Source organism: Caulobacter sp. AVps18 (genome assembly GCF_058681425.1).
Genome location: NZ_CM178737.1, coordinates 3,062,377 through 3,120,047 on the forward strand (window position 1 = coordinate 3,062,377; position 57,671 = coordinate 3,120,047).

Consider the following 57,671-nt stretch of genomic DNA (forward strand, 5'->3'; position numbering starts at 1 on the left):
AGGCGCATGTCTATCCGGGTTAAAAGCGGCAGCCTCTATTGCTGCTGCTGTTCCTGCTGCTGCTGTTGATGCAGATCCTGGCGGATCGCGGCGCTGTCATTGGGACGGCGACGCCCGCCGGCAAAGTTGGGGCGAGCCATGCGCAGGAACTCGGGTTCGGCCAAGGCTGCACGGGCCCGGCGCACCGAAACGCCCACGGCCAGGTCGCTGTCTGAATCGCCCTTGTAGACACCCCGCGAGGGCGTGACGTCGGCATAGTCGCGGCCCACGGCCACGGCCACGTGACGCTCGCCGGTCATGACATTGTTGGTGGGATCAAAGCCCACCCAGCGCAGGCTGGGCAGAAACACCTCGACCCAGGCGTGGGTAGCGTCGGGGTCAGAGCGGTCGCCGGCCTCGCGGTCGGTGAACAGATAGCCCGATACATAGCGCGCCGGCAGGCCCCAGGAGCGGCAGATCGCCAGCATGATGTGGGCGAAGTCCTGGCAGACCCCGCGCCCGGCGCCTAACGCCAGGTCGATGGGGCTGTCAGCATCGGTGACGCCAGCCTGATACTCAAACGCCTTGTAGATGGTCTCAGAGAGGATCCGCATGGCGGTCAGGGGATCCTTGCGGCGCAGATCCTCCAGCTGGTGTGCGGCGACAAACGCCGCCAGGGCCGGGGTGGTCTGCACGAAGCCGTGCGGGCGCAGGAAGTCGAAGCACTCGCCCCGCACGAACTCGCTGCGCAGCCGGTTCCATTCGCCCATGTCGAGGGCGTCTGGCCGCTCACCCGCCGCTTCGGTCTCGACCGCTGAGCGGGCGATGATGGTCAGCTTGTCGTGCGGTTGCGGCACGTCGAAGTGATAGACCGCGTTGCCGAAACTGTCGGCGTAGGAAAACACCTGGGCGGCGGGCTCGATGTCCAGTTCAAAGCTGACGAGACGCTGGCGTGCGGTCTTCTGGGGCTGCATCCACAGCTCCATCAGGCTCTCCCGGACGGGGCGCTCATAGTGGTACTGGGTGACGTGACGGATCTCGAGGAGCACGGGTAGAGTCCTTATTGGGTCGCGTGACGGTCGCCGAAACCACTGACGATTTCGGCCGCCACGCTCCCGTTTCTAAGTCGGCAGGCGTGTTTCGAGCGGGTAGGCCACAAAGGTCTCGTAGATCGCTTCGTGGATACGCGCACATTCGTTGACGACGGTGGTCAGCAGGGCACCGGCACCCTGGTTTTCCAGCTCGTGGATGTCGGCATATTGCAGTCGGGCCTTCAGCCGGCCGGCAATGCGCTCGGGACCGCCGCGATCGCCGCTTTCCGCCCGGCGCGCCAGGGCGCTGAGATTGCCCTCGATCTGTGCGGTGGCGAAGCGGATCGAGCGGGGGAAATCCTCGTCGAAGACCAGGAATTCCAGAATGTGCCGCGGTTCGATCTCGGCGGTATAGACCCGCAGATAGGGTTCCAGCGCGCAGGCCATCCGCAGCAGGCTGACCAGGGCGATGTGGTCGTTGATCTGCCGGCCCGGGGTCTGGGCGAAGCACACCTCAAGCAAGCGCGAGACCAGCTGGGCGCGCTCCAGATACATGCCCAGCATCATGAACCGCCAGCTTTCGCCATGGCTCATGGTGGTGTCTGCGGCCCCCTTGAACAGGTGCAGATCGGCGATCACGTCGTGCAGGAAGGTGGTGGACCCTTCAGCGAAGTCGCGGCGGGCATTGGGATCGGTGACCTTGAGATAGAGCAGGTTGAGCCGCTCCCAGGTCTCTGTGGTGATCTGGTCGCGCACCTGGCGGGCGTTCTCGCGGGCCAGGGCCAAGGACGAGACCACCGAATTGGGGTCGGCGCGATCCAACACTAGCGCTTCGGCGGCTTCGAACGAGCCTACGGCATTGCTCATTTCCGGTTCGCCGACTGCCGAGAGGGCGATCCAGACGGCCTGCACGCCGCTGTCGGTCTGGTCGAGCGTGGCGTTCAGCATCACGCTGGACAGCCGCGAGAGGTGTTCGGCGCGTTCGATGTAACGGCCCAGCCAGTAAAGGCTGTCTGCAACGCGAGCCAGCATCATGGGCGGTGGCTCCCGTTCGTGTGGCCATTGCTGTTGGTTGTGCCTTCCTCGGCTAGCACCCAGGTGTCCTTGGAGCCGCCTCCCTGCGAGGAGTTCACGACCAGGGAGCCCCGTTTCAGCGCCACGCGTGTCAGGGCGCCGGGCGTAACGATGGTCTTTTCGCCCGACAGGATGAAGGGACGCAGGTCGACGTGGCGCGGTTCGATGCGGCCGTCCACCAGACAGGGCGCTGTCGACAGCTGGATGGTCGGCTGGGCGATGTAGTTCTCGGGATCGGCCGCGATGGCTACGGCGAAGTCCTCGCGCTCCTTTACCGTCGCGTGCGGCCCAACCAGCATGCCGTAGCCGCCCGAAGCCCCGACGGCCTTGACCACAAGCTTGTCCAGATTGGCCAGCACGTGGCTCAACTGGGCCGGCTCGCGACACAGGAAGGTCTCGATATTGGGCAGGATGGCGTCCTCGCCCAGATAGTATTTGATAATTTCCGGCACGAACGCATAGACGGCCTTGTCATCGGCCACCCCGGTGCCCGGCGCGTTGCAGATCACCACATTGCCGGCGCGATAGGCGTTGAACAGGCCCGCTGCGCCCAGCGACGAATCCCGCCGGAAGGTGAGGGGATCGATGAAGTCGTCGTCTACCCGGCGGTAGATCACGTCCACCCGGCGAATGCCGGTGGTGGTGCGCATATAGACCATGTTGTCATGGACCACGAGATCGCGACCCTCGACCAGCGGTACGCCCATCAGGCGCGCCAGATAGGCGTGCTCGTAATAGGCCGAGTTGTAGACGCCAGGGGTCAGCACCACGACCTGAGGATTGGGCCGCCATTCGGGGCTCATGCTCTTCATCGTGGCCAGCAGCAGGTCAGGATAGCGCTCGACCGGGCGCACGCCGGCAGCGCGATAGGTGCCGGGGAAGGTGCGCTTGGCCGCGTCGCGGTTGGCCAGCATGTAAGAGACGCCCGAGGGCACCCGCAGATTGTCTTCCAACACGGCGAACTCGCCGTCCTGGCAGCGGATCAGGTCGCTGCCGCAGACATTGGCGTATGACTTGTGCGGCACGTACAGGTGCTGCATCTCGCGGCGGTACGAGGGCGCGCCCAGAACCAGCTCGCGCGGCACCACGCCGTCCATCAGGATCTGCTGTTCGCCATAGATGTCGGCCAGAAACAGGTTCAGGGCCTTCAGGCGCTGGGTCAGGCCGGACTCGATCCGCGCCCACTCATGGGCCGGCAGGATGCGCGGAAAGAGGTCGGTGGGGATGATCCGTTCGGTGGTGTTCTCGGCACCATAGACGGTGAAGGTGATGCCCTGAAGCAGGAACGATCTTTCCAGTGTGCGCTGGCGTTCGGCCAGTTCATCACCGCCCAATGTCGACATCCGGGCGTGCAGCGGATCGTAATGCGACCTCACCGCGCCATCGGCCGCGAACATCTCGTCATAGGCGACGCCGGGCAGATAGGCCGCCTCGGTCATCGGCAGGGTCGGAGCCTCGGTAGTATCCTGGGTTTTCGCCGCCACGCCTTCATCCACGCTTGTTCGCCTTGGGTCACGTCGAGTCGAACGCGCCGTGTGTAACCCTAGAACGACACGGCGTCCGTCGTCGGCGATTTTCGCCATCGCCGAGTCGATGCGCACGGCTGCTCATCATTTGGGCGCCTTTTGCCGCGCTGGGGAAGCGGGCGGCCTCAGCTTTCGTTGGCATTTCGGGCCGTGACAGCGGCGGAGTGGGCGACTACAGGGGGTATTGGGGGCGCTCCGCGCGGGGAATCGGCATTTGGTGCGCAGATCGATAGCCCTGTGGGTCGCGGCGGCGACGGTTCTGACGGCGGGGGCCGGCTGGGCCGAAGAGCCTTCTGCGACCATCACAGGTGTTGAAGACAAGGCGTTGCGCGAGGCGATTCAGCGCGTCTTGAGCCTGTCGAAGACGCCGCCGCAGAGTCGTGCGGAGGCGCGCCGCCGCGCGCGCGAGGCCGGTGACGACGTCGTCGCGGTTTTGCGCGCTGAAGGCTATTATGCCTATGCGGTCGAACCTGACATCAACGATGGCGATCCGCCGCGCGGCGTGGTCAAGGTAACGCCAGGCCAGGTTTTCGTGCTGGCCGATCCCAAGATCGTCTGGCGTGGTGCCGCGCCGGATGAAGGTGTGGGGCAGAGGGCTGAAGCGGCCATGCGCCTGACGCCCGGCGAGCCGGGTCGCGCCGCCGATATTCTGGGCGCCGAGGGGCGGGTGATCGCCCAGGTCCAGGGCCTTGGCTATGCCGATGTAGAGGCCGAACCTCGTGAAGTCATTGTTGATCATGCCGATCACACGGTCAGGCCAACCTTCAATATCTCCGCTGGCGAGCTGACGCGCCTGGACGGCGTAGAGCTTGTCACCAAGGGCCGCAGCAATCAGGCCTGGGTGGCGCATCTGGCGCCCTGGTCCGCGGGCGAGGTCTATGACCCCGAGCATGTCGCCGAGCTGGAGCGCCGGCTGCGTGACACCGGCGTCTATGACTCTGTCTCAGTGTCGCTGGCACCGCGCGAGCGGCTGACGCCGGAGGGGCTTCGCCCGGTCATGGTGGGTCTGACCGACCGTCTACCGCGCACCATAGAGCTGGGCGCGGGCTATTCGACCAGCGAAGGCCCCGGCGTCGATACGCGCTGGATTCAGTACAATCGCCTGCGTCGCGCCGACACCACCACCTATACTGCCCGCCTGGCCAAGCTTGAGCAGCGGGTCGAGGGGCAGGTGTCCCTGCCGCACTGGCGACGGGTTCAGCAGACCCTCAAGATGAACGGCGCCCTGTTTCGCGAGACGACGGACGCCTATGACGAGGCCGGCGCAACCATCAGCGCCGACCTGACGCGGCGGCGCAAGACGACATCCTACCGGACCTATGGCGTTGCCCTGGACCTGTCGCAATCAAAGCAGCTGGATGCCACCAAGGGGGTCTCTGTTCAGGAGACCCTGAACCTTGCCACAATCACCACCCTGGCCGCCGTGGCCTGGGACCAGTCGGATAACATCCTTGATCCCAAGCAGGGCTGGCGGTTTGAAGCGCGGGCGGAGCCGACCACGATCCTGGGCGACACGACCCTGGCGTATCTGCGCACCCAGGTTCAGGGCTCGGGCTATCTGCCCTTTGGCAAGGACTCCGGCACCGTTCTGGCCGCCCGGCTGAAGGTGGGGGCCATTTTTGGCGGGTTGCTGGCCGAAGTGCCAGCCTCCCGCCGCTTCTTCTCGGGCGGTGGCGGGTCTGTGCGAGGCTATGCCTACCAGGCCATAGGTCCGCGCCTGTCCGACAACACCCCTCAAGGCGGCGTTTCGCTGGTCGAGACCTCCCTGGAGGTCCGTCATCGCTTTACCGAAAAGTGGGGCGCGGTCGCCTTCATCGACGCTGGCGCCATCGGCACGGAACGCACGCCCAAGACCGAGGATTTCCGCGTCGGGGCCGGCTTGGGCGTTCGCTATGACCTGGGCTTTGGCCCGATCCGGGCCGACATCGCCGTGCCGCTGGGCAAGCGCTCGGGCGACCCGGCCTTCCAGATCTATCTCAGCATCGGACAAAGCTTTTGACCGATGCGCCCGAGACCAGCGAGCCCGTCGCCGAGGCGGTGGACGTGGCGACCAAGGTGGCCAAGCGCCGCTGGCCCCTGATCGTCGCCATGACGGGGCTCGCCCTGCTGGTGTTCGTTTTCGGCGGCCTGCGACTGGCTCCAATCACGCCTCAGGGGCGAATGTTCCTGGAGGCCCGGGTCAGCGGCCTGCAACTGGGCCGGATCGGTCGGCTGAAGATCGAAGGTCTGTCAGGCGACATCTGGAAAGACTTTGCCGTCCGTCGCCTGACCATCGTCGATGAAAAGGGTGTCTGGCTGGAAGCGCATGATGTTCGCGTCGCGTGGCGGCCTTCCGAGCTGTTCGCCCGCCGGTTTCATGCCGAAACCATTGCGGCCCGCGACGTCATTGTTCTGCGCCGCCCGACCCTGAAACCAAAAGGCAAGTCGGGTGCCGCGCCGGTCTCGGTCGACCTGGACGCCGTGGCCTTGCGACTGATCACGCAACCGGCCTTTAGCGGAAAGGCCGGCGATTTCGATGTCGCCGGAGCCTATGAGATGGCGCGGTTGGGTGGGCACAAGGGGCGGCTGGATGTCGCCAGCCGTCAGCATGTCGGCGATCATCTGAAGCTGAATTTCGACCTGGGGCGCAACAAGTCCCTGCAGCTCGACGCCGATGCGATCGAGGCCAATGGCGGCGCCATCGCCGGCGCCCTGGGCCTCCCTGTCGACCGCCCCTTCGACCTGAAGGCCAAGGCCAGCGGCGCGATGAACAAAGGCCAGTTCAAGGTCGTGGCGCGGACGGGCAATGACACGCCGCTGGACGCCACGGGCGCCTGGACGCCCGAAGGCGGCTCGGCCCGAGGGCGGCTCGACCTGGGTGCCTCGACCCTGACCCATCGGCTGGAGACGATGTTCGGGCCTGAGGCGGCTTTCACCATTGAGGGTCGCAAGGCACCGGGCGGGCTCTATGACCTCACAACCCAGATCCGGGCTCAGAACCTTCTGCTCGACTCGCGCGGTCTGGCGGACCTTGGCCAGAAGCGCACCGGGCCCGAGGGCTTGCCGTTCACTGCGCGGGTCGGCGCCCTGTCGCGGATCGTCTCGATCCCGAAAATGGGCTCGGGAACCGTCGACGGCGTGTTTCGGCTGGAAGAGGGCGGCTTTTCGGTCTCGGGCGACGTCGATGTCGCCGATCTGGAGCTGTTGGGCTACCGGCTGGCGCGGGCTACCGGGCCGGCGACGGTGCGCTGGTCCAAGGGCGAACTCTCGATCAAGGCTGATGCCACTGGACGGGGCGGCGGTGGATCGGGCCTGCTGGCCGTGCTGGGTGCCGTGCCCAAGGCCCAGTTCGAGGGCGTGCGCCTGAAGGACGGGCAGTTCCTGATCCGCACTGCCAGGGTTACGGCGCCCAATCTGGTCGTCACCGGCGAGGGGCAGCGCGGCATCCTGGGCGGCCTCAGTTTCAAGGGCCAGGCGCAGGTGGCCAGCCTGGCGCCGATCCGTCCGGGCGCACGCGGCAAGCTGGCGGCGCGCTGGTCGGCGAATGCCAGCAGCGGCAAGCCCTGGGCGTTTACGGTGGATGCGCGCGGCGAGGGCTTCGCAGTGGGCCTGGCAGAGCTGGATCGCCTGCTGGGGGCAGCGCCGTACCTGACCGCCAAGGCCGGCTGGAACGCCGGCGTGCTGTCGGTCGTCGATGCGCGGCTGGAAGGCGCCAACGCCAACGCCCGCATGTCTGGGCGGTTGACTCAAGGCGGCGTTCTGGGATTCGCGCTGGACTGGACTGCCACTGGTCCGTTCCGGGCCGGTCCTGTTGAGGTGGCTGGCAAGGCCAGGGGCGACGGGGCGATTAGCGGCACATTGTCGGCTCCCAGGGCCGATTTGACCGCCGACTTCGACGCCATTGATCTGCCCAGGCTGCCACTGACCAAGGCGCATCTGGCGCTGACCTTCGCCCGTACCGGGGCTGGCGCTGACGGCGTGGCGCGGTTGACCGCTGAAAGCGCCTATGGCCCCGCGCGAGGTGGGGCGGCGTTCCGCTTCGCCGCCGGCGGGCTGGAGCTGACCGATGTCGATATCGACGCGGGCGGTGCCAAGGCCCTGGGCGCGGTGTCGCTGCGCAGGGGAAGGCCTGCCTCGGCGGACTTGACCGTGGCGATAGGGGCCGGAGCCTTCCTGCCTGAAGGCAAGATTTCCGGCTCGGCGCGGATCGTCGATGCCCCTGGCGGAGCGACCGCCATCCTGAACCTGATGGCCGAAGAGATTGTCAGCGGCGAATGGAAGGTGCGTAGCGCCCTGCTTCGGGCCGATGGACCCATGGCCAACCTGCCGTTGTCGATCGACGCCCAGGGCGTGGCTCCCGGTGGTCGTTGGCGGATGACGGGCGCCGGAGCCCTGGCTCAGGGCGCTGAGGATTTCGTCCTCACCCTGGACGCTTCGGGTCGCATGGCGCGCACCGAGATCAAGACCCGCGAAACGGCCAGGATCCGCTTTGGCGGCGGTGCCAACGAGGCCCGCCTGCGACTGCTGGTGGGAGACGGGCAGGCGGATATTGATGCAGCGTTCGGCGGCGAGACGGCCAAGATGATGGCCCGGCTGGCCGGCGTCAGCCTGACGGCATTTGATCCCGATCTGGCGGGCGATATCGACGGTGCCTTCAATCTGCGCGGGGAGGGCGAGGTCCTGACCGGTGACTTTGCCGCCAAGTTGACGGGCGCGCGCGAGCGCGGCTCGAAGATTGAACAGTCGCTGGACGCCCAGATCTCCGGCGACCTGCGCGACCGGCTGCTGACCATCACCGCCGATGGCGCCAATCGTCAGGGGCTGAAGGCCGAAGCCCGGATGGTGTTGCCCACCGAGGCCTCGGCCAAGCCGCTGCGCCTGGCCATCGACCGCACTCGACCGATGCAGGGGACCTTCCTGGCCCAGGGCGAGATCAAGCCTCTGTGGGATCTGCTGCTGGGGCCGGAGCGGTCCCTGTCGGGCAAGATCGACGCCCAGGGTTCCCTGGCCGGCACCCTGGCCGATCCGCGCATCGTGGGCCGCGCATCTTTGGATGGCGGGGCTTTTGAAGAGGGGCGGACCGGTCTGCGCCTCAAGAACATCACCCTGCGCCTGGCCCTGGCTGACAACGCCATCGACGTCAGCCAGGCCACCGGGGAGGACGGCAAGGGTGGTCAGATCTTCGGCGGCGGCCGCATTAGCCTGGCCCGTGACGGCACCAGCGGGTTCAAGATGGAGCTTCGGAACTTTCAGCTGATCGACAATGATCTGGCCTCGGCCAGCGCGACCGGCCAGGCCACGATCAACCGCTCCTCTGACGGCAAGGTCAAGCTCACCGGGGCCCTGATCCTGGATCGGGCGGACGTCTCCGCCCAGAGCAAGACCCCGGCTGGCGTCGTGAGCATGGACGTGGTCGAGCGCAATCGACCGGGCGAGCTGGATCAGGGCGTACAGCCGCGCCGCGCCAGCCCTGGCGGCGGCGTTGCGCTGGATATCTCCCTGAAAGCGCCGCGCCGGGTGTTCGTGCGCGGGCGCGGCCTGGATGTGGAGTTGTCGCTCGACGCCCATGTGGGCGGCACCTCTTTCTTGCCGGTGCTTGACGGCACGGCGCGCGTGGTGCGCGGCGAGTACGACTTTGCCGGCAAGCGCTTTGAGTTCGATGACAGCGGCGTGGTTACTCTGGCCACCCAGTTGGACCGCATCCGGCTGAACCTCAGCGCCAGCCGGCAAGACACAGCCCTGACGGCGTTGGTGAAGATCCAGGGCACGGCCGCCAAGCCGGAGATCACCCTGACCTCGACACCCGAGCTGCCCAATGACGAAGTGCTCAGCCAGGTGTTGTTCGGGGCCTCGGCGGCCCAACTGTCGCCCATTGAAGCAGCACAACTGGCCTCGGCCCTGGCGGCCCTGGCCGGCGGCGGTGGCTTTGACGTGATCGGTAACCTGCGCAGCCTGGCGCGACTGGATCGCCTGGCCTTCGCCGAAAGCGCCACAGGCATGACCGTAGCCGGCGGCAAGTACGTCACCGACGATGTCTATCTGGAGATCATCGGCGGCGGACGGGAAGGGCCCGAGGCCCAGGTCGAGTGGCGGATCCGCAAGACCCTGTCCCTCGTTTCGCGGCTCGGCGGTCAGGGCGACGCAAAGCTTTCCGTCCGCTGGCGAAAGGACTATGAATAGCGCAAGGCTGTTGCGCGGGCGCCCGGTTCCCTCCTCTGAGGAAGCACGTTTTACCCGCGGCCCTTGGTTTATTGTGACTGAGGGAGGATCAGCATGTCTCTGCGACTCAACGATCAGGATCGTAAAGTTCTGGACGTCCTGGCGGGCGAAGGCCCCCGGATCATCGACCGGGCGGTAGCCTGGTGTGCAATCAACTCGGGCAGTCGCCATCTTTCGGGACTGGAGCGCCAGAGGCAGGTTTTGTTCGACGCGGTCTCCGTGATGCCCGCCGCGCCCACCGAAATTCCGCTGGGCCATTCCGAAGAGATCGGTGCCGATGGCCGCGTGGGCGAACAGGCCCATACCCCCGCCATCGCCGTGGTCGTGCGCCCCGAAGCGCCGCTTCAGGTGGTGCTGACCGGCCACTACGACACGGTCTATCCCGAGACCAGCCTGTTCCAGACCGTGAGCACGCGCCCCGACGGTGCGCTGCACGGCCCGGGAATCGCCGACATGAAGGGCGGGATCAGCGTGATGCTGGCCGCGCTTGAGGCCTTTGAGCGGCATCCCGAGGCCGCGAACGTCGGCTATCGCGTATTGCTGTCACCGGACGAGGAGATCGGCTCCATCGCCTCGGCCCCGATTCTGGCCGAGTTTGCCAGGCTGGGCCATGTGGGCCTGACCTATGAGCCGGCCCTGGCCGATGGATCCCTGGCTTCGTCGCGCAAGGGATCGGGGAACTTCCACATCGTGGTTCACGGCAGGGCCGCCCATGCGGGCCGTGACTTCGCCGCCGGCCGTAATGCGGTGATCGGTGCGGCCCGGATCGCTGAGGCCCTGCACGGCCTCAACGGTCAGCGCGACGGCGTCACCGTCAATGTTGCGCGCATCGATGGCGGCTCGCCGCTGAACATGGTGCCCGATGTGGCCATCGCGCGGTTCAATGTGCGCTTTCCGGACGCCGAGGCCGCCGCGTGGTTTGAGGCGCAGGTCGCCCATATCGTGGCCGAGCCGCGCGAGGGCCTGCACGTTCATCTGCACGGCCTGATCACCCGCGGCGCCAAGCCCTTCAACGCCGCTCAGCAACGCCTGTTCGGGGCGGTGAAGGAAGCCGGCGCCCTGCTGGGCCAGGATATCGCCTGGAAGCCCTCAGGCGGGGTCTGCGAAGGCAATAACCTGTTCGCCTCGGGTCTGCCCAATGTCGACACCCTGGGCGTGCGCGGTGGCGACATCCACAGCGAGGCAGAACATGCCTGGCCCGAAAGCTTCGTCGAGCGCGCTCAGCTCTCGGCCCTGATCCTGATGAAACTGGCCAGCGGCGAAATCGACGGACGGTCGATCCGCGCGGCCATGGAGAGTGTTTGAATGCTTGTCGTACGTCCCGCCGGTCCTTCAGACTTCGACGCCCTGATGGAGCTGGCCGTCCTGTCTGGCCGGGGCTTCACCAGCCTGCCTGAGGATGAGCAGACCCTGCGCTCGCGGCTGGATCTGTCGGCCGCCAGCTTCAGCGCCGGCGTCGCGGCGCCCGAGGCCTGGTACACCCTGATGCTGGAGGACCTGGAGGCCGGCGACGTGATCGGCGTCGCGGGCGTCAAGGCCGGTGTCGGGCTCAAGCGGCCACACTTCTCGTTCCGGGTCGTCACCCTGGCCCAGTCGTCACCGACCCTGGACAAGCGCTTCGATCATCGGGCCCTGGTGTTGGTCAACGAATGCGCCGGCTGGTCGGAGGTGGGCTCACTGTTCCTGCGGCCCGAGCGCCGCAAGGGCGGGGCAGGGCGCCTGCTGGCCCAGTCGCGTTACATGCTGATCGGTTTGGAGCCCGAGCGCTTCGCCGAGATGGTGCTGGCCGAGTTGCGTGGCTGGTTTGACGAGGACGGCGGCTGTCCCTTCTGGGACCATGTGGCCAGCAAATTCTTCCGGCTGGAATTCGATGAGGCCGACATGATGAGCGCTTCGACCGACGGTCAGTTCATTCTCGATCTTGCGCCGCGCCATCCGATCTATGCCGAGTTGCTCCCCAAGGAGGCGCGCGATGTGCTGGGACGCGTTCACCGCGAAGGCGAGGCCGCGCGGGCCATGCTGGAGACCGAGGGCTTCCGCTATCAGGGCCTGATCGACATTTTCGACGCTGGCCCCACGGTGGCGGCGCGGCGCGACGACATCAAGACCGTGCGCGATGCGCGCCGCCTGCGCCTGAAGCTGGGCGAGGACGCCTATGGCGAGGAGGCTCTGGTCTCGACCGGTGAGATCGGCCAGTTCCGCGCTGTGCGGGCACCGGTCCTGATCGATGGTGAAACGGCGATCCTGGGGCGCGATGCGGCCCAGGCGCTGCGACTTTCCGAAGGCGACATGGTGCGGGTGAAGGCATGAGCGGCGGGGTATTCATTGACGGCGTCTGGCGTTCGGGCGCGGGCGGTGAGGCAGTCTCCATAGACCCGACCACGGGTGAGACAATCTGGCGGGAAGCTGCTGCCTCGCAGGCCGATGTTGCCGCCGCCGTGGCGGCTGCGCGCAAGGCCTTCCCGGCCTGGGCCGACCGGCCGCGCGAAGAGCGGATCGCGATCCTTCGCCGCTACAAGGAGATTCTGGTCGAGCGCACAGACGCCTTTGCTGAGGCCCTGAGCCGCGAAACCGGCAAGGCGCTTTGGGAAACCAGGGCCGAGCTGGGCTCAATGGCCGGCAAGGTCGACCTGTCGATCAAGGCCTATGACGAGCGCACCGGTGGCTTTGAGTCCGCCATGCCGTTCGGCCGCGCCGTGCTGCGCCATCGGGCCCATGGGGTGATGGCGGTGCTGGGGCCGTTCAACTTTCCGGGTCACCTGCCCAATGGCCATATCGTGCCGGCCCTGCTTGCGGGCGATACAGTGGTGTTCAAGCCTTCGGAAGAGACGCCGCTGGCGGGGCAGTTGCTGGTCGAAGCCCTTGAAGCGGCAGGCGTTCCGGCCGGTGTCATCAACCTCGTTCAGGGCGGCCGTGAGGCCGGCCAGGCTCTGATCGCCGAGGAGATCGACGGCCTGCTGTTCACCGGTTCGGCGGCGGCGGGAACCTTCTTCCGGCGCTATTTCGCAGACAGGCCAGACGTCATTCTGGCGCTGGAACTGGGCGGCAACAATCCGCTCGTGGTCTGGGATGCAGGCGATGCCGAGGCTGCGGCGACCCTGGTGGTGCAGTCGGCCTTCATCACCACGGGCCAGCGTTGCTCGTGCGCGCGTCGGCTGATCGTCTCGGACGACGCGGCGGGCCGGGCCGTGATCGAGGCGGTGGCGGCCCTGTCGGATCGTCTGACTGCAGGGCCATGGAATGGACCGTCCGAGCCCTTCATGGGGCCACTCATCTCCGCTCGCGCCGCAGCCCTCGCCAGGGCCGGGGCCGAGGCGCTGGGTGGCCAGCGCATCCGCTCACTGGGTTCGGTCGAGGGGCTCAGCGAGGCCTTCGTCTCGCCCGGCTTTGTCGATGTCACCGGCCTTGATGTGGCCGACGAAGAGGTGTTCGCGCCACTGTTGCAGGTACGCCGGGTGGCCAGTTTCGACGACGCCATCACCGCCGCCAACGCCACGCGCTATGGTTTGTCGGCGGGGCTTATCTCCAGTAAATCAAGCCATTGGGACAAGTTCCTCAACCGTATCCGGGCGGGTGTGGTGAACTGGAACCGGCCGACTACCGGGGCCGCAGGCTCCATGCCGTTCGGCGGCCTGGGCGCATCGGGCAATCACCGGCCCAGCGCCTACTATGCCGCCGACTATTGCGCCTATCCCGTGGCAAGTTTCGAAGCTGATTCCGTGCTTGATACAGCGCGAGATATCAAGGGTTTGCGGCCATGAGTTCAGCCGTTGAAGCCAATTGCGACGGCCTGGTCGGTCCCACCCACTCCTATGTGGGCCTGTCGCCCGGCAACCTGGCCAGCCAGAAGAACGCCGGCGAGGTGTCCAACCCGCGCGGCGCCGCGCTGGAGGGGCTCTCCAAGATGCGCCGACTGGCCGACTGGGGCATTCCCCAGTTCGCTTTGCCGCCACATGAAAGGCCCGATGTAAGCCTTCTGAAGTCGCTTGGCTTTTCCGGCTCAGACGGCGTCGTGCTTGAGCAGGCCTGGAAGGATGCGCCGGCCCTGGCCGCCGCCGCTTGCTCGGCCTCGCCGATGTGGGCAGCCAATGCCGCCACGGTGACCCCAAGCGCCGATACCGCCGACGGCCGTGTCCACTTCACGCCCGCCAACCTGCTCACCAACCTGCATCGCAGCCTGGAGGGGCCGCAGACCACGCGCAGCCTGCGCCGGCTGTTTCCGGATGAGACGCGGTTCGCCGTGCACGATCCCCTGCCGGCCCAGCCTCACTTCGCCGACGAGGGCGCAGCCAATCATGTGCGACTGTGCGCTGAGCACGGCGCGCCGGGCGTCAACCTGTTTGTCTGGGGCCGCGAGGCCTGGGGGCACTGGGACGGCCGCTTTCCCGCCCGTCAGACCCGCGAGGCCTTCGAGGCTGTGCAGCGTCGCCACGGCGCGGCCCGGGCCGTGTTTCCGCGCCAGGGCAAGGCAGCGATCGAGGGCGGGGCGTTCCACAACGACGTGGTCTGTGTCGGGACACGCCAGTGCCTGTTCTTCCATGAAAGCGCTTTTGAGGATCGCGCCGGCATGGAGACCGAGGTCCGCCGTGCCGCCGAGGGCCTGTTCGAGCCGGCCTTTGTCGAGATCGCCGAGGCCGATCTGCCGATGGCGGATCTGGTGGCCAGCTATCTGTTCAATTCCCAGCTCCTGGTCGCGCCGGGCGAGGACCGGCTTGTGCTGTTGGCCCCGGCCGAGACCCGTGACAATCCCCGCGCCTTCGCCGTGGCCGAGAGCCTGGCCGCCTCCAACGGGCCCATCGGCCGCGTTGAGTATGTCGACGTGCGCCAAAGCATGAGGAACGGCGGCGGGCCGGCCTGCCTGCGCCTGCGGGTGGTGCTGACACCGGACGAGTTGGCCGCGACCAACCCTGCCCAGCGCTTCGACGCCGCCCTGCATGCGCGCCTCGCCGACTGGGTGGAGCGCCGCTATCGCGACCGTTTGTCCCCGGCCGATCTGGGCGATCCGGGCCTGATCGTCGAGGTGCGCGAGGCGCTGGACGAATTGACCGGCATCCTCGACCTTGGCGGCGACTTCTATCCTTTCCAGGGGGCGGCGTGAGTCACGACCTGAGCATCCGTCCAGCGACGCCGGAAGACATCGCTGAGATCGTCGCCCTGCATCGCGCGGCGGCCGCCAAGCCCGACGGTCTGGCGAGGCGGCCCGATGAGATCACCGATCACTATGTCGAGCATGCGGTCGTCGGACCGGGTGCCGTCAGCTTCGTGGCCCTGGGATCGGATGGCGACATTTGGGGCGAAATCCATGGTCGTCGCGAAAGCGTCGCTTTGTTTTCGCACGTACTGTCCAGCCTGACCGTCGCGGTGCATCCCGACCGTCAGGGCCTGGGGATCGGCTCGCGCCTGTTTGAAGCCCTGATCGCCCATGCCAGGGTGATGCAGCCGCCGATCCTGCGGGTCGAGCTGGCGGCCGGGGCCGGCAATCCCGGCGCGGTGCGCCTCTATGAGCGCCTGGGCTTTCAGCACGAAGGCCGGCAGATCGGTCGCGGCCGCTATCCCGACGGCCGGCTGGAAGACGACATCCTGATGGGGATGCTGCTTTAGAGCGCGTTCCGAAAAGTGGGAACCGGTTTTCGGAATGAAACGCGCGTGAAAACAAAAGACTAGAGCGGGTGATCTGATTCCATCAGATCGCAACCCGCTCTAGCGCCGGAGGGCGGCCAGGGCATCCGGGAACCGGCGCGAGAGCGGGGCTTCGAGCTCGCCCAGTTCGACGGTGTAGTCGCCCGAGCCTTCAGGGCGAAGCCCCGTAACCCTGGCGGTGTTGACCAGCCATGAGCGGTGGCTGCGTACGAAGCCATGTTCCGCCAGATCGGTCTGGACCGCCGCCAGCGGCGTGCGGATCAGCGGGCGACGGCTGTCGATCAGCACGAACTCGACATAGTTGCCGGCCGAGCGAACGGCCAGGATGTCGGCGATGGGTACGCGCAGCAGGCGCGCGCCGTCCTGGATGTCGAAGGTGGCCGGCTCGGTGACCGGTGAGGCGGGGGGCGTCGTTTGGCGGCCCTGTCGTAGCGACAGATAGAAAATGATCGAGGCAAGGCCGTAGGCCATAAGGTCCTTGCGAAACTCATAGGGAAATTCGCTGGAAAGGTCGCCGAAGTCGTAAGGCTGATGAAACAGGGCCAGATAGGCCAGCTTTCGCAGGGCTACGAACCCGGCGACGTGCAGCGCTGAATAGAGGGTGGCGGCCAGCATGTGGACCAGCCCGGCCTGCCACCAGCGCGGCGCTGCTCTGTGGGTCCATAGAGCCACAGCGGCAGGGATTGCGAAGATCGTCAGGGTGACGAGGGCGCTGCTGCCCTCCCAGATGACGGGGGGCAAGGCGCCGAGTCCCGGATCATCATGCTGGATCGTCAGGACATTGACGACGCAGATCGATGCGATCAGCCCCACGCCCAGCAGCCAGGCGCGCAGGATGGATCGCCGCTCCTCGCCGCTCATCCCGAAAAGCGCGCCGCTTGTCCCGGCGTCATTTCCGCTCGTCCCAGCCATGGCCCGCCGATCCCCGGGCTCTTGGCTGAAAACAGCGTGCTGAGGCACGAGCTTGGTGTTCTTCTTCAAGCCGGGCGCCCCTTCATGACCACCACACCTCTTTCTTCTGACCGTCGATACGACCTGGACTGGATCCGGGTCGGTGCCTTCTTCCTGCTGATTCTGTACCACGTCGGCATGTTCTATGTGCCGTGGGACTGGCACGTGAAAAGCCCGCACCCGGTCGAGGCTCTTGAGCCGCTGATGCAACTGACCAATCCCTGGCGGTTGACCCTGCTGTTTCTGGTTTCGGGGGCGGCGACCCGGTTCATGGCCGACAAGGTGACGGTTGGAAAGCTGACCGGCGCCCGGATCGCACGCCTGTTGCCGCCACTCGTCTTCGCCATGTTCGTGATCGTGCCGCCGCAGAGCTACTATCAGGTGGTCGAGTATGCGGCGGCTCACCCCGGCTGGTTGACCGGTTTCGACAGCTATGGCGGCTTCTGGCAAAAATACACCACTGCTTCCGGCCACTGGTGCGGGCCCGACGAGGGCAAATGTTTGGTCACGCCCACCTGGAACCACATGTGGTTCGTGGCCTATCTGCTGGTCTATTCGCTGATCCTGGCCTTGATGCTGGCGCTCTATCCCAGGCTGGGCGGCAAGCTGCAGGCGGGTCTGGAGCGCGCACTGAAGGGACCCGGCCTGCTACTCTGGCCCATCGCCTTCCTGGCCGTGACGCGCATGTTCCTGATGCCGTTGTTCGAGATCAGCCACGCCCTGACCGATGACTGGTACAATCACGCGGTGTCGTTCCCGGCCTTCCTGCTGGGCTTTGGCCTGGCCAAGTCGGAGATTTTGCGTGAGCGGCTGATCGCCGTGCGCTGGAAGGCGCTGGTTCTCGCCGTGGGCTGCTGGGCCGCATGGGCGACCTATGCCTGGATCTACCGCGCCGACGACGCCAACCCGCCGCAGGCGCTGCGCCTGTTCATGCGCTGCGTCTATGCCACTGATCAGTGGTGCGCGATCGCAGCGATACTGGGCTTTGGCGCCAAGCATCTGAACCGGGACGCCCCGGCTCTGCGCTACCTCACGCTGGCGGTGTTCCCGTTCTACATCGTTCATCAGACCCTGATCGTGGTTCTGGCCTGGCATCTGGCCAGGCTGGGCCTGCCGCAGAGCCTGGAGGCGGCGATCCTTATCGTGGCGACCTTCGCCGGCTGTTTCGCGACCTATGAGATTGTCCGCCGCATCCCGGTGGTGTGCTGGCTGTTTGGCCTGAAGCCTCAGCCGCGCTCCAGAGCCAGTCGACCGCCGGTGGCGGCATAGGCCTGGGTTCCGCGCGTGAACGCGGTTTCGCCCGGCGCGATCTGGGCGATGCCGATGTCGGGCGCGCCCTCCAGCCGCGCATAGATCGGCGCAAAGTCCTGAAGTGTCACCTCTTGCAGGGTCTGGATCGAGTCGATCACGAAATAGGCCTGCTGGAAGTCGTCGATCCGGTAGGGAGTGCGCATCACCCGCTCAAGGTCAAAACCGATGCGGTTGGGGGAGGGGTCATCCAGGGCGAAGATGGACTCGGTGCGCGAGGAAACGATGCCCGCGCCATAGATGCGCAGGCCCTGCGGCGTCTGCATCAGGCCAAACTCGACCGTGTACCAGTAGAGGCGGGCCAGGTGGGTCAGGTGTCCCAGGCCCAGCGCTCGCTGGCCGCCCCGGCCATAGGCCTGCATGTAGTCGGCGAACACCGGATCGGTCAGCATCGGCACATGGCCGAAGACGTCGTGAAAGATGTCCGGCTCCTGCAGATAGTCCAGCTCATCAGGTTTGCGGATGAACTGGCCAGCGGGGAAGCGCCGATTGGCCAAGTGGTCGAAGAACACGTCGTCGGGGACCAGGCCCGGCACGGCTACCACGCTCCAGCCGGTCAGGCGCTGAAGCTCTTCGTTGATGCGGTTGAAGTCGGGGATGCCGGAGCGATGCAGGTCCAGCGCGTCGAGGCCCCTCAGGAAAGCGTCGCAGGCGCGGCCGGGCAGCATCGCGCTCTGGCGCTCATAGAGGGTGATCCAGACCTCATGCTCGGCCTGGCTATAGCTTTCCCAGCCCTGGTCGATGGTCCAGTCGGCCCGGGCTCCGGGCGGGGGCGATGCAAAAAGGGCGTCTGCGCTCATGCGACGACGTTACGCCTCGTGCGGGGCAAATATCGTTCGGACTTTGCGCGAAAATGCCACTTGGCCGGAGAGGCCGTGCGTCTAGTGCGAGATCCGGGGACGAAGCTTGTAGGCCCCATGGTCGAACGACTCGAAGATCACCGCCGCCTGCGGATGACCCACCGGCTCGCCGGTTTCATCGGCCAGCAGATTTTGCTCCGATACATAGGCCACGTAGGTGTTCTCGTCGTTCTCAGCCAGCAGGTGGTAGAATGGCTGGTCCTTGGTGGGGCGGATGTCTTCGGGAATCGACTCCCACCATTCGTCGGTGTTGGCGAAAACAGGATCGACGTCGAACACCACGCCCCGGAAAGGGAAGATCCGGTGCTTGACCACCTGGCCGATCGCAAACTTGGCTTGTCTCGAATTCATGTGCTGAGCATAGCAAACGCACCTGACTGAAAGCTGAACGGACAGTTCCGTCGCCGGATGACAAGGCAACGCCTTCCGGCGCGCGAGTCGCGTTGCTATGGTCGATCCCGAAGTGAGGCTTCGCAATCTGTGAGGCCTGCGAGACAAGGTGGAAAGACCATGTCGGAGGCGCCGAGCGCGCCCGGCGCGTCCACGCCTCCCTCCGGGGAGAGTGCGCGGCGCCGGCGTCCGCCGGTCGAGCTGTCGTGTTATGCGGCGCTGGACCTGGGGACCAACAATTGCCGCCTGCTGGTGGCCACGCCTTCGCCGCGCGGATTCCGCGTCGTCGAGGCCTATTCCCGCATTGTTCGGCTGGGCGAGGGGCTTTCGGCCAGTGGCCGCCTGTCGGACGCGGCCATGGACCGTTCGATGGCGGCCCTCAAGGTCTGCGCCGAGAAGATCCGCCGCCGCCGGGCCATCCGGGTCAAGGCCGTCGCCACCCAGGCCTGTCGCGGGGCCGACAACGGCGCCGAGTTTGTCCAGCGCGTTGCCGACGAAACCGGTCTTCACTTGCAGATCATTACGCCCAAGGAAGAGGCCCAGCTGTCGGTCGCCGGCTGCATGAGCCTGTTCGACCGCGACGCCGAGGCGGCTCTGGTCGTCGATGTGGGCGGTGGTTCGACCGAACTGTCGTGGGTTGATTTGAAGGGTGGGGGGCTGGACGCCAAGCCGCGCCAGTTCGCCGCGTGGAAGTTGCCAATCAAGGCCTGGCTGTCGATTCCGGTGGGCGTGGTCACCCTGGCCGAGCGTTTTCCCGAGGGCGAGCGGGCCGACGCTGTGTGGTTTCGGGCCATGGTCGATGACGTCAAGGCGCGGATTGAGGCCTTCCCGCATGCTGAGCCCATGCGTGAGCTATTCCAGCAGGACAGGGCCCACCTGGTAGGCACGTCGGGCGCCATCACCAGCCTGGCGGGGCTGCATCTGGGTCTGCCGCGCTATGACCGCAACGTGGTCGACGGCCTGTGGATGGCGCGCAAGGATTGCGAGGCCGCCGCCGATCGGCTGCTGGGCCTAACCGCTGCCGAGCGTGCCCTTGAGCCCTGTATCGGGGCCGATCGGGCGGATCTGGTTTTGGCCGGCGCGGCGATTCTTCAGGCTGTTCAGGAGCTTTGGCCGTGTTCGCGCGTGCGTGTGGCGGATCGAGGGCTTAGAGAGGGGCTTCTGATGTCCCTGATGTCCGAACAGCAGCGCCGCCCGCGTCGGCGACGCCGTGGCGGTGCGTCCAAGTCCAAACCGGTGTCCGAATGACCGACGAAGAACCGCCTCGCAAGCGCATGGTAAAGCCGCCGGTCGGGGGAACCGACGCCGGCCGCACCAAGCCGGCGCGGCTGAAGAAGACCTATGGCCGCACCACGTCGCAGCAGGCCTGGCTTGAGCGTCAGATCAACGACCCGTTCTCGGCCAAGGCCCGGGCCATGGGTTATCGTAGCCGCGCGGCCTTCAAGATCAGCGAGATCGACGAGAAGTTCCACTTCTTCAAAAAGGGCGCTCGGGTCATCGACCTGGGCTGCGCGCCCGGCGGTTGGCTACAGATCGCCGTCGAGCGCGGCGTGACTCAATTGGTCGGCGTCGATCTTCTGCCGGTCGATCCGGTATCGCCGGCCCATATCCTGGAGATGGACTTCACCGACGACGCCTGTCCGCCCAAGCTGATCGAACTGCTGGGTGGCGCGCCGGATGTGGTGCTGTCGGACATGGCGCCCAACACCGTGGGCCACCGCGAGACCGATCACCTTCGCATCGTCGGCCTGATCGAGATGGGCGCCGAGTTCGCCATTGAGGTGCTGAAACCCGGCGGCGCCTTTGTCGCCAAGGCCTTCCAGGGCGGAGAGACGGCTGACGTCATCGCCCGTCTGAAGAAGAACTTCGACAAGGTCGTCCACTACAAGCCCAAGGCCAGCCGGGCCGATAGCTCGGAGGTGTTCCTGGTGGCGACGGGGTTCCGGGGGCGGTGACCCGGTCGGCGCACGTTCTTGAGGGACTGACGGCGCGCCCGTTTCGCAATCTTTCGATCGCCGTTGTCTTCGTTTTACTGGTCGCCGTCATGGCGGTCACCGCCTATGTCGGGGCGGGCTGGTCTTTCGGCGACGCGCTCTACATGGTCACCCTGACCATCTTCACCGTGGGCTATGGTGAAGTTCGCCCGATCAACACCGACTACTTGCATGCGGTCACCATGGCCACGATGCTGTTTGGGTGTACCGGGGTGATCGTGGTGACGGGCGCCCTGGTCCAGGCGCTGACCCAGTCTCAGCTCGAACAGTTTTTTGGAAAACGCGTGGAACGGGACATCGAACGCCTCGACGGCCACATCGTCATCTGTGGCTTTGGTCGGATCGGCCTGATGCTGGCGGCGGAGTTGTCCGCGGCGGGCGAGACCTTCGTCGTCATCGAGCGCGAGGAGCCGCGGTGCCAGGAGGCGCGCGAACTGGGCTATCTTTGCCGGCACGCCGACGCCACTGATGAGGATGTGCTGCGCGCTGTCCATGTCGAGCGGGCCAGGGTCCTAGCCACTGTGCTGCCCGATGACGCCGCCAATGTTTTCATCACGCTGTCGGCGCGCAGCCTGAACACCAAGCTCGAGATCATCGCCCGCGGCGAACGCCCGTCCACCGAGCGCAAGCTGCTGCAGGCTGGCGCCGACAAGGTGATCCTGCCCACCCATATCGGTGCCGAGCGCATCGCCGAGCTGATCCTGTTCCCAAAGCTGGCGGAGTATCTTCGCGGCGCCGCGCCGGGCGATGTCGGTCTCGGCGAGTCTCTGTCCAGCCTGGGCCTGGACCTGGGTGTGGTGGTTGCGCCGGTCTCGTTCGGCGTGCGGATGATCACCGTCGGTGAGTTCGAACGACGGGGCGGGAGCCTTCTGGTGGTTCGCATCGACCGGGGCGACGGCTCGGTGCTGCAGCGGCCCAGCGCTCAGGAAGTCATTCAAGCGGGCGATGGCTTGCTGGTGGTTTCCCGGCTTGGCCGTTCGGGTCTCGGCGCGATCGCCGACTAGGCCGCCGATTTGCGCGGACGCGCCTCGACAAACCTGGACCTCGCCGCTATACGAGCGCCGCAAAATGGAGACTCCCATGGAGATTCGCGAAGGGCTCACCTTCGACGACGTTTTGCTCGAACCCGGTCCGTCAGACGTCATGCCGACCCAGGTGACGACCGAGACCAAGTTCACGCGTGAAATCAGTCTGAACATCCCGCTCGTGTCCGCTGCGATGGACACTGTGACGGAAAGCCGCCTCGCTATTGCCATGGCCCAGGCCGGCGGCATGGGCATCCTGCACCGTAATCTGACGGTGGACGAACAGGCGGACCACGTGCGCGAAGTGAAGCGCTACGAAAGCGGCATGGTCATCAATCCGCTGACCATCAATCCGGAAACCACCCTGGCCGAGATCCGCGAGATCAAGGCCCGTCGCAAGATCTCGGGCTTCCCGGTGGTCGAGCGCGACACGGGCAAGCTGGTCGGTATCTTGACCAATCGCGACATGCGTTTCGAGGGCGATGCCAACGTCCCGGCCTCGGCGCTGATGACCCGCGAGAACCTGATCACGGTGTCTGAGGGCATTGATCACCGCGAAGCGCGCGAGATGCTGCGCAAGCACAAGATCGAGCGCCTGATCGTCGTTGACGAGAGCTATCGCGCCGTCGGCCTGATCACGGTCAAGGACATCGAGAAGGCCCAGGCTCACCCCCTGGCCGCCAAGGACGACAAGGGCCGCCTGCTGGTCGGCGCGGCCTCGACGGTCGGCGACGCCGGCTTCGAGCGCTCGATGGGCCTGGTTGATGCAGGCGTTGATGTCGTCGTCATCGACACGGCCCACGGCCACTCCAGCCAGGTCGCGGCAGCTGTTAGCCGTCTGAAGCGCGAAGCCAACCGCGTCCAGATCGTTGCCGGCAACATCGCCACCTATGACGCTGCGCGGTCTCTGATCGACGCAGGCGCAGACGCGGTAAAGGTCGGCATCGGTCCCGGCTCGATCTGCACCACGCGCATCGTTGCGGGTGTGGGTGTGCCGCAACTGACGGCGATCATGGAAGCGGTTCGCGCCGCTCGCGAGAGCGGAACGCCGGTCATCGCTGACGGCGGCATCAAATATTCGGGCGACCTGGCCAAGGCTATCGCGGCCGGTGCCAGCACCGCCATGATGGGCTCGATGTTTGCCGGCACCGAAGAGGCACCCGGCGAGGTGTTCCTGTACCAGGGCCGCTCCTACAAGAGCTATCGCGGCATGGGCTCGGTGGGTGCCATGGCGCGCGGTTCGGCTGACCGATACTTCCAGAAGGAAGTGACCGACAGCTTCAAGCTCGTGCCGGAAGGCATTGAAGGACAAACGCCTTTCAAGGGTGCCATCGCACCGGTGCTGCACCAGTTGGTCGGCGGTCTTCGCGCCGCCATGGGCTATGTCGGTGCCCCGACCATCCCTGAGTTCCAGGAGCGCGCTCGCTTTGTGCGCATCACCGGCGCCGGCCTGCGGGAGAGCCACGTCCACGACGTGATGATCACGCGCGAAGCGCCCAACTATCCGAGCGCGGTCTAGTCCATGCGGGTCGCCATCGAACTTCAGCTTCTCGCCGTCGCGGTCCTGATCGGACTGGTCCACCTGGTGTGGGCCAGCGCCGCCGCGCAACCGCAGCGGGGTCTGAAGTGGAATGTCGGCCCGCGTGACACGCCGGTCGTGCTCACCGGCATGGCTGGCCGGCTGGGGCGTGCGTCCGCCAACTTCCGCGAGACGTTCCCGCTCTTCGTCGCCGCCGTGCTGGCCGTCTATCTTTCGGGGCGGATCGGCTTCATCTCGGCCCATGGCGCTCTGCTCTATGTGGTGGCCCGGGCGATCTATCTGCCGCTCTATGCCTTCGGTGTTCCTGTCGTGCGCAGCCTGGTTTGGGTGGCGTCGATGATCGGTCTTGGGATGGTCCTCGTGGCCATGGTGGTCTGACGCCATGCGCGACGGTGGACGGGTTTCAGCAGCGATCGAGGTTCTGGCCGAGATCGAGGCGCGGCATTTTCCGGTAAAGATGGCGCTCAAGCGCTGGGGCGAGAGCGCGCGCTATGCCGGCTCCAAGGACCGGGCCTTCGTGTCCGGCCTGGTGCTGGACGCCCTGCGCCGCAAGCGGTCGCTGGGCTTCATGATGGGCGACAGCAGCGCGCGTGGCGTGGTGCTGGGCGTACTGGCCCATGTCTGGGGTTGGTCGCCCGAGCGCGTCGCCGAGGCGGCGGGTGAGGAGCATGGCGCTGGCGCTCTGGCCGAGGCCGAGATCAAGGCCCTGACGACGCCGGCCTCGCTGGATGACGCGCCAGCCCCGGTCGCCGGCGACTATCCCGACTGGCTCGAGCCTTTTCTGGCCCGCGCTCTGGGCGACAGTGTTCGCGACGAGATGGGGGCCCTGTCGCAGCGCGCTCCGGTCGATCTGCGCATCAACACCATCAAGACCGACGCCGAGCGCGGCGCCAAGGCCGTCGCCCTGATCGGTGGTGAGCCGGCCGGCGTGCTGGAAAACGCCTTCCGCATCCCCGCGCCGCAGGCCGCCGATCGCACGCCTTCGGTGGAAGCCGTTCCGGCCTTCTCCAAGGGCTGGTTCGAGGTGCAGGACCTGGGCTCCCAGATCGCCGCCACCATGGCGGGCGAGATCAGGGGCAAGCAGGTGCTGGACTTCTGCGCCGGGGGGGGTGGCAAGACCCTCGCCCTGGCGGCCGCCATGGGCAATACCGGTCAGATCTTCGCCCATGACAGCGACGCCCGGCGCCTGGCCGACACCATCCGTCGCAGCCAGAGGGCAGGGGTCCGCAACCTTCAGATTCGCTCGCCGATCGAAGCCGAGCCGCTGAAGGGCCTTGAGGGCAAGCTGGATGTCGTCTTCGTCGATGCGCCCTGCACCGGCTCAGGCACTTGGCGCCGGCATCCGGACGCCAAGTGGCGCCTGTCGCCCGACCAACTGGCCAAGCGCCAGCTCGAGCAGGACAGCGTGCTGATCGACGCCGCTGACTTCGTAAAGGTCGGCGGACGACTGGTCTATGTGACCTGCTCGCTGCTGGTCGAGGAGAACGAGGACCGCGTCGCCGCCTTCCTGGCGCGCCGGCCCGACTTCGCCGTCAAGCCGATCACGTTTGAAGCTATCGCTGAACACGTCAGCGCCCAGGGCTACCTGCGCCTGACGCCCCTCACCGCTGGCACCGACGGCTTCTTTGCTGCTGTGCTGGAGAGACAGGTGTGAGAGCGGTCGATCTGGTTGGGGCCTTAGCTCTAGGAGCCGCTGCGATGGTTGATCAAACCCACAATTGGCCTCCGTTGCCGAAGACTGAGTTTGTATCTGGCCGTGCTGCAACCGAAGAAGATGTGCAGAAGGGGCGAGCGGCATTTTATCAGAAGCGCGCGGGCGGCGAGGTTCGGCCGATTCAGATCGAGCTCCCTCAGTACGGGTTGTTCACGGACGAGGACGGTACTCGGATTGCCGTCGTGGTCGTGCAGGCTGAGTATAGCGACAGCGGCGGCATCCTCGGTCTGCGCGATGCCGATGGACAAGAGTACGTGGTGACGCAAGCGGAAGTGACACTTCTGGGAGCAAAACCCCCGGAAGTGAAGGAATAGCAATGAGCCAGTTTCACCAGCGCGTTCTGATCGTCGACTTCGGCAGCCAGGTCACCCAGTTGATCGCCCGCCGGGTGCGCGAGGCGGGCGTCTATTGCGAGATCCATCCGTTCGACAAGGCCGAGGCTATTGTCGATGACTACGCCCCCTCGGCCATTATCCTGTCGGGCGGTCCGGCCAGTGTGCTGGAGGCCGACAGCCCCCGCGTCGGCAAGAAACTGTTCGAAATGGGTGTGCCGCTGCTGGCCATCTGCTACGGCCAGCAACTGCTGTGCGACGTGCTGGGCGGCAAGGTCGAGGGTGGCCACGCCGGCGAGTTCGGCCGCGCCGAGCTGACCATCGGCAAGATCAGCCCGCTGTTCGAAGGCCTCGCGCCCGTCGGCGAACTTGAAACCGTGTGGATGAGCCACGGTGACCGCGTCACCGCCATTCCGGACGGCTTCGACGTCATCGCAACCTCGGTCGGAGCGCCGTTCGCGGCCATCGCCGATGATGCGCGCAAGATCTATGCGGTGCAGTTCCACCCTGAGGTGGTCCACACCGTCAACGGCACTCAGGTCTATCGCAACTTCCTGAAACTGGCGGGCCTGAAGGGCGACTGGACCATGGCGGCTTTCCGCCAGGAGATGGTTGGCAAGATCCGCGCCCAGGTCGGCACCGGCAAGGTGATCTGCGGCCTGTCGGGCGGCGTCGACAGCTCGGTCGCCGCCGTGCTGATCCACGAAGCCATCGGCGACCAGCTGACCTGCGTCTTCGTCGATACCGGCCTGTTGCGCAAGAACGAGGCCGACCAGGTCGTGACCCTGTTCCGCGACCACTACAACATCCCGCTGATCCATGTTGACGCAGGCGACGAGTTCCTCGGGGCCCTGGCCGGGGTCAGCGACCCCGAGACCAAGCGCAAGATCATCGGCGGCAAGTTCATCGACATCTTCGACCGCGAGGCGGCCAAGATCGATGGGGCCGACTTCCTGGCCCAGGGCACGCTCTATCCCGACGTCGTCGAGAGCGTATCTGCGCGCGGCGGCCCCTCGGCGGTGATCAAGAGCCACCATAATGTCGGCGGTCTGCCCGACTTCATGAAGCTGAAGCTGGTTGAGCCGCTGCGCGAGCTGTTCAAGGACGAAGTCCGCGCCCTGGGCGTTGAGCTGGGCCTGGCCCCGGCCTTCGTCGGTCGCCACCCTTTCCCCGGCCCGGGTTTGGCTATCCGCATCCCCGGCGACATCACCCCCGAAAAGGTCGCCGTCCTGCAGCAGGCCGACGCCATCTATCTGGAAGAGATCCGCAAGGCGGGCCTCTATGACCAGATCTGGCAGGCCTTCGCCGTGCTGCTGCCCGTGAAAACTGTAGGGGTCATGGGCGACGCCCGCACCTATGAGAACGTCCTGGCCCTGCGGGCGGTGACCTCGACCGACGGCATGACCGCCGACTTCTTCGAGTTCCCCTGGGAGGTCCTGGGCAAGACCGCCACCCGGATCATCAACGAGGTCCGGGGTGTCAATCGCGTCGTCTACGACGTGACGTCCAAGCCCCCCGGCACGATCGAGTGGGAATAGACGGCCGGCTTTAAGGACCGTCTTGCGGCTCGACGCGGTTCTCGAGGGTGCCCATCCGGTCGATGCGGATGGTCACCACATCGCCTGGCTGGCTAACGCCGATCGGATATGTCGCCCCTGCGGCCAAGATCGCCGCCGTATGAACGTCGGATCTCAATCCTCAATCGCGACGACAAGTCGGGGGACGCTCAACCGGCATTGGCAGGCCATCATGCTATCCGGTGTTTGCGAAGCAGCGGCAGACGCGTGTTGGTAAAGCCTTGCTCCTGTTCGCGAAGGAGCGAGATCGTTTGGTCAGCGGACAGCGGCTTTCCGTTTCCGTCTCCGATGGCTTGGCCAAGTGCTGAAAGCTGGTCGCTTGCGAATACTACGGGATCGACACCTTTGCTCCGCGCGAGCAGGAACAGTGCGTCCAGTTTTGTCACCGCAACGCCGCTTCCCAGCACTGGCGAAGCGAGACTGCGAAGTTCGCTCCCCATCCGGCCATGCTCAAGAACCACCGCGTTGAAGCGCGCGACGCTGTCCAGGCAAGCGGCCTCGTCGGCCTCGTCGAGCGCCGGGGCGACGTGGGACGTTCCGATCATCAGCGTCAATCCCTCGAGGATCGCCTGCCACCCATGCTCAGCAAGCGATGGCATCGCGGCGAGTTCGTCCAGACGACGCGGGCCCTCGTCCAGCGCCGCGATCAGCGGTTCGGCCAGCGCTTTTTGTAGCTGCAGGCGCCCGCTGGACAGGACGATGGCCTGAGGAATGTCGCCGGGCGGCACCAAAAGGGCAAAGCGCATGGAACCCAGCGATTCTGACCGTTCGCGCGCCGACAGCCGCTCGGCCCCCTTCACGAACAGGTCGCGCCGGAAGCCCCGGTTCATCAGAATGTCGCGAAGCGTCTCACGATAGACAGGATCGGCTTCCTCTGTTAGCGCGCTCACTTCAGCGGGGAGGGCCAGGATGCCGAGCTCGTCCGACATAAGGCCGGACGCCGCATAGGATAGTCGTGCCGTCGCCAGTTCGCGCGCGACATCGCCTGCGTAGAAGGGGGTCCAGTCGCGATTGAGATATTCATGCGCGATATAGTTCGCGCTGCGCTTCTTAAGCCGCTCAACCTCGGCAATGAGCCCCGCTGTTTCTGCCCGATCAGGCGCGCCCTGCTGCAACACACGCTCGACGAAGCTCAGCGCCTTGCCAATGCGATCCGGCCATTCGCCTGTCCCGGCCAAGCAGTGTTCCAGCAGGATCTTGCGCATGTCCATCTGCGCTGCCTTGCCCGGCAGCGCATTGTAGCTGAGGAACAGGACCCCGCCGGGCTTCAGCGTCCGGCAGACGATGTCGAGGAGGATGGCGCGGGTTTCCGCGCTCACCCAGGACCAGACGCCGTGCAGCGCGATGATGTCATAGGCCACATCCGTGCGCGTCGCAAAGTCAGCGAAGCTTTCCTCCAGCAGCCGAAAATTGCCAGGACATGCGTCCTTTGAAAAACGATGAGCGGCTGCAATGTGCGAAGGATTGAAATCTACGGCATCAAACCTCGCCTGCGGATAAACGGCAGCAAGCAGCGACGAGGTGTCGGCGTATCCCGCCCCAAGCTCGGCATAGTGGAACCCTTGCGGGCCAACTACCGGGGGGCGATAGCCTATTCAGCAATAGGGAGAAGGCGATCTGGGCCGGTGACAGCTCGCGAAAGAAGCCATGATCATAGTCGATTCCATCGACATAGCCGCCACCATGATGCTGCATTGTTCGACTTTCCCCTTGATCGCATGTGTCGGTGATACCGCCGGCTCAACCGATCGTCAGCCGGTCGCAATAGTCGATCGCGCTCGAGAATGCGCCTGTCCGCCGCCTGACTCAAATCGCCTCTCTTGACGAAGATCGTTCCATCGCGATCGAGGCATCAGGAGGGGGCACGACGGGGCATGGAATCGTCCTAGCCGCGGTGCGTTTGCCTATCTAGGCTGAGCGCGGAAAGGGGAGGCGACGCTGGACGGGTTTGCGGCACTGCGACACATTCTGCCCTTGTACCAGCGCGGCGAATTGGCGGCGGCGTGGACGGAATGCCGGGCGGCGCTCGAACATTTTGGCGATCGAGCTGAATTGCTGCTGATGCTTGGCGCGATCGAGGCAGCGAAGCGAGAGCCTGCGCGGGCGGTCGCTGCATTTCGGCGCTGCATCGTTCTGGCGCCCGGATTGGCCGACGCCTATGCGAACCTTGGCGGTCAGTTGCTCGGCACCGGACAGGCCGCCGCTGGAATCTCGGCGCAATCGCGCGCGCTGACGCTGGCACCGGACAACCCGGAGTTCTGGACCATGCTGGCCAGCGCTCATCTGACGCTGCGTGACGGTACGGCGGCGCAAGCCTCCTTTGCTCAGGCCCTGCGCCTGAAGCCGGACAATATTTCCGCGCTTTTGGGACTAGGGAAGGCGCTGCGCGACGATGGTGAGCCTGGACGGGCGGTCTCGGCACATCGCGCTGCCGTCGCGCTGGTGCCGGATTTGGCCGAAGCCTGGCAGGAATTGGGCCATAGCGCCCGCCGCCATAATCCTTCCCTGGCGGCCGATGCCTATGCGTGGGCGGCGCGGCTGGCACCGGATAACGGCCGGATCCTGAGCGAGCTGTTCGCGGCCCGTCGCTCGATTTGCGACTGGCGTGACCATGAGCAGATCGAAGCCAGCCTGCTCGGCATTATCGAGGCTGATTCCAGCACCCTGTTGCCGCTCGCCGACCTTCTCCTCGACCTCAGTCCTGCCCAGCAGCACAAGGCCGCGCGGCGGTTCGCGCGGGACTATCTGGGCGAGGCACGGCCATGGCAGGCCGCAGATCCCCTGCCTGATCCTGACGCGCGGCTGACCATCGCCTATCTGTCTGGGGACTTCCACGACCACGCCACGGCCTATCTGACGGCCGAAATTTTCGAGAAGCACGACCGAAGCCGCTTCCGCGTGCTGGCCTATTCTCACGGCCCGGTCGATCAGGGGCGGATGCGCCAGCGGCTCGCGACGAGCTTCGACGCCTTCCGGGATATCCGCCGGCTGGATTCCGATCAGGTGGGATCGCTCGCCGCCAGTGATGGCGTCGATATCCTCATCGACCTCAAAGGCTATACCGCCGGCGCGCGGCTGGATCTGCTGGCTCGGCGCCTGGCATCGGTCCAAGTGGGGTGGCTGGGCTATCCGGGCACGCTCGGGACGAAGACATTCGACTATATTGTTGGAGATCGAACAGTCACCCCGCCGGATGATCAGCCGTGGTTCGCGGAGTCCATCGTCCGGCTGCCTGACAGCTATCAACCCAACGACCGTCAACGACCGCTGCCCGTTGCGACCGATCGGTCTCAGCTGGGATTGCCTGCAGAAGGCGTGGTGTTCGGCGCGCTCCATGCCCCGCACAAGATCGGACCGGCGCTGTTCGCCGACTGGATGCAGATCCTGCGTGCGGTGCCGGGATCGGTGCTGTGGCTCTATGCCGCGAACGACAGGGCGCGCGACAATTTGCGGCGACATGCGACGGACGCGGGTGTCACGGCCGAGCGGTTGCTGTTCGCAGCGCCAGTTCCGCAGTCGGAACACATCGGGCGGCTTGGCGCAGCCGACCTGATGCTCGACAGCTTTCCCTATACCGGCCACACGACCACATCCGACGCCTTATGGGCGGGCGTGCCGGTCGTCACGCGCCTGGGAGAGGGCTTTGCCGCACGCGTTGCGGCGGGCCTGTTGCATGCAGCGGGCGCGTCTGAACTGGTGACGACATCCCGCAAGGCGTATGTCGATCTTGCCATCGACCTGGCGAAAGACCGCCACAAGATCGCCGAATGGAAAAGACGATTGGCCCAGAGCCGCTGGTCCTGCCCCTTGTTCGACAGTAGCCGCTTCATCCGTCACCTGGAGGCAGCCTATCGGATCATGTGGCACCGTCATGCGGCGGGCCTGCCGCCACGATCGATTGACGTGCCGCCACTTCCCTGAGGGCGGCCTGCACCCGCGCGAGCACCTCGCTCCAGGGCTCAGTGCACGCGCGCCGCCACAGACGCATTTGCGGATACCAGGGCGTGGCTTCGCCTGTCTCGCCCCATCGCCAGTCGCCAAGCGGCGGCAGCAGGACCCAGGCTGGACGACCAAGCGCTCCGGCCAGATGCGCCGGCGATGAATCCGCACAGAGGATCACATCGAGCGAGGCCATGATCGCGGCCGTATCCGCAAAGTCACCGATACCTTCGCCGACGTCATGGAAATTGCCGGGCAACGGTTCGCAGAGCGTCTCAAGATCCCGCCGTCCATCACCTTTCTGTAGGGCAACGAACGTCAGTTGAGGCAAGGCGCGAACCATGGGCAGCAGCATCGAAAGTTTGAGCGACCGCTCGATATCGCCGGGAAAGGATGCGTTCCCCGCCCACACCACGCCAACGCGCAATCCGCCGGCGTCCGGAAGTCTGGTGCGCCATGTCTCGACCAGCGCCGGATCAGCCGTCAGATAGGGCCTATCCGGTGCCACATCGCAGATCGCGTCGAGATAGGGGATGCTCAGCAGCGGTGCCTGCACCTCGTGCGGCGGCAGCGGCTTTTCATTGTCACACGCCCCGGCAATGCCAGGCACAGAGGCCATCACGCGCACGAGCTGGGAATCACAGGCGATCCATACCTTTGCTCCCAATCGGGCAAGCGACGCGGCGAAGCGGGCGAACAGGATCACATCGCCCAGACCCTGCTCCGCGTGCAGCAGGATCGTCCGCTGATCGATCGGCTGGCCATCCCACTGCGGCGCGGGATCGGGGTCGCTGCCGGGCGAAAAATCAGGCAGTCGGCGGCGCCATTCATATTCGCGGAATCCCTCCGCCCATGCCCCCTTGGTCAGCAGGAGCATCGCCAGCGTCACATGGGCTGCGACATGGTCCGGATCGCGCACAATGGCTTCGCGACAAAGGGTTTCTGCCTCGGGGGTACGCCCGGCGCGGCGCAATGCCTGGCCAAGTCCCAGCCAGGCTTGAGCCTCGCGAGGCTCCAACGCGATACGGCGCGATAGCAGCGCAATGGCTTCCTCGACGCCATCCGGGCGCAGCACGACGGCGTTCGCCAGATTACCGAGCAACTGCGGATGGTCGGGTGCCATCGACAATGCGCGCCGATAGGCATCTTCGGCCTCCTGCACGCGCCCCGCCTGCTTGAAGGCGACGCCAAGGTTTACATGCGCCTGCCAGTTTTGCGGTTGCTCTCGCAATGCCGCCTCAAAACATTGGATGGCCTGGTCGGAGCGACGTGCGTGCAGATGTTCGAGTCCACGCTCGAAGTCGGGCGACACTACGTCGCGCCGTGGCAAGCGGGCAAAGACGTGCGCGTCGGCCGCGCTATGGCGCAGTGCGCCCAGCAGCAGTGTTCGCCCTGCCTCCATGATACCCGCAGCCAACGCAGCCCTTCCCGTCACGAGCAGTGCGGGCACATGCGCAGGCATCTCGGCCAGCACCTCAGCGCCGAGCGCGAAGGCGCGCCGGGGATCGCCTTCCTCCAGCGCAGCCTTGGCCTGAGCCAGTCGCGGGTCGGCGATCATCGGGTTGTCACGGGCATAGCCAGCCGCGCGCCCTGAACTGATCCACCTGGTCACGAATTCCGACCGGGAAGTCCTCGTCGATAGCCACCCTGTTAAGGTCGCTCCACATGCCCGGCACCAGGCCGGCATCGAATGCTCCGGTCGCATAGAAGCGCTTCAGCCTGGCTTCGCTATCCCCGACAGCTTCGAAACCCGCACTATTCTCCCGGTGGGCGTAAGCGCGCATCTTCGCCCGAAAGCCGTCCAGTCCGCCCATCCAGGTCAAGTGCCAGCCTGCATCCTCGATCGTGTGGCCAATGCCCTGTTTCACCAGGTAGCGGATCGGATTCACACCGATGCGCCTGATCAGCCGGCCCGGCGCGGCCGCCGCCGATATCCAGGGTTCCGGCGACTTCAGGTCCAGAAAATAGAGGTGGATCGCCAATTGCAGTGAATAGAGATCCGCAGGCATCTCGCGCATCGCAGCGATCACGCAACGGCGCGGAATCTCGTCCACGTCGCTGATCAGGATCATGTCGTCATCCGCCACGTCGGGAAGGCCGCGTGCAATCGCCTCGCGCTGATGGCCTTCGCGCTTCCAAGAAAAGCCGCCCGGATCATCCTCGACGATCACATGGTCAATGCGATCCAGATACGCTGCAAATCGATGCCTGTTCTGATCGAAATACAGCGGCTTCGGATCGCCTGCATGGGTGTAGCGCGCCTCGACAAGCACGAAACGATCAACCACCGGGGCAAGCTCTGCAAGGCGGACTTCCAGCAGGTCCAGCTCGTTGTAGAACTGAAAACAGTCGATGATGCGCCGCCCGGGCGTCGCGGGCTTAGGCGGGCTAGGCGCTTCGCTAAAGCGGAGCCAGGCATCAAACCCCCGCACCGTTCCCCAGGATCTGCTGCGATTGTCCTCGCCATTATGCTCCAGCAGTAGTGACTGATCGACATGGGCGATCATGTCTGCTGCGCTGTCGCGCCACCCCGCCGGCCCCTTCCCCTGCCGCCCCGTATCCATCAGACGGTGAATCGCATCCAGCAGCAGGCGCTGCGACTGGGCGATACTGGCCTGCAGGAGCGATGTCGTAACGGCCGCGCCGGCGCCCCAGTCCGCTGCCCGCTTCAACAGCGTTAGCGCATCGGCCGGACGGCCCTGTGCAAGGCGTCGGCGGCCCAGCGCGAAAACGACCAGCAACGCCGCGTTCGCGGTGTCGTCCGCGTCGAGCAGGTCCAGTTGATCGGCGGTGCTGCGCAATTCGCGCCCGGCCTCGCCCAGCGCTTCGCAAAGCGCGGCGACCTGCCGGAGCATTGTCGCTGCAGAGGGTGGTGTTGCCTTTACGAGCATCGCCTGTTCCGCGCTCTCGATGCAACGCCGCGCTGCCGTGCGAGCCTGATCGCCCGCCAACGCCTTCGCGCCGTGCGCGGATACCATGGCATTCAGGAGCGCCAGGCTCTCTGCATGGCGTCCGCATTGCGTCTCTGCCCACGCGAGCGATACCGATTGAAGGGCATCTTCCGAGCCCGACGCGATCATCGGTCGGCGTGCAGCAGGGTACGCGGCGAAATCCTCACCTTCCGGGGCGAGATCCTTGCAGCGGCTAGCCAATTCACTTGCCGCTGAGGGGGCGAAACGGGCAAGTGCCGCCGCAGCGGCGAGACGCTCGTCCAGCGGATCGCTCGCCAGATTGCGCACCAGGCCATCGATGAGTTCAGAGGGCACGGCTACCGTCCCGGAAAGATGCGCGGCGCGGGCGAGATGATGCGTCGCCGCGGTCCAGCGGGCGCGGGCGATATCCGCCTCGGCCAGTTGGCGCCATGCTACGCCATCCTGCGGAGCGGCCACGATCGCCCGACGACACAATGCGGCCGCCCGATCCGGGTCGCGCGCCTGCAACGCCCGTCCGATCGTCATCGTAGAGGGTACGGGCAATCCGTCCCGAATGTCTTGAATCCAGGCAATCCATGCGTCGGCGCGGGTGGCCCAGGTTGCGGCTGCATTCACATGATCCACTTGCGCACGCAGTCGCTGCTCGGTCGAATCCCCTTTGCGATAGTCGCTCAGGATCCCGAGCATATGTTGCGCGTAAAGTGCGGCGTGCTGCGCCGGATCGGACGGTACGGGCATCAGATGCGCAAAGCCCATCCCCGTTTCCCGCAACGCACCCAGCCGGCTGGATACCACCAGACATCCGGCCGACAGCGCTTCCATAACAGATATACAGGACGTTTCAGCAAAGCGGTTGAGGTAAGCGAGCGCAGTCACTTCACGCAGGCGATCGGCAAGCTCCGCCTGCGACACGGCGCCGACATAGTCGACGCCTTCAGTTTCCGCACAGCGCCGATACAGGGGCCGATAGGGGTCCGCCGTCGCCGCGACCCGATAGGGTGCCAGACTGGAAAAGACCTGCAACCGAACCCCGGGCACCGCAGAACGGATGGTCGGAAAGCTGTCTAGCAACACTTCCAAGCCCCGAAATGGCGTGCTGGTGTAAGCGAGCGTCGGGGGCCACGCCTTGGCGTCCATGACCCTCTGGCCAGGGGCGAACATGTGCGCGAAGGACGGCGCGACGGCACTGCGCAGCACCGTGCAGCGCACCGGGCGAATGCCGAAGGCCCGGACATACTCGTCCCGCTGCCAGTCGCTTACAAAGACAAAATAGTCCCAGACATCGCGTACTGCCGCGTCGCGCAGGGCAGCGATGGCCGGTTCGTCATGGGCATGCTGGGTCCAAAGGATCAGCCGGGCATCGATCGAGAGGCCGGCCCGCAGCTTGACCGCCATTTCCGGCGGGCATTCGTTGAGGACAACGACTAGATCTGCCCCGGCGACATGTTCCCAAGGCCTTTGCGCGCCGTCTACGCAGACAACGCCACGGACGAGGCCGGGCGCGCTTGTTCCCGTGATGAGCGTGACTTCATTGCCAAGCGCTGCGAGCGCTTCGCTAAGATAGCAGAGCGCGGATTGCGAGCCTCCCAACGGCATTTCCCGCGGAGTCTGGGGGGTGTAGTCCCAGCCGAGGGGGTCGATGAATATGATCTTGGTCATTGGATTAGAAGTATCAAGTCTGTACGAAACCTCCACCATGTAGAAGGTTCGGCAAGTCCGCTGCGGACGAACGGGAATAACGGGACGTGGAATTGCACGAGGCAGACCATCGGCAAGCGATTGTCGCCAATCCCTCTGATGCCAGCGCGCTCCAAGCTATTGCGATCATCGCGCTTCAGGCCGGCGACGGGCTTCGCGCAATGCGCCAGTTTTGGCGGGCGTTTCTGATCCACGGCGACAAGGCCATCTTTGATCAACAGGCGCGTGCCGCGCTTGATACCCTGCTGGAGCAGCTTCTGGTCGGTACGCAGACCGAGGATGTCGATGAAGCTGTCGCGCAACTGGAATGGTTGACCGAATTTGTACCGATCAGCAGCTCACTCGCCCGGGTTCTCGGCGCCTTCCGTCTGATTCAGGGCCGCGATGAAGACGCCGCGCAACTCCGGCCGTTCATACCGCCGGAGGAAAGCGACGGTAGCTTTGTTCGTGCGCTGGAAGCCATGCAGACGTCCCGGCACGAGCGTGACTTTCTGGGCAGCGTGATCATTCCCGCCCACAATGGCCAGGCCACCGTCGTACGGGCCCTCGACAGCGTCATGGCGTGCATCGCGCATTATCGTGGCGAGACGGGCGAGGCCGAGGCCAAGGTGCATATCAGCATCGTTGACGACGGGTCGAAGGACGACACGCTTGCAACGATCCGGGATTGGTCTGCGCGACATCCCGATCAGAGCCTTACGCTTACGGTGCATGGCATCAATCGCGGCGCGGGGGCTGCGCGCAACTCAGGCGCAGCCTCCGCCATGGGGCCGTTGTTATGGTTCCTGGACGCAGACGACTACTTTCTGGACCACCACTTTCTCGTGACCGCGCAAGCGCTGAGGGATCATCCCGATGCGGCCTTCATTCGGACCGGGATGATATTCGACCGGATCGACGAACAGGTCACGCCGGGCTGGCGGGCAGCTTCCGAAGGCAGCTATCCCTGCAACCTGTGTATTCGTCGCGAAGCGCATGAAAAGACCGGCGGGTTTCCCGACGAGCCGCCCTTCCGACCGGCGATGGCGGAGGATGTCGGCTATGCCCGTGTGATCATGGCCCGGTTCCCCGGCCTGACTACTCCGAGCAAGACCGTGTTCTACAGCATGAATCCAGGAAATGTGCTGGACAAGATGCATGCGGAAATGACCAGCACGCCGGGCGTTTCCACCGATCCCAATCGTGACATTTCACCGCGTTTTCGCGCTGCGGAAATCCTCATGCGCCGACGGATCTATGCGGTTCGGCGAGAGGCGGCTTTAGCGGAGGAGCAGACGGATCTGGCTCGTCTCTGCGCATCGCTGGTCGATGGCGCCGCTGGAGAGGTGCCGCTTGTTATTGAATTGGCCCAAATGTGGCTTGATCGGGGTCAGCACGGCCGTGCGCTGCCGTTGCTTCACGCCGCCATCGCTGTCCGGCCGACGGATGGGCGACTCCACTTCGCGCTGGCGCAGGCACTGGTCCGCGACCTTCGCTTCTGGGAGGCCATGAGCGCGCTACGCGAGGCCACGGATGTACTCGGCGTGGCGCAGGCCTGGTTCGATCTGGGCGTTGCCGCACATCGCGAAGGCAGGCGAGACGCTGCCATTGAGGCGTTCCGCAATGCCGCGTCATTGCAGCCCGATCTGGTGAGCGCACACTATAATGTCGGGGCCCTGCTGATGGAGGCGGGTGACATCGACGCGGCGGTCCCAAATCTGCAGGCCGCACTGGATCGGCAGCCCGACCATGTGAACGCGCTACATCAATTGGGGCTTGCCCTTCGGCGACGCGGCGACCGGGAACGGGCGCTTTCCCACCTGTCGAAAGCGTCGAGGCTTGCGCCGGAGCGGGGAGACATAGCGGCAGAGACGTCGGACATCCTCCTGATGCTTGGGCGCACCGACGAGGCCGCCGCTGAGGCTGAGCGGGCAGCCTCGATCGCGCCGACGCTGTATCAGGCGCATGCGGTGGGGGCCAAAGCCCTGGAGGCTAACGGCCGCGATGACGATGCGCTCGCGAGCTGGGAGCGTGCGATCGCTTGCAATCCCGGTTTTGGAGAAGCCTTTTCCCGCCGGGCCCTGCTGCTGCTGAAACGCCGTTGGGGACCCGCGTGCGCACCGCGCCCTCAGGCGGAACAAGGCAGGCGGGTTTCCGCGAGCCGGCTGGGACTGGATGGACGGTTTGGCAACCAGTTACTGCAGTACGGATTTTTGCGGCTTTATGCGGAACGCCATGGCCTGACCCTGGAGACGCCAGAGTGGCTTGGCCGTCACCTGTTCGACCTCGACGATCCGCTGCCCGGGGCGTCCCTCCCGGCGATCGACGAACAACGGATCGATCTGGCCGCCGACCGCACAGGCCATTTTGCCGAACATGATATCCACGGCTATTTCTGTGGCGATGTCAGCGGCTGGGCCGGGGAGCGTGAGCGGTTTCGCACGCTTTTCCGCCCCGGCCGCCACGCGGCGCCGATAATGAACGACGCCCTTTCGCAAGTCCGGCGTGCGGGTCGCACCCTCGTCGCGATTCATCTGCGACGTGGCGATTATGGATGGGGTTCATTCTGGATCGCGCCCACCACATGGTATCTCGACTGGCTGTCACGGATCTGGTCCGATCTGGATGAGCCGGTCCTGTTCATCGCGACAGACGAGCCGGACACCGCCGACGCCTTTCGCATGTATCGCCCGATCATCGGTCGCGATCTGCCGGCTGCGCCGGAAGGCATTGAGTTTTTGCCTGATTTCCACATCCTTAGCCAGGCAGACATCATAGCGACATCGAACAGCACCTTTTCCGGCGCTGCGGCCCTGATCAATCCCGCGGCGAAAGCTTGCTTCCGTCCCGATCTAAACATCGGAGCGCTCATCCAATTCGCGCCCTGGAACGCGCCGGTCCTTCTTTAATTGTCCCAAAAGGTGCCTGAGCCAATGCACTCTGTGTGGGGTCTAGCGGAACTGCGACGGAGAACCTGGGCAGGGTGACGGGGAGTGGACTCCTGTCATGTCAGGGTGTCAGGGCATTGGCAGTCGTGCGACGGGCGGTCGCAGAGCCCGTTCGCCGCCTGTGGGGCATCATCGACCCAATTGGGGCGGATCTCATGAGGGATGGTCGATGGATGGCGGCAGACGCGCTTGGGGGTGACTCGGATGGGTGCCTTGGTGTCGCACCCGCGGCAGATCAGTTGGCGTGCTTCAAGCGTGCGATGATCGTAACGCGATCTTAACTGAAAATCTCGGTGGACCTAAGTCCGTAAAAAGCCTCACGAATCGCACATCAAAACAGAATTCGCCCGGCGACATTCGGATCTCATTATAACGTTCTTTAAAATCTTTGAATCGCTCGTTAAATGGCGTTGCTCTTCATTGGCTGGGGAAAGCTGAGTTATGGCCGCTGGCGGAACCTTGACCCTCTCGGGCGGCGCGGATGTTACCCTTACGACGGGGACAGTTTATTCGTTCGTGAAGGGCGTGGGGTCCGGTTCGCAGGGCCTGGTTTTGAGCTCCGCCGGCCAGACGTTGACGATCACCAGCGTCGATCATCTTTACGCCCCAACCGGCTCATCCAAGGAAGTCGTCACCCTGGGCGGAACGTCCGGTAATACGCTGGGTGTCCGGTTACTTGAGACCATTATAGGCAATGCCGGCAAAGACGTTCTAACGACCACGACGAACGGTTCGACGATGCTGGTCAGCGAAATCCAGACGCTGATCGGCGCTGCCAGCGGAACCGACTTCATCACGCTGTCCGACACGAGCGGCAGCTCGGTCAGCATCAGCTACATTGAATCGATCCTGGGCGCGTCGGGTAAAGACGTCATCACTTTGTCCAATACGGTGGGTGGGACGACTGTCATTGGGGCCATCGAGACGGTCATCGGTGCTGGTGCGAAGGATCTTATTGCGCAGATTGCTTCCACGAACGGTAACACCGCCTTCTTCAGCGGTATCGAATTTCTCCTGGGCAATGGTTCCAGGGTCGATGTTCACTCGCTGGATTCCGGCGGCAACACGATGGGCGTTTCGTTCGTCGACACGCTGATCGGCGGTATCGGCTATGACCTCGTAACCAACGCGTACCAGACCGGCTCGATCAATGCTGTCACCGGCGGCATGACGCTGGGCGTGTCAATGATCGAGCGCATCGCGGGCGGTACCGGCGCCCGCGATGCACTGGTGCTGCTAGACGTCGGCACGACCCTGACCATCAGCGACATCGACACCTTGATCGGGTTCTCGGGCAACGACGTCATCAATGTCGTGGAACGCGCGACGACCGCGCTGGTAGGCGACGTCGCGCTTGCCGCCGCCACCCGCACCGGCACCATGCTCGTCGCCCTGATCGAGACGATCATCGGCAGCGGTCAGGTCGACGTGGTGTCGATGTCGGCTCCGTCGTCTTCAAATGGCAATACCCTGAGCGTTTCGAGCATCGAAACGATCAGAGGCGGCAGCGGCCTTGACATAGTCACCGCAACAGCCGGCTCGACGATGAACGTGTCGTTGATTGAGACCTTGCTCGGCAGCGCGTTCAACGACGTCATCAGCATCGCCGCAACCGGAGTCACACTCGCGATTTCTGCCGTCGAAACCCTGTCGGGTGGCACTGGATTTGACACTGTCGTGCTCGACGGCAGCGGCCAGACCATAGCGATTTCGGGGGCGGAGGCCGTTCTCGGATCTGTCGGAACAGATTTCGTGCGTCTCAATGCTGCGTCGACCCTGGCCGTTAGCGCGGTCGAATCGATCGCGGGCAGCAGCGGCACTGACGTGCTCGCGCTTGCAGATGGCGGGCAGACCATCAGCGTGGCCGCTGTGGAGTCGGTCACCGGCGGCAGTGGATCCGATACCGTCACGCTTGGCGACGGCGGAGAGACTATCGCGATCGCTGCCATTGAAAGTCTGACGGGTGGCAGCGGAAGCGACGCTGTCATCTTGGCCAGCAGCGGCAATACGGTTTCTACGGCAGCTTTGGAAACCATCATTGGCGGCAGCGGACTTGACATAGTCACCGCAACAGCCGGCGCGACGATGAACGTGTCGCAGATTGAGACGTTGGTCGGCAGCATCGGCACTGACGTCTTGCTGGTCGCTGCCGGCGGCACGACCCTGCAACTGACGAGCGTGGAAACCATCGTCGGCGACAGTGGCAACGACGTCTTCAGTTTCACCGAGACGCAGGGGACGATCTATGTTTCCGGCGTCGAGACCATCTACGATAACGGGGTTGCCCGTACACTGACCAACAGCGGCCAGTATGTCGTGCTGGGTGCGGCACCGCCCCCCAGCGATACGCTGACTCTGCCCAACGGCGGCAATACGGTTTCGGTCAATTCCTATCTGACCGTAATTGGCGGCACCGACACCGACGTTGTTTCGCTCACGCGGACCGAGGGTGCGACGATTGCCGTCGAAGCCTTGGAGACGCTGACCGGCAGCGGCCAACGCGAAGTCGTGACCCTCACCGGGACGAGCGGGGCCACCCTGCTGATTTCGTCAATCGAGGATCTGACCGGCGGCAGCGGGAACGACGCGATATCGCTTGCAGACGGCGGGCAGACGCTGTCGGTCACCGGCATCGAGACCCTGGGCGGCGGTATCGGAAACGATGTGGTCACTGCGACGTCCGGCTTCACCATGGCGGTGTCGCAGATCGAAGCCCTGACCGGTGGCGCGTTGGTCGACGTTGTGACCAGCACCGACACGGCGGGCAGCACCATCGCAATAGCGGCTGTGGAATCGGTCACAGGCGGCAGCGGCAATGACGTGCTAGCGCTGGGCACTGGCGGGCAGACCATCAGCGTAGCCGCCGTAGAGTCGGTCACCGGTGGCAGCGGATCCGATACCGTCACGCTTGGCGACGGCGGTCAGACGGTCGCGATCGCCGCCGTGGAATCGATCACGGGCGGCAGCGGCGCTGACGTGCTCGCGCTTGCAGACGGCGGGCAGACCCTGTCGGTCATCGGCATCGAGACCCTGGGCGGCGGCATCGGAAACGATGTGGTCACCGCGACCTCCGGCTTCACCATGGCGGTGTCGCAGATCGAAACGCTGACCGGTGGCGCGTTGGTCGACGTTGTGACCAGCACCGGCACGGCGGGCAGCACCATCGCAATAGCGGCTGTGGAATCGGTCACAGGCGGCAGCGGCAATGACGTGCTAGCGCTGGGCGCGGGCGGACAGACCATCAGCCTGGCCGCCGTGGAGTCGGTCACCGGCAGCAGTGGGTCCGATACCGTCACGCTTGGCGACGGCGGACAGACGGTCGCGATCGCCGCTGTGGAATCGGTCACAGGCGGCAGCGGCAGTGACGTGCTCGCGCTGGGCGACGGCGGGCAGACATTGTCGGTCATCGGTATCGAGACCTTGGGCGGCGGTAGCGGAAACGATGTGGTCGCGGCGACCTCTGGCTTCACCATGGCGGTGTCGCAGATCGAAACGCTGACCGGTGGCGCGTTGGTCGACGTTGTGACCGGCACCGGCACGGCAGGCAGTACCATCGCAATAACCGCTGTGGAATCGGTCACGGGCGGCAGCGGCAGTGACGTACTGGTGCTGGGCACTGGCGGGCAGACCATCAGCGTAGCCGCCGTAGAGTCGGTCACCGGTGGCAGCGGATCCGATACCGTCACGCTTGGCGACGGCGGTCAGACGGTCGCGATCGCCGCCGTGGAATCGATCACGGGCGGCAGCGGCGCTGACGTGCTCGCGCTTGCAGACGGTGGGCAGACCCTGTCGGTCATCGGCATCGAGACCTTGGGCGGCGGCATCGGAAACGATGTGGTCGTTGCGACCTCCGGCTTCACCATGGCGGTATCGCTGATCGAAACCCTGACCGGTGGCGCGTTGGTCGACGTTGTGACCAGCACCGGCACGGCAGGCAGCACTCTAGCCGTCGCGGCGGTAGAAACGGTCACAGGCGGCAGCGGCAATGACGTGCTCGCACTGGGTGCGGGCGGACAGACTATCAGCCTGGCCGCCGTGGAGTCGGTCACTGGCGGTAGCGGATCCGATACCGTCACGCTTGGCGACGGCGGTCAGACGGTCGCGATCGCCGCTGTGGAATCGGTCACAGGCGGCAGCGGCGCTGACGTGCTCGCGCTTGCAGACGGCGGGCAGACGCTGTCGGTCACCGGCATCGAGACCTTGGGCGGCGGCAGCGGAAACGATGTGGTCGTTGCGACCTCCGGCTTCACCATGGCGGTGTCGCAGATCGAAACCCTGACCGGTGGCGCGTTGGTCGACGTTGTGACCAGCACCGGCACGGCAGGCAGCACTCTTGCCGTCGCGGCTGTAGAAACGGTCACAGGCGGCAGCGGCAATGACGTGCTCGCGCTGGGCGACGGCGGGCAGACGCTGACGGTCACCGGCATCGAGACCTTGAGCGGGGGCAGCGGAAAGGATGTTGTCGCGGCGACCTCCGGCTTCACCATGGCGGTGTCGCTGATCGAGACGCTGACCGGCGGCGCGTTGGTCGACGTTGTGACCGGCACTGGCACGGCAGGCAGCACGCTTGCCGTCACGGCTGTGGAATCGGTCACGGGCGGCAGCGGCAATGACGTGCTCGCACTGGGGGCGGGCGGACAGACCATCAGCCTGGCCGCCGTGGAGTCTGTCTCCGGCGGCAGCGGAGCCGATACCGTCATGCTTGGCGGGGGCGGACAGACCATCGCGATCGCTGCCCTTGAGAGTTTGACGGGTGGCAGCGGAAACGACGCCGTCATCCTGTCCAGCAGCGGCAATACGGTTTCTGCGACAGCTCTGGAAAGCATCATCGGCGGGATCGGCAAAGACGTCGTTGCTGTTGAAGGCAGTCAAACCGTCTTCGTGACCGGTGTTGAGACGATCTTCGGCGGCGTTGGCGATTTCGCGATTGTGCTGGGCACCAGTGGGCAAACGCTTTCCGTCTCGGCCATAGATACAGTGACCGGCGGTAGCGGACTTGACCGGATTACTCTTGGCAATTTCGGGCAAACGACTGCGGTCAGTCAGATCGAAACGCTCACCGGCGGCAGCGGATCCGATACCGTCGTGCTTGGCAGCGGCGGACAGACCATTGCTATCGCTGCCCTTGAAAGTTTGACGGGTGGCAGCGGAAACGACGCAGTCATCTTGGGCAGCAGCGGCCACACGGTTTCTACGACAGCTCTGGAAAGCATCGTCGGCGGGATCGGCAAGGACGTCGTTACCGTCGAAGGAAGTCAAACCGCCTTCGTGACCCGCGTTGAGACGATCTTCGGCGGCGTTGGCGATTTTGCGATAGTGCTGGGCACCGGCGGGCAAACGCTTTCCGTCGCGGGCATAGATACCGTAACCGGCGGTAGCGGACTTGACCGGATTACCCTTGGCAATAACGGTCAGACGACTGCGGTCAGTCAGATCGAAACGCTCATTGGCGGAACCGGTAGCGATGTGGTCGCTGCGACGTCCGGCTTCACCATGGCGGTGTCGCAGATCGAGACCCTGACCGGTGGCGCTTTGGTTGACGTTGTGACCGGCACCGGCACGGCAGGCATCACCATCGCAATATCGGCGGTAGAAACCGTGATCGGCGGCAGCGGACTTGACATAGTCACCGCAACAGCCGGCTCGACCATGAACGTGTGGAGAATTGAGACGCTGGTCGGCAGCGCGTTCAGCGACGTCATCAGCATCACCGCATCCGGTGGCACACTAGCGGTTTCTGCCGTCGAAACCCTGTTGGGTGGCACTGGATTTGACAGTGTCGTGCTCGGCGGCAGCGGCCAGACTCTAGCGATTTCGGGTGCGGAGGCCGTTCTCGGATCTGTCGGAACAGATTTCGTGCGTCTCAACGCTGCGTCGACCCTGGCCGTCAGCGCGGTCGAATCGATCCAGGGCAGCAGTGGCACTGACGTCCTGGTGCTAGGGAGTGGCGGGCAGACACTGTCGGTCACCGGTATTGAGACCTTGAGCGGCGGCAGCGGAAGCGATGTGGTCGCTGCGACCTCCGGCTTCACCATGGCGGTATCGCTGATCGAAACCCTGACCGGTGGCGCGTTGGTCGACGTTGTGACCGGCACCGGCACGGCGGGCAGCACTCTTGCCGTCGCGGCGGTAGAGTCGGTCACGGGCGGCAGCGGCAGTGATGTCCTGGTGCTTGGCAGCGGCGGACAGACCATCAGTGTGGCCGCCGTGGAGTCAGTCACCGGCGGCAGCGGATCCGATACCGTAATGCTTGGCACCGGCGGCCAGACCATTGCGATCTCCGCTGTAGAATTGGTCACGGGCAGCAGCAGTGCTGACCGCATCGTCATGGCATCCGGCTCCACGACCTCGGTCACTGTGGACGGAGGCGACGGCAACGATACGATCATCAGCGGCGATGGCAACGACACGATCATCGGTGGCGGCGGCGGTGACACACTGACGGGGGGAACCGGCCAGAACCTGTTCGACGTCACCGACGGCGACGTCATTACCGATTTCAAGCTAGACGGCGACAGCTTGCGTCTCAGCGGCGCGACCTTCGCCGCCAGCGACGTCTCGATCGCCGTCAGCGGTGCGGACGCCGTCCTGACCATCGGCAGTGGCAGCCCGATCGTCGTCGTGCTCCAGGGGCAGGCGAGCCTCGACATTGCCGACCTTGTGGTCGCCAACAGCGGCGGCAACACGCTGCTCAGCTTCCCCGTCCTGCCGCCAGCGGTGAGCAGCATCACTGTTGATGGCACCCCGGCCGCTAACGCGACCAGCATTGTCTATACGGTGACCTTTACCAAGCCGGTGACCGGTGTCGACGCGGCGGACTTCACCGTCGTCGGCACGTCTTCGCTCGTCGGCACCGTCAGTGCCCTGGCACCGGTCGGAAGCGATGGCACCACCTATCAGGTAACGATCAATCAGATCACCGGCGAAGGTACGCTGCGTCTGGACTTCGTCGGCAGCGGATCGGGCGTGGTCGACGGACGCAGCACGGCGATCGCCGCCGCCAATGTGCAGGGCGGCGTCATCGCGCTTGATACCGTCGCGCCGGCCAGCCTTGGCGGCACGCTCTATGCGTCGGCCACAGCGTCGGCCGGAACCGTGGTCGGCACGGTTTCAGCACAAGACGGCAATGCACTGACTTACAGCCTCGTCGATGATGCGGGTGGCGCATATCAGATCAACGCCAGCACCGGTGTGGTGACGATCGCCAACCCGTCGGCGATCCAGTTCACCAGCGGAGCGCAGGTCGTCAGGGTCCGCGCAAGCGACGGCTCCAACGCCACGACGCTGGACCTGAACGTGCTGGATTCAACACCGTCCACGCCGTCCGACACGAACACGGTCAGTGATGGCGTGACCGAAGGTGTCGCCAGCGGAACAACGGTGGGTATCACCGTCTCCGCAGTCGATCCCCAGGGAAAGACAATCACCTACTCACTGGTCGACGACGCTGGCGGGCGCTTTCAGATAGACGGCCAGACCGGCGTCATTACCGTGCAGGACGGCGCGCTGCTCGACAATGAGACGACTGCATCGCATAGCGTAACGGTCAGGGCTGACAACGGCGGCTTTGGAAGCGCGACCCAGAATTTCGTGATCGCCGTGGCAAATGCTGCTCCCGGCGCGCCGATTGACGCCAATGCTGCGGCAAACATTGTGATCGAAGGTGCCGCTGGTGGCACGGTGGTGGGCCTAACGGCCTCATCGACGGATCCCAATGGCCCGGCGGTAACCTTTGCGCTGGCGACGGCGGATCGTGATGTGTTCGCGATCGACGCTGCGAGCGGCGTGGTGACGGTGAAGCAGGGCTTGGTCTGGACGCCATCGATGGCGGGCACGCGCACGATCACGGTCACTGCGAGTGATGGATCGGGTGGATCACGCCAGTCGAACTTCGACGTGGTCATCACCCCGCTGGCCGCTCCGGCGGCCCCGTCCGCTCCGGCCCTAGCGGCGATCAGCGACAGCGGCAGTTCCTCGGGCGACGGCATCACCAATGCGGTCAGCCTGCAGCTTGGCGGCACCGCAGGGGCGGGCACCAGCGTGCGCCTGTTCATCGACGGGGTCGACAGCGGCCAAAGCGTGACCGCCGACGGCAATGGCACCTACAGCTTCACCGTCGACGCCAGCACCCTGACCGGCACCCCCAGCTTCACCGCTACGGCGACAGGCCCCACCGGCCGCATCAGCGCGGCCAGCAGCGCCGCGAGCGTCACCCTGGACCGCACGGGCCCCGGTGTTGCGGCGGTCGCGGTGCAGGGCACGCCGGGCGCTGACACCAGCGTGCTGAGCTGGACAGTGGCCTTCTCCGAAGCGGTGCAGGGGCTCGATGCGGGCAGTCTGTCGCTTGATCGTAGCGGAACCGCCAGCGGCACCATCGGCACCATCACGCGCATCGACGATCGTAGCTTCACGGTCACCGCCACCGGCATTGCGGGCAGCGGGACGCTGGCACTGAGCGTCGGCGGGACGCTGGTGCGCGATATCGCGGGCAATGGGCTGTCGGGTACGCTGTCCAGCGGTGGATTTGCGGTCGAGCCGACCGCGATCACGCTGGCCAACGCCACCGCGACGCGCTCCTATCTGGAGGACAGCGGCGCGGTCGGCTTGGGCGGGCCATCGATCGCCAGCGCCCCTGCCGGTGCGATGATCACCGCCACACTGGCGCTGGCCAGTCCGGCGCTGGGCCTGCTCTCGGCCAGCGGTGTCGCCCAATACGACGCCGGCACCGGTCTGTGGACCGCCACCGGCACACAGGCCCAGGTCAATGCCGCGCTGGCCGCCGTGACCTTCACCCCGGTCGCTGACAATGCGACCGACACCAGCGTCGCGATTAGCGTCAGCTCGGATGCGGCGGGCAGCGTGCCTGCCACCGGCACCATCATCTTGGACGCAACGCCGGTGAACGACGCGCCGCGCATTGGCGCGGCCCTGGGCGACCAGCGGGTCGCGGAGGGTGCTACCCTGGCGTTCGCTATCCCCGGCGGCGCGTTCAGCGACATCGATGCCGGCGACAGCCTGGCCTATGCCGCCACGCTGGCGGACGGCGGCGCGCTGCCGTCCTGGCTGGCGTTTGATGCCGCGACCGGCGCGTTCACCGCCCAGCCGGGCTATGACAATGCCGGGACCGTCTCGATCAGGGTTACCGCCAGCGACCGGGCCGGCACCACCGCAAGCCAGACCTTCAGCCTCATCGTCGACGACACCCCACCCGGCGCGCCGATTGACGCCAATGCTGCGGCAAACATTGTGATCGAAGGTGCCGCTGGTGGCACGGTGGTGGGCCTAACGGCCTCATCGACTGATCCCAATGGCCCGGCGGTAACCTTTGCGCTGGCGACGGCGGATCGTGATGTGTTCGCGATCGACGCTGCGAGCGGCGTGGTGACGGTGAAGCAGGGCTTGGTCTGGACGCCATCGATGGCGGGCACGCGCACGATCACGGTCACTGCGAGTGATGGATCGGGTGGATCACGCCAGTCGAACTTCGACGTGGTCATCACCCCGCTGGCCGCTCCGGCGGCCCCGTCCGCTCCGGCCCTAGCGGCGATCAGCGACAGCGGCAGTTCCTCGGGCGACGGCATCACCAATGCGGTCAGCCTGCAGCTTGGCGGCACCGCAGGGGCGGGCACCAGCGTGCGCCTGTTCATCGACGGGGTCGACAGCGGCCAAAGCGTGACCGCCGACGGCAATGGCACCTACAGCTTCACCGTCGACGCCAGCACCCTGACCGGCACCCCCAGCTTCACCGCTACGGCGACAGGCCCCACCGGCCGCATCAGCGCGGCCAGCAGCGCCGCGAGCGTCACCCTGGACCGCACGGGGCCCGGTGTTGCGGCGGTCGCGGTGCAGGGCACGCCGGGCGCTGACACCAGCGTGCTGAGCTGGACAGTGGCCTTCTCCGAAGCGGTGCAGGGGCTCGATGCGGGCAGTCTGTCGCTTGATCGTAGCGGAACCGCCAGCGGCACCATCGGCACCATCACGCGCATCGACGATCGTAGCTTCACGGTCACCGCCACCGGCATTGCGGGCAGCGGGACGCTGGCACTGAGCGTCGGCGGGACGCTGGTGCGCGATATCGCGGGCAATGGGCTGTCGGGTACGCTGTCCAGCGGTGGATTTGCGGTCGAGCCGACCGCGATCACGCTGGCCAACGCCACCGCGACGCGCTCCTATCTGGAGGACAGCGGCGCGGTCGGCCTGGGCGGGTCATCAATCGCCAGCGCCCCTGCCGGTGCGACGATCACCGCCACACTGGCGCTGGCCAGTCCGGCGCTGGGCCTGCTCTCGGCCAGCGGTGTCGCCCAATACGACGCCGGCACCGGTCTGTGGACCGCCACCGGCACACAGGCCCAGGTCAATGCCGCGCTGGCCGCCGTGACCTTCACCCCGGTCGCTGACAATGCGACCGACACCAGCGTCGCGATTAGCGTCAGCTCGGATGCGGCGGGCAGCGTGCCTGCCACCGGCACCATCATCTTGGACGCAACGCCGGTGAACGACGCGCCGCGCCTCGGCGCGGCCCTGGGCGACCAGCGGGTCGCGGAGGGTGCTACCCTGGCGTTCGCTATCCCCGGCGGCGCGTTCAGCGACATCGATGCCGGCGACAGCCTGGCCTATGCCGCCACGCTGGCGGACGGCGGCGCGCTGCCGTCCTGGCTGGCGTTTGATGCCGCGACCGGCGCGTTCACCGCCCAGCCGGGCTATGACAATGCCGGGACCGTCTCGATCAGGGTTACCGCCAGCGACCGGGCCGGCACCACCGCAAGCCAGACCTTCAGCCTCATCGTCGACAATAGTAATCGTGGTCCGATCGCGACGAACGACACGGTGCGCGTCGATAGCAGCGGCATGCTGTCCGTCAGTTCGGGTGGCCTGCTCAGCAATGACACTGATCCGGATGCAGGCGACGGCGTTCGCGTTGTCGCGATAAACAACACAGGCGCAATCGGCAGCTTCATCCCGCTGTCCTCCGGCGCCCGGGTGCAGGTGAATGCGGACGGCAGTTACGTCTACGACGCGAATGGCGCATTCAACGCTTTGCCGGGCGGCACGCTGTCGCAGGACAGTTTCAGCTACACGATCGCCGACGGATCAGGTTCGACTTCGACCGCGACCGTAGCCCTGACAGTGGTATCGCCCGTCCGAGTGCTGCAACTGCCCGATGGCGGTAACGGTCGCGACGTGATGGACGGATACGACACGATCATTGGCGGCACCGGTATCGATTCAATACGCTTTACCGGCTCAGGCGGGACCACGGTGGCGGTGCTTCAACTTGAGGTGCTGGTCGGCAGCGGTGCCAGCGATTTCATCGCGATCGGCGCTGGTGGCGCAACGATGAACGTTTCGCTGATCGAAAGCCTGGCGGGCGGCAACGGGGACGATCAAATAATTCTGGGTGGCGTGGGTAACACCATTGCCGTTTCCGGCGTGGAAATGCTGGTCGGCAGCCGGACCAAGGATTGGGTACAATTGGGTGATGGCGCAAACACGATTACCGTCACCGCGCTTGAGACGCTGACCGGTGGCGCAGGCCTTGACCAGGTCACATTGGGTGGCACTGGCTCTACCACCACGGTCTCGGGCATCGAGACGCTGATGGGCGGGGCCGGCAGGGACTTCATCTTCCTTGGGGGAGGCGTCACGATGATGGCGCAGGGGATTGACGTCCTGATCGGCAGCAGCGCCACCGACGCAATAACCCTGAGCGATGGCGGCAATGTTTTGCTCGTCCGTGCCATAGAAACGCTTACGGGCGGCTCCGGTACGGACATCGTGACGATCGGCAATACCGGCATCACCGTGCTCGCAAGCGGCATTGAGACGCTTGCCGGCGGCGCACTGGCGGATGTGGTCACCATTGTCGGCGACAGGGGCGTCCGCTTCACGGGCGGGGGCGGTGCGGACCGGATCACGCTGGGCGGCGGGGCCGATCAGGTCTTGTTCAGCAAGCCGACCGAAGGCACCGCAGCCGGTGCGAACCAGGGCTATGACGAGATACAGAACTTCCAGTCCGGCGCGGACCAGATCGTGCTCGGCGGGGAGCTTCGCACCATGCTGGACCATAATGGCAACGGCGTAGTCGATTGGGCCAGCCGTGGCACGGGCGGGATCAACATCCAGACGGACGATGTGGTTCGATTGACTGCGCGCGTGACCAATCTGACCGACACGAACCTTGCCGAGGTTCGAGCCGCAATTGGATCGATCAACAATGCGCAGGCGGGTAGCAGTGTGATGGTGATGGTGTCTAACGGCACTGACACCGGCATGTATCTGGTCAGCTTGACCGACGCGAACGCCGAGGTCGGAACTAGCGAGATCCGTCTGCTGGGCTTGATCCGCAACAATGCCACTCAGCTCGACAACAATGTAATCTTTGGTTCCTAACCTTGGATATCGTAGCCACGTCGATCAACGAGCCCACAGTGCCGGGGTGGTTCAACTGACGCGCACGCTAGCATTGACGTGGCAACTGACCGAGATTCACGGTTGGGGGCTGGTAGGGGTGCATACTGCGCTGCTCTGCACCGAGCGGAACGTGCCCCTCCTGCTGCTGCAGGAGCCCAAGCTCTCTACGCTTCGGCCTGAGAACCAGGCAAAGCTGGCACCATTGATGGATGGATACCGCCAGATCGCTGCCATTGCGGCCCAGCGGGAGCAGCAAGTTCTGCATCTGGGCGATTGCACCGTTCTGCACGCGCTGGGCAACCAGTTCGAAGCCGATGCCCCATCACGACGGTTTCGGGGCGATCGCAACATCGGTGTGATCGCATTCGAGGACACCTTGTTTGACGAGCCGCTGATCGCGCGCGCGCGGCAGTATGAGCGTATTGTCGTTCATTCCTCCTTCAATCGCGATCTCCTGATCGAGACAGGGTTCACCAACATTGATTGCGTCCTGCAAGGCGTCGATCCGGACGAACTGCCGATCCTTCCAGCGCGCGGAGCTTTCGGAGATCGCTTTGTGATATTCTCCGGTGGCAAACTGGAGTTCCGGAAAGGGCAGGACCTGGTTCTCGCAGCGTTCCGCATCTTCCATGCCCGCCACCCCGATTCCATATTGGTCACCGCGTGGCACAATCCCTGGCCGCAACTGGCAGGCAGTATCGCCGAGTCCCGTCTGACGCCTGTACCCGCTGAGATCGACGGTGCAACCGGAACGCTCAAGATCGCCGAGTGGGCTATCGCGCACGGGGCCCCGGCGGACGGTTTCGTTGATCTGGGCTTTCTTTCGCGCGACCAGGTCGCTCCGGTCCTGGCGGAATGTCATGCCGCGATCTTTCCCAATCGCTGCGAGGGGGCCACCAATCTGGTTGCCATGGAAGCAATGGCGTGCGGCGTGCCAACGATCCTGTCCGGCAATACTGGACACCGTGATCTGCTTCGATCGGGCGTCGCGCTGCCGATCACACGCCAGTATCCAGTCGATGATCCCCATGGACGTAGGCGCGGTTGGGGCGAGTCCTCGGTCGAGGAAATGGTGGCGCACCTGGAGACGTTGTACGCCAATCGGGAGGACGCGCAGCGGCTGGCGCAGCGCGGGCAGGCCTTTATCCGTAGCGAGCGGACCTGGCGCAGTTTCGCAGAGCAATTCGTGCAGGCCGTCGGATTCCCATGAACAGCTTCGCACTTGCGCGAAGTCACGCCCAGGCTGGCCGCTGGAAGGAAGCGGTGCAGGTTTGTCAGGCGGCGCTGGCGGATGCCCCGCGCAATCTGGATCTGCTGAATCTGCTTGGCGTTGCGCTGACTTCATCTGGCAGCGCCGAGGATGGGATGGCCGCGCTGACCGTGGCGGTAGAGATTGACCCGACGCAGAGTGGGCCACTAACAAACCTGGCCATCGCGCTACAAATGATTGGCGACCTCGACGGTGCCATCCTCCGGCTGCGCCAACTTTGCGTGCTCGACCCCTCCGATGCGGTCGCGTTTAGTCGCTTGGGTCTGATCTATCGCGAACAGGGCGATTTGGATGCTGCGGCAAGACTGACGAAGCGCGCGGCCCACCTTGCGGTGCGGGACATATCCTATTGGGTGGCGGCGTCCTCGGCCATGTTCCATCTGGGCGATGCAGAAGCCGCAGCGGACACGGTAGGCAACGCGCTTCGTCTTTTTCCTGATGATGGCTATGCGAACATGTTCGCTGCCACTTTTGCCCTGCGGCGTGGAGACTTGGACCGCGCCACCACCTTCATTGAAAAGACACAAAGCGCCGACCCCACCTCCGATGAAGCAGCCGGCATAGCCAGTCGAATCCGCAGCTATCGCGAAGCCGCCACCGCCGTTCCTCCGCCCGGCGAAGCGGCCCCTGGCCTGGTGCTGCGCGGCCCGTTCGACACGATCAGTGGCTATGCGCATATGGGCCGCCGCTATATCCAGACGCTGCGCGAGCAAGGCGTTCCGCTCACCGTGGTCGGCCTTACGGGCAAGGAACGCTGGGCCGCGGAGCCGCTGCACGTCCCGGTTCCCGCTCGGGCGCTGCTCAACATCGCAATCCCGATCGCTGTGGAGAAGGTGCCGGGCCTGGCAACGGTGACCTATTCGATGTTCGAAGGGACCCGAATTCCGCCCCCGTGGGCAAAGCTCAGCGAAACGAGCGATCTCGTTATAGTCCCGACAGAATCATCGCGGCTCGCCTGGGCGGCTCAGGGTTTTCCCGAGACCCGGCTTCGCGTGTGCCCGTTGGGCGTAGATGCCGAGCAGATGGCACGCGACATAAGTCCGATGGTGCTGGTGTCGGACGGCGACCGCACTGTCTCTTCGTTTCGCCATCGCTTTCTCAATGTCTCGGACCTGATTCCTCGCAAGAATCTGGCCGGCTTGCTTCGCGTCTGGCTGCGCGCGACACGGCGCACGGACGATGCCGTGCTGATCTTGAAAACGGGTCGCGGGAAAGAGAACGAAGGCCAGATCCTTCGCGACCTGCTGAAGAAGAGTGAGGCCGCGGTCGGTCGCCGTTTCGCCGATGCCGGGCGCATCCTGCTGGTCGATCAGATTTTCGATGAACGGCAGATGGCGGGGCTTTATGCCGCCGCGACATACTATTGGAGCATGTCGCACGGCGAAGGCTGGGATTTGCCGATGTCAAAGGCCGGGGCGATGGGGCTTGGTCTGATCGCGCCGGCCCACAGCGCCTATCTGGATTATCTCAATCCATCGGTTGCGCGCATGATCCCCGCGACAGTCGCGCCAGCGCGCCAGCCTTATGTAGATACCCCATATCCTCCATTTTTCGGGCTGGACTGGTGGCAACCGGACGAGGACGCTGCGGTCGCCATCGTGGAGGCTATCGTCAAGGATCGTGACGTTGCGCTGCCGGATGCAAGTGGGCACTTGATGGCCAATTTCACCTGGGGCCAGGCCACACACAGGCTGCGTGACATCCTGTCCGCTGAAGGCATGATGGGATGACCGCGCTGCTGGAGGAGGCAATAGCCCATCATGGCGCCGGGAGGCTTGACCAAGCCGAGACCTGCTATCGCGCGCTGCTGAAAAGCGATCCCCGCCATGCCTATGCCAGCAATAATCTGGCGGTGCTGCTGCGTGGGCAATCACGCTTCGAAGAAGCCATCGACCTCTATCGCCATGCAATCACCGCCTCGCCTGACGAAGCGGCATTCCGCAGCAATCTGGTGGGCGTTCTGAGCAGTCTGGATCGCTACGCCGAAGCCTTGACGAGCGCCCGTGCCGCTGTTGCGCTCCGCCCCGACTATGCGGAGGGGTGGTTCAATCTTGGCATGACGGTCAATGCACTGGGAGATCGTGACGGCGCCAAGCAAGCCTATCGTCGCGCTCTACTTGCCGACCCGTCCCTGGGTGAAGCCTATAGCAACCTCGCGGACGTGCATCAGGCAAGCGGCGACTGGCACCTGGCCGAGCAGTGCTATCGCGCCGCTATCGCGGCAAAACCGGAACTGCCGCAGCCTTTTGCCAATCTGGGCGAGTTGCTGAAATCCACCGGGCGCGTGATCGATGCGATCCGCCTGCTCCGCGAGGCCACCGACCGGCATCCTGCGGTTCCGTTGCTCCACTCAAATCTTCTTCTCGCGCTTCACTATACACCGCTGGTGCCGCCGGAGGTCGTCTGGCGCGCGCACCAGCGTTGGAATGCGCTTCACGCCCAACCGCTTCTACCGGAACGGCTCCCGGAGATTGCCGACCGCGATCCTGCGCGGCGGTTGCGCGTCGGCTATGTGTCACCCGATTTCTGTGCCCACCCGGTGTCTCGCTTCTTCGAACCGCTCCTGTACGGACACGATCCATCACAGGTTGAAACCTTCTGCTACGCGATCTCGTCGAGACAGGATGACGTGACAGCGCGTATCCGGACGCGCAGCGATCACTGGGCTTCGATCGACGGCCTGTCGGACGAAGCCGCGGCCGCCCTTGTCATGCGGGATCGCATCGACATCCTGCTTGATCTGACCGGGCATACCGCAGGTTCCCGTCCCCTGCTGTTCGCACGCAGGCCGGCGCCGGTGCAGGTGACGTGGCTGGGATACCCCGACACCACGGGAATGCCCGCGATCGACTATCGCTTCACCGACGCCATTGCCGATCCGCCCGGCCTTACCGAACGTTGGCACAGCGAGGCCCTGGTACGCCTGCCGCACGGATTCCTAGCCTATCAACCTACGACGGACATCCCGCCGGCGAGCGCGCCGCCATCCATGGCTCGAGGCTTCATCACGTTCGGATCGTTTAACAATCTGGCAAAGGTGACCGCCGAGACCGTCGCATTGTGGTGCAGGGTGCTGAGGCGTGTGCCGGATTCGCATATGCTGCTGAAGGGCAGGGCGCTCGGCGATCCTGCCACACGCGCGCGCTTCCGCGATCGCTTTGCGTTGGGTGGCATCGATCCTTCACGGGTAGAACTGGAGGCCGCGATCGTTTCATCGGACGATCATTTCAAGGCCTACGACCGCATGGATATTGCGTTGGATACCCTGCCGTACAACGGCACGACGACGACCTGCGAAGCGCTGTGGATGGGCGTACCGGTCATCGCCTTGCTTGGGGACCACCATGTCGCGCGCGTGTCTGCGAGCATTCTGGCCCATTCAGGGCTGGGGGAACTGATTGCCGAAACCTCCGAAGACTATGTCGAGCGAGCGGCGACGCTGGCCGCCGATCCCGATCGCCTCGCCACATATCGGCGCGATCTTCGCTCTTGTATGCGTGCCGCGCCAATCATGAACCATGCGCGCTTTGCGCGAGACGTCGAGGACGCCTATCGCGCCATGTGGCGCAAACGGGTCGCCAAAGCTGCCTGAACGCGCTCCGTTTCCTTGCGGATCATCGTGCGGCGACGCCGCCTGCATCTCAGGTACATGCCGCGCGCACAATCGCCCGCAAAGCCCCAGTCGCGGCGCATGTCCAGCCCTCCAAGCTGGTGCCAGAGGGGCGCAAGACGCTGGTTACGTGATAGCCCTGGTCCAGCGGCGAGGCCGCGAGGTGTGCGCTATCCTGGCTCGTTATGCCTGTGGCTGGGGCGCGGCGGACCGCTTTGCTTGAAGTCACATGGCGCTACAGGAAGGAATCTGCACACGAGGAACCCTGAGCCATCAAAACCCAAAGCAGATTGGGGATAGTATACGGGCATGACATCGACGGCACTTCCGGACGACCTTGCGGCGCTTTACACGGAAGGATTGCGTCATCATCAGCTGGGTGGGCTGGCGGAGGCGGAGGCCCTCTACCGCCGCGTGCTGACCGCGAACCCGCATCATTTCGACGCGATGCACATGATGGGTGTGTTGGCGTTGCAGGTCGGCAAGATCACAGCGGCGGTCCAGTTGCTGAGCGAAGCGGCGCGATTAATGCCCACCGATGCCGCAATAGCTTCAAACCTCGCCAGCGCGCTGCGGCGAGCCGGTCGACTGGAGGATGCACTCGCCTCGGTGTTGCGCGCCTTGGAACTCGCGCCGGATTTCACCGACGCGCGGCAGAATCTGGCGAACATCCTCGAAGGTCTGAACCGCCATAGTGAGGCCGCTGAGGCCGTCGAGCAATTGATGGCGATACGTGGCCCAAGCGTCGATCTTTACCTTCGGCTTGCAAGCCTGCGCATTGCCGGCAACCAGGCCGAAAAAGCGATCGACATTCTGTACGATCTGCTTGGCATGGATCCGCTGTCCACGGCCGCATACACCAACCTCGGCGTCGCCTTCCGTCGGCTCGATCGCCTGGACGAGGCCATGGCCGCCTATCACACCGGCCTGGCGCTGGCCCCGAACGATACCGGATTGCTCAACAATTACGGCATCGCTCTGAAGGATCTGGATCGGCCAGAGGAGGCCGTCGACTGCTTTCACCGCGCGCTGGAGTCGCAGCCCAACGCGGCCAATACATGGCTCAACCTCAGTCTTGCCGAAAATGATCTGATGCATGGTGATCAGGCGATCCGGGCGGCCCGGCGAGCGGTCGCGGCCGACCCGGGGTTGCCGCCAGCGCATACCGCACTCTCGATGGCGCTGCTTATGCGCGGGGAGTTAAGCGAAGGCTTCGCCGAATATGAGTGGCGCTCGCTCATGGCGGATTTTCCGTCCCCCAAGCGCCACTTTGCCGCGCCGGCATGGCAGGGCGAAGATCCGCGCGGACGCACGATCGTCTTGCATGACGAACAGGGCGTGGGCGACGCGATCCAGTTCGCCCGATACGCACCGCTGCTGAGCGCGATGGGCGCACGCGTTTTTCTGGAATGCAACAGCCAGCTCGTCCGCCTGCTCAACGGGATGGCAGGCGTCGAGAGCGTGATCCCGCGTTTCGGCACGCTGCCGCCGCACGACTATCAGGCGTCGCTGCTGAGCCTGCCGCATCTGCTGGGCACCACGCTGGCGACAATTCCGGCGACCACAGGCTATCTGTCCGCCGAGCCCGACTTGACTGCGCAGTGGGCCAGGCGGCTAGGCAGTCACGACGGACTGAAAGTCGGGCTAGTCTGGGCCGGCAATCCGGAGTTCAAGGCCGATCGCCTCCGCTCGCCGGGGCTGGCGGCGTTCCGACCGCTCTTCGACGTTCCGGGCGTCACGCTGT

Annotated in this window: 33 protein-coding genes (2 of these 33 only partly in view); 24 read left to right on the forward strand and 9 right to left on the reverse strand. The window is 65.2% G+C overall.

From position 1 onward, the window contains the following. Positions 1-23: the 3' end of a sulfate/molybdate ABC transporter ATP-binding protein gene (locus tag ACW179_RS14070; protein ID WP_492060101.1), read on the forward strand. 997 nt of this gene lie to the left of the window's left edge; the window shows 23 of its 1,020 coding nt (coding positions 998-1,020); its start codon lies beyond the left edge, outside the window; its stop codon occupies positions 21-23. Positions 24-35: 12 nt separating this feature from the next. Here the strand turns inward: ACW179_RS14070 and ACW179_RS14075 are convergent, their stop codons facing one another. The 3 genes from ACW179_RS14075 to ACW179_RS14085 all read right to left on the reverse strand — a co-directional run bounded on the left by ACW179_RS14075 (position 36) and on the right by ACW179_RS14085 (position 3,568). Next, on the reverse strand, positions 36-1,028 hold the full coding sequence (locus ACW179_RS14075; RefSeq protein WP_492060102.1) for a transglutaminase family protein: 993 nt from the start codon (positions 1,026-1,028) through the stop codon (positions 36-38). 72 nt (positions 1,029-1,100) lie between these two features. Next, entirely contained in the window at positions 1,101-2,045 is a 945-nt protein-coding gene (locus ACW179_RS14080; RefSeq protein ID WP_492060103.1) for an alpha-E domain-containing protein, read from the reverse strand. Further along, positions 2,042-3,568, reverse strand: coding sequence for a circularly permuted type 2 ATP-grasp protein (locus ACW179_RS14085; RefSeq protein WP_492064318.1), 1,527 nt, complete (start codon positions 3,566-3,568; stop codon positions 2,042-2,044). Before ACW179_RS14085 ends, ACW179_RS14080 begins: the two co-directional genes overlap by 4 nt. A 259-nt stretch (positions 3,569-3,827) precedes the next feature. Here ACW179_RS14085 and ACW179_RS14090 point away from each other — a divergent pair, with 259 nt between their 5' ends. The 7 genes from ACW179_RS14090 to ACW179_RS14120 all read left to right on the forward strand — a co-directional run bounded on the left by ACW179_RS14090 (position 3,828) and on the right by ACW179_RS14120 (position 15,409). Continuing rightward, a complete protein-coding gene (locus ACW179_RS14090; protein ID WP_492060104.1) occupies positions 3,828-5,609 on the forward strand; it encodes an autotransporter assembly complex protein TamA in 1,782 nt (593 codons plus the stop codon). Beyond that, positions 5,606-9,769 (forward strand): translocation/assembly module TamB domain-containing protein, encoded by a 4,164-nt coding sequence (locus ACW179_RS14095; RefSeq protein WP_492060105.1) that lies wholly within the window; start codon positions 5,606-5,608, stop codon positions 9,767-9,769. The genes ACW179_RS14090 and ACW179_RS14095 overlap by 4 nt, the downstream gene beginning before the upstream one ends. 93 nt (positions 9,770-9,862) lie before the next feature. Continuing rightward, a complete protein-coding gene (locus ACW179_RS14100) occupies positions 9,863-11,113 on the forward strand; it encodes a hydrolase (RefSeq protein ID WP_492060106.1) in 1,251 nt (416 codons plus the stop codon). Next, on the forward strand, positions 11,114-12,118 hold the full coding sequence (locus tag ACW179_RS14105) for an arginine N-succinyltransferase (protein ID WP_492060107.1): 1,005 nt from the start codon (positions 11,114-11,116) through the stop codon (positions 12,116-12,118). After that, the gene (gene astD / locus ACW179_RS14110; protein ID WP_492060108.1) at positions 12,115-13,569 is read left to right on the forward strand and encodes a succinylglutamate-semialdehyde dehydrogenase; all 1,455 of its coding nucleotides are present in this window, start codon (positions 12,115-12,117) and stop codon (positions 13,567-13,569) included. Before ACW179_RS14105 ends, astD begins: the two co-directional genes overlap by 4 nt. Continuing rightward, the gene (gene astB / locus ACW179_RS14115) at positions 13,566-14,906 is read left to right on the forward strand and encodes an N-succinylarginine dihydrolase (protein WP_492060109.1); all 1,341 of its coding nucleotides are present in this window, start codon (positions 13,566-13,568) and stop codon (positions 14,904-14,906) included. Before astD ends, astB begins: the two co-directional genes overlap by 4 nt. Next, on the forward strand, positions 14,903-15,409 hold the full coding sequence (locus ACW179_RS14120; protein WP_492060110.1) for a GNAT family N-acetyltransferase: 507 nt from the start codon (positions 14,903-14,905) through the stop codon (positions 15,407-15,409). Before astB ends, ACW179_RS14120 begins: the two co-directional genes overlap by 4 nt. A 99-nt stretch (positions 15,410-15,508) precedes the next feature. Here the strand turns inward: ACW179_RS14120 and ACW179_RS14125 are convergent, their stop codons facing one another. Beyond that, positions 15,509-16,360: a LytTR family DNA-binding domain-containing protein gene (locus ACW179_RS14125; RefSeq protein WP_492060111.1), complete on the reverse strand. Its 852-nt coding sequence runs from the start codon at positions 16,358-16,360 to the stop codon at positions 15,509-15,511. An 84-nt stretch (positions 16,361-16,444) separates the two neighbouring features. On the opposite strand from ACW179_RS14125, the gene ACW179_RS14130 reads away from it, so the two are divergent. Beyond that, complete coding sequence (locus tag ACW179_RS14130) at positions 16,445-17,668, forward strand: acyltransferase family protein (protein WP_492060112.1); 1,224 nt, start codon at positions 16,445-16,447, stop codon at positions 17,666-17,668. On the opposite strand, the gene phhA is transcribed toward ACW179_RS14130, so the two are convergent. Further along, positions 17,626-18,507 carry a phenylalanine 4-monooxygenase gene (phhA, locus tag ACW179_RS14135; protein WP_492060113.1) on the reverse strand — a complete coding sequence of 294 codons (882 nt, stop codon included), beginning with the start codon at positions 18,505-18,507 and terminating at the stop codon, positions 17,626-17,628. The two genes, ACW179_RS14130 and phhA, sit on opposite strands and share 43 nt — an antisense overlap. A gap of 81 nt (positions 18,508-18,588) precedes the next feature. After that, positions 18,589-18,918: a heat shock protein HspQ gene (gene hspQ / locus ACW179_RS14140; protein WP_492060114.1), complete on the reverse strand. Its 330-nt coding sequence runs from the start codon at positions 18,916-18,918 to the stop codon at positions 18,589-18,591. Between the two features lie 159 nt (positions 18,919-19,077). On the opposite strand from hspQ, the gene ACW179_RS14145 reads away from it, so the two are divergent. The 8 genes from ACW179_RS14145 to guaA all read left to right on the forward strand — a co-directional run bounded on the left by ACW179_RS14145 (position 19,078) and on the right by guaA (position 27,100). After that, entirely contained in the window at positions 19,078-20,205 is a 1,128-nt protein-coding gene (locus ACW179_RS14145; protein WP_492060115.1) for a Ppx/GppA phosphatase family protein, read from the forward strand. Continuing rightward, a complete protein-coding gene (locus tag ACW179_RS14150) occupies positions 20,202-20,912 on the forward strand; it encodes an RlmE family RNA methyltransferase (RefSeq protein WP_492060116.1) in 711 nt (236 codons plus the stop codon). Before ACW179_RS14145 ends, ACW179_RS14150 begins: the two co-directional genes overlap by 4 nt. After that, positions 20,909-21,955, forward strand: a complete 1,047-nt coding sequence (locus ACW179_RS14155; RefSeq protein ID WP_492060117.1) for a potassium channel family protein — start codon at positions 20,909-20,911, stop codon at positions 21,953-21,955. Before ACW179_RS14150 ends, ACW179_RS14155 begins: the two co-directional genes overlap by 4 nt. A gap of 76 nt (positions 21,956-22,031) precedes the next feature. Then, a complete protein-coding gene (guaB, locus tag ACW179_RS14160) occupies positions 22,032-23,495 on the forward strand; it encodes an IMP dehydrogenase (protein WP_492060118.1) in 1,464 nt (487 codons plus the stop codon). 3 nt (positions 23,496-23,498) lie between these two features. Beyond that, entirely contained in the window at positions 23,499-23,894 is a 396-nt protein-coding gene (locus tag ACW179_RS14165; protein ID WP_492060119.1) for an MAPEG family protein, read from the forward strand. Positions 23,895-23,898: 4 nt separating this feature from the next. Beyond that, positions 23,899-25,170 (forward strand): RsmB/NOP family class I SAM-dependent RNA methyltransferase, encoded by a 1,272-nt coding sequence (locus tag ACW179_RS14170; RefSeq protein ID WP_492060120.1) that lies wholly within the window; start codon positions 23,899-23,901, stop codon positions 25,168-25,170. A gap of 44 nt (positions 25,171-25,214) precedes the next feature. Then, complete coding sequence (locus tag ACW179_RS14175) at positions 25,215-25,544, forward strand: hypothetical protein (protein WP_492060121.1); 330 nt, start codon at positions 25,215-25,217, stop codon at positions 25,542-25,544. A 2-nt stretch (positions 25,545-25,546) separates the two neighbouring features. Further along, positions 25,547-27,100, forward strand: a complete 1,554-nt coding sequence (gene guaA, locus ACW179_RS14180; protein ID WP_492060122.1) for a glutamine-hydrolyzing GMP synthase — start codon at positions 25,547-25,549, stop codon at positions 27,098-27,100. Positions 27,101-27,309: 209 nt separating this feature from the next. On the opposite strand, the gene ACW179_RS14185 is transcribed toward guaA, so the two are convergent. Further along, a complete protein-coding gene (locus tag ACW179_RS14185; RefSeq protein ID WP_492064319.1) occupies positions 27,310-28,734 on the reverse strand; it encodes a methyltransferase regulatory domain-containing protein in 1,425 nt (474 codons plus the stop codon). 379 nt (positions 28,735-29,113) lie between these two features. Between ACW179_RS14185 and ACW179_RS14190 the strand changes: the two genes are divergently transcribed. Next, on the forward strand, positions 29,114-31,060 hold the full coding sequence (locus tag ACW179_RS14190; protein WP_492060123.1) for an O-linked N-acetylglucosamine transferase, SPINDLY family protein: 1,947 nt from the start codon (positions 29,114-29,116) through the stop codon (positions 31,058-31,060). Here ACW179_RS14190 and ACW179_RS14195 read toward each other — a convergent pair. Continuing rightward, complete coding sequence (locus tag ACW179_RS14195) at positions 30,996-32,636, reverse strand: tetratricopeptide repeat protein (RefSeq protein ID WP_492060124.1); 1,641 nt, start codon at positions 32,634-32,636, stop codon at positions 30,996-30,998. The genes ACW179_RS14190 and ACW179_RS14195 overlap by 65 nt on opposite strands. 7 nt (positions 32,637-32,643) lie before the next feature. After that, positions 32,644-35,670 carry a glycosyltransferase gene (locus ACW179_RS14200; RefSeq protein WP_492060125.1) on the reverse strand — a complete coding sequence of 1,009 codons (3,027 nt, stop codon included), beginning with the start codon at positions 35,668-35,670 and terminating at the stop codon, positions 32,644-32,646. A gap of 86 nt (positions 35,671-35,756) precedes the next feature. On the opposite strand from ACW179_RS14200, the gene ACW179_RS14205 reads away from it, so the two are divergent. The 6 genes from ACW179_RS14205 to ACW179_RS14230 all read left to right on the forward strand — a co-directional run. Next, on the forward strand, positions 35,757-38,597 hold the full coding sequence (locus tag ACW179_RS14205; protein ID WP_492060126.1) for a tetratricopeptide repeat protein: 2,841 nt from the start codon (positions 35,757-35,759) through the stop codon (positions 38,595-38,597). Between the two features lie 498 nt (positions 38,598-39,095). After that, on the forward strand, positions 39,096-51,026 hold the full coding sequence (locus tag ACW179_RS14210; protein ID WP_492060127.1) for a putative Ig domain-containing protein: 11,931 nt from the start codon (positions 39,096-39,098) through the stop codon (positions 51,024-51,026). Positions 51,027-51,177: 151 nt separating this feature from the next. Then, entirely contained in the window at positions 51,178-52,257 is a 1,080-nt protein-coding gene (locus tag ACW179_RS14215) for a glycosyltransferase family 4 protein (RefSeq protein WP_492060128.1), read from the forward strand. Continuing rightward, positions 52,254-54,047: a tetratricopeptide repeat protein gene (locus ACW179_RS14220; RefSeq protein WP_492060129.1), complete on the forward strand. Its 1,794-nt coding sequence runs from the start codon at positions 52,254-52,256 to the stop codon at positions 54,045-54,047. Before ACW179_RS14215 ends, ACW179_RS14220 begins: the two co-directional genes overlap by 4 nt. Continuing rightward, positions 54,044-55,909, forward strand: a complete 1,866-nt coding sequence (locus ACW179_RS14225; RefSeq protein ID WP_492060130.1) for an O-linked N-acetylglucosamine transferase, SPINDLY family protein — start codon at positions 54,044-54,046, stop codon at positions 55,907-55,909. Before ACW179_RS14220 ends, ACW179_RS14225 begins: the two co-directional genes overlap by 4 nt. Positions 55,910-56,236: 327 nt before the next feature. Beyond that, positions 56,237-57,671, forward strand: the 5' portion of a protein-coding gene (locus ACW179_RS14230; RefSeq protein WP_492060131.1) for a tetratricopeptide repeat protein. Its footprint extends 350 nt past the window's final position; only the first 1,435 of its 1,785 coding nucleotides appear in the window; its start codon is at positions 56,237-56,239; its stop codon lies beyond the right edge, outside the window.

Bases quoted from the DNA above. Each gene is read 5' to 3' on its own strand.
- ACW179_RS14125 (WP_492060111.1), bottom strand. From the start codon at position 16,360: ATGGCTGGGACGAGCGGAAATGACGCCGGGACAAGCGGCGCGCTTTTC.
- ACW179_RS14225 (WP_492060130.1), top strand. From the start codon at position 54,044: ATGACCGCGCTGCTGGAGGAGGCAATAGCCCATCATGGCGCCGGGAGG.
- ACW179_RS14165 (WP_492060119.1), top strand. From the start codon at position 23,499: ATGCGGGTCGCCATCGAACTTCAGCTTCTCGCCGTCGCGGTCCTGATC.
- astB (WP_492060109.1), top strand. From the start codon at position 13,566: ATGAGTTCAGCCGTTGAAGCCAATTGCGACGGCCTGGTCGGTCCCACC.
- astD (WP_492060108.1), top strand. From the start codon at position 12,115: ATGAGCGGCGGGGTATTCATTGACGGCGTCTGGCGTTCGGGCGCGGGC.
- phhA (WP_492060113.1), bottom strand. From the start codon at position 18,507: ATGAGCGCAGACGCCCTTTTTGCATCGCCCCCGCCCGGAGCCCGGGCC.
- ACW179_RS14195 (WP_492060124.1), bottom strand. From the start codon at position 32,636: ATGATCGCCGACCCGCGACTGGCTCAGGCCAAGGCTGCGCTGGAGGAA.
- ACW179_RS14170 (WP_492060120.1), top strand. From the start codon at position 23,899: ATGCGCGACGGTGGACGGGTTTCAGCAGCGATCGAGGTTCTGGCCGAG.
- ACW179_RS14150 (WP_492060116.1), top strand. From the start codon at position 20,202: ATGACCGACGAAGAACCGCCTCGCAAGCGCATGGTAAAGCCGCCGGTC.
- ACW179_RS14105 (WP_492060107.1), top strand. From the start codon at position 11,114: ATGCTTGTCGTACGTCCCGCCGGTCCTTCAGACTTCGACGCCCTGATG.
- ACW179_RS14080 (WP_492060103.1), bottom strand. From the start codon at position 2,045: ATGATGCTGGCTCGCGTTGCAGACAGCCTTTACTGGCTGGGCCGTTAC.
- ACW179_RS14130 (WP_492060112.1), top strand. From the start codon at position 16,445: ATGACCACCACACCTCTTTCTTCTGACCGTCGATACGACCTGGACTGG.
- guaA (WP_492060122.1), top strand. From the start codon at position 25,547: ATGAGCCAGTTTCACCAGCGCGTTCTGATCGTCGACTTCGGCAGCCAG.
- ACW179_RS14100 (WP_492060106.1), top strand. From the start codon at position 9,863: ATGTCTCTGCGACTCAACGATCAGGATCGTAAAGTTCTGGACGTCCTG.
- ACW179_RS14220 (WP_492060129.1), top strand. From the start codon at position 52,254: ATGAACAGCTTCGCACTTGCGCGAAGTCACGCCCAGGCTGGCCGCTGG.
- hspQ (WP_492060114.1), bottom strand. From the start codon at position 18,918: ATGAATTCGAGACAAGCCAAGTTTGCGATCGGCCAGGTGGTCAAGCAC.
- ACW179_RS14145 (WP_492060115.1), top strand. From the start codon at position 19,078: ATGTCGGAGGCGCCGAGCGCGCCCGGCGCGTCCACGCCTCCCTCCGGG.
- ACW179_RS14175 (WP_492060121.1), top strand. From the start codon at position 25,215: ATGGTTGATCAAACCCACAATTGGCCTCCGTTGCCGAAGACTGAGTTT.
- guaB (WP_492060118.1), top strand. From the start codon at position 22,032: ATGGAGATTCGCGAAGGGCTCACCTTCGACGACGTTTTGCTCGAACCC.
- ACW179_RS14200 (WP_492060125.1), bottom strand. From the start codon at position 35,670: ATGACCAAGATCATATTCATCGACCCCCTCGGCTGGGACTACACCCCC.